46 protein-coding genes, 1 pseudogene and 1 riboswitch are annotated in these 49,813 nt (G+C 62.1%); of the genes and pseudogenes, 18 read left to right on the top strand and 29 right to left on the bottom strand.

All coding sequences use genetic code 11. The features are described from left to right. Positions 1-187 precede the first annotated feature (187 nt). The gene (locus MKZ91_RS29565) at positions 188-586 is read right to left on the bottom strand and encodes a VOC family protein (protein ID WP_336174591.1); all 399 of its coding nucleotides are present in this window, start codon (positions 584-586) and stop codon (positions 188-190) included. A 266-nt stretch (positions 587-852) separates the two neighbouring features. Continuing rightward, on the bottom strand, positions 853-1,236 hold the full coding sequence (locus MKZ91_RS29560) for a hypothetical protein (protein WP_336174590.1): 384 nt from the start codon (positions 1,234-1,236) through the stop codon (positions 853-855). Positions 1,237-1,421: 185 nt separating this feature from the next. Here MKZ91_RS29560 and MKZ91_RS31705 point away from each other — a divergent pair. Together MKZ91_RS31705 and MKZ91_RS31700 are read left to right on the top strand one after the other, a co-directional pair. Then, positions 1,422-1,703, top strand: a pseudogene (locus tag MKZ91_RS31705) (GrpB family protein); the annotation flags it as partial. 104 nt (positions 1,704-1,807) lie between these two features. After that, complete coding sequence (locus MKZ91_RS31700) at positions 1,808-1,990, top strand: GrpB family protein (protein WP_442892365.1); 183 nt, start codon at positions 1,808-1,810, stop codon at positions 1,988-1,990. 156 nt (positions 1,991-2,146) lie between these two features. Here the strand turns inward: MKZ91_RS31700 and MKZ91_RS29550 are convergent, their stop codons facing one another. The 5 genes from MKZ91_RS29550 to MKZ91_RS29530 all read right to left on the bottom strand — a co-directional run bounded on the left by MKZ91_RS29550 (position 2,147) and on the right by MKZ91_RS29530 (position 9,129). Then, positions 2,147-3,016, bottom strand: coding sequence for a cytochrome c1 (locus MKZ91_RS29550; protein ID WP_336174588.1), 870 nt, complete (start codon positions 3,014-3,016; stop codon positions 2,147-2,149). 32 nt (positions 3,017-3,048) lie between these two features. Next, complete coding sequence (locus tag MKZ91_RS29545; RefSeq protein ID WP_336174587.1) at positions 3,049-4,329, bottom strand: cytochrome b; 1,281 nt, start codon at positions 4,327-4,329, stop codon at positions 3,049-3,051. A gap of 14 nt (positions 4,330-4,343) precedes the next feature. Beyond that, a complete protein-coding gene (gene petA, locus MKZ91_RS29540) occupies positions 4,344-4,922 on the bottom strand; it encodes a ubiquinol-cytochrome c reductase iron-sulfur subunit (protein WP_336174586.1) in 579 nt (192 codons plus the stop codon). Positions 4,923-5,290: 368 nt separating this feature from the next. Then, positions 5,291-7,156, bottom strand: a complete 1,866-nt coding sequence (locus MKZ91_RS29535) for an ABC transporter ATP-binding protein (RefSeq protein ID WP_336174585.1) — start codon at positions 7,154-7,156, stop codon at positions 5,291-5,293. A gap of 119 nt (positions 7,157-7,275) precedes the next feature. Further along, on the bottom strand, positions 7,276-9,129 hold the full coding sequence (locus MKZ91_RS29530) for an ABC transporter ATP-binding protein (RefSeq protein WP_336174584.1): 1,854 nt from the start codon (positions 9,127-9,129) through the stop codon (positions 7,276-7,278). A gap of 491 nt (positions 9,130-9,620) precedes the next feature. Here MKZ91_RS29530 and MKZ91_RS29525 point away from each other — a divergent pair, with 491 nt between their 5' ends. Beyond that, entirely contained in the window at positions 9,621-10,082 is a 462-nt protein-coding gene (locus MKZ91_RS29525) for a tRNA (cytidine(34)-2'-O)-methyltransferase (RefSeq protein WP_336174583.1), read from the top strand. Positions 10,083-10,167: 85 nt separating this feature from the next. Here MKZ91_RS29525 and MKZ91_RS29520 read toward each other — a convergent pair whose 3' ends face one another. Beyond that, a complete protein-coding gene (locus MKZ91_RS29520; protein ID WP_336174582.1) occupies positions 10,168-10,743 on the bottom strand; it encodes an NADPH-dependent FMN reductase in 576 nt (191 codons plus the stop codon). A gap of 77 nt (positions 10,744-10,820) precedes the next feature. On the opposite strand from MKZ91_RS29520, the gene soxR reads away from it, so the two are divergent. Beyond that, positions 10,821-11,291: a redox-sensitive transcriptional activator SoxR gene (gene soxR, locus MKZ91_RS29515; protein WP_336174581.1), complete on the top strand. Its 471-nt coding sequence runs from the start codon at positions 10,821-10,823 to the stop codon at positions 11,289-11,291. A gap of 73 nt (positions 11,292-11,364) precedes the next feature. On the opposite strand, the gene MKZ91_RS29510 is transcribed toward soxR, so the two are convergent. Further along, the gene (locus MKZ91_RS29510) at positions 11,365-11,625 is read right to left on the bottom strand and encodes a hypothetical protein (protein WP_336174580.1); all 261 of its coding nucleotides are present in this window, start codon (positions 11,623-11,625) and stop codon (positions 11,365-11,367) included. A 214-nt stretch (positions 11,626-11,839) separates the two neighbouring features. Here MKZ91_RS29510 and hemF point away from each other — a divergent pair, with 214 nt between their 5' ends. Beyond that, complete coding sequence (gene hemF, locus MKZ91_RS29505; protein ID WP_336174579.1) at positions 11,840-12,751, top strand: oxygen-dependent coproporphyrinogen oxidase; 912 nt, start codon at positions 11,840-11,842, stop codon at positions 12,749-12,751. Between the two features lie 76 nt (positions 12,752-12,827). Here the strand turns inward: hemF and MKZ91_RS29500 are convergent, their stop codons facing one another. Then, a complete protein-coding gene (locus MKZ91_RS29500; RefSeq protein ID WP_336174578.1) occupies positions 12,828-13,166 on the bottom strand; it encodes a hypothetical protein in 339 nt (112 codons plus the stop codon). Between MKZ91_RS29500 and MKZ91_RS29495 the strand changes: the two genes are divergently transcribed. After that, positions 13,156-13,434 (top strand): BON domain-containing protein, encoded by a 279-nt coding sequence (locus MKZ91_RS29495; RefSeq protein WP_336174577.1) that lies wholly within the window; start codon positions 13,156-13,158, stop codon positions 13,432-13,434. The genes MKZ91_RS29500 and MKZ91_RS29495 overlap by 11 nt on opposite strands. On the opposite strand, the gene MKZ91_RS29490 is transcribed toward MKZ91_RS29495, so the two are convergent. The 4 genes from MKZ91_RS29490 to MKZ91_RS29475 form a co-directional block, all read right to left on the bottom strand. Beyond that, positions 13,421-14,035 carry an ABC-type transport auxiliary lipoprotein family protein gene (locus MKZ91_RS29490; RefSeq protein ID WP_336174593.1) on the bottom strand — a complete coding sequence of 205 codons (615 nt, stop codon included), beginning with the start codon at positions 14,033-14,035 and terminating at the stop codon, positions 13,421-13,423. The two genes, MKZ91_RS29495 and MKZ91_RS29490, sit on opposite strands and share 14 nt — an antisense overlap. An 88-nt stretch (positions 14,036-14,123) precedes the next feature. Then, a complete protein-coding gene (locus MKZ91_RS29485) occupies positions 14,124-15,494 on the bottom strand; it encodes an MlaD family protein (RefSeq protein ID WP_336174576.1) in 1,371 nt (456 codons plus the stop codon). A 79-nt stretch (positions 15,495-15,573) separates the two neighbouring features. Beyond that, positions 15,574-16,392, bottom strand: a complete 819-nt coding sequence (locus MKZ91_RS29480) for an ABC transporter ATP-binding protein (RefSeq protein ID WP_336174575.1) — start codon at positions 16,390-16,392, stop codon at positions 15,574-15,576. A 13-nt stretch (positions 16,393-16,405) separates the two neighbouring features. After that, the gene (locus MKZ91_RS29475; protein ID WP_336174574.1) at positions 16,406-17,554 is read right to left on the bottom strand and encodes an ABC transporter permease; all 1,149 of its coding nucleotides are present in this window, start codon (positions 17,552-17,554) and stop codon (positions 16,406-16,408) included. A 135-nt stretch (positions 17,555-17,689) separates the two neighbouring features. Between MKZ91_RS29475 and dgcA the strand changes: the two genes are divergently transcribed. Then, positions 17,690-18,673 carry an N-acetyl-D-Glu racemase DgcA gene (gene dgcA / locus MKZ91_RS29470; RefSeq protein WP_336174573.1) on the top strand — a complete coding sequence of 328 codons (984 nt, stop codon included), beginning with the start codon at positions 17,690-17,692 and terminating at the stop codon, positions 18,671-18,673. On the opposite strand, the gene MKZ91_RS29465 is transcribed toward dgcA, so the two are convergent. Beyond that, complete coding sequence (locus tag MKZ91_RS29465) at positions 18,625-19,845, bottom strand: MFS transporter (RefSeq protein ID WP_336174572.1); 1,221 nt, start codon at positions 19,843-19,845, stop codon at positions 18,625-18,627. The genes dgcA and MKZ91_RS29465 overlap by 49 nt on opposite strands. Before the next feature lie 94 nt (positions 19,846-19,939). After that, entirely contained in the window at positions 19,940-20,779 is an 840-nt protein-coding gene (locus MKZ91_RS29460; RefSeq protein ID WP_336174571.1) for a UDP-2,3-diacylglucosamine diphosphatase, read from the bottom strand. A 174-nt stretch (positions 20,780-20,953) separates the two neighbouring features. Between MKZ91_RS29460 and MKZ91_RS29455 the strand changes: the two genes are divergently transcribed. The 4 genes from MKZ91_RS29455 (at position 20,954) to MKZ91_RS29440 (ending at position 26,298) form a co-directional block, all read left to right on the top strand. Continuing rightward, positions 20,954-23,266 (top strand): NADP-dependent malic enzyme, encoded by a 2,313-nt coding sequence (locus MKZ91_RS29455; protein WP_336174570.1) that lies wholly within the window; start codon positions 20,954-20,956, stop codon positions 23,264-23,266. 282 nt (positions 23,267-23,548) lie between these two features. Continuing rightward, positions 23,549-24,283 carry a helix-turn-helix transcriptional regulator gene (locus tag MKZ91_RS29450; RefSeq protein ID WP_336174569.1) on the top strand — a complete coding sequence of 245 codons (735 nt, stop codon included), beginning with the start codon at positions 23,549-23,551 and terminating at the stop codon, positions 24,281-24,283. A 133-nt stretch (positions 24,284-24,416) separates the two neighbouring features. Further along, positions 24,417-25,061, top strand: a complete 645-nt coding sequence (locus MKZ91_RS29445) for an acyl-homoserine-lactone synthase (protein ID WP_336174568.1) — start codon at positions 24,417-24,419, stop codon at positions 25,059-25,061. 70 nt (positions 25,062-25,131) lie between these two features. After that, positions 25,132-26,298 (top strand): DUF2865 domain-containing protein, encoded by a 1,167-nt coding sequence (locus MKZ91_RS29440; RefSeq protein WP_336174567.1) that lies wholly within the window; start codon positions 25,132-25,134, stop codon positions 26,296-26,298. Positions 26,299-26,482: 184 nt separating this feature from the next. Here the strand turns inward: MKZ91_RS29440 and bluB are convergent, their stop codons facing one another. The 3 genes from bluB to MKZ91_RS29425 form a co-directional block, all read right to left on the bottom strand. Further along, on the bottom strand, positions 26,483-27,187 hold the full coding sequence (bluB, locus tag MKZ91_RS29435; RefSeq protein ID WP_336174566.1) for a 5,6-dimethylbenzimidazole synthase: 705 nt from the start codon (positions 27,185-27,187) through the stop codon (positions 26,483-26,485). Positions 27,188-27,231: 44 nt separating this feature from the next. After that, a riboswitch (cobalamin riboswitch) is annotated at positions 27,232-27,442 on the bottom strand. A gap of 28 nt (positions 27,443-27,470) precedes the next feature. After that, the gene (locus MKZ91_RS29430; RefSeq protein WP_336174565.1) at positions 27,471-28,283 is read right to left on the bottom strand and encodes an SDR family oxidoreductase; all 813 of its coding nucleotides are present in this window, start codon (positions 28,281-28,283) and stop codon (positions 27,471-27,473) included. Positions 28,284-28,373: 90 nt separating this feature from the next. Continuing rightward, on the bottom strand, positions 28,374-29,567 hold the full coding sequence (locus MKZ91_RS29425; RefSeq protein WP_336174564.1) for a phytanoyl-CoA dioxygenase family protein: 1,194 nt from the start codon (positions 29,565-29,567) through the stop codon (positions 28,374-28,376). A gap of 101 nt (positions 29,568-29,668) precedes the next feature. On the opposite strand from MKZ91_RS29425, the gene MKZ91_RS29420 reads away from it, so the two are divergent. Then, a complete protein-coding gene (locus tag MKZ91_RS29420; protein WP_336174563.1) occupies positions 29,669-30,688 on the top strand; it encodes a LacI family DNA-binding transcriptional regulator in 1,020 nt (339 codons plus the stop codon). A gap of 33 nt (positions 30,689-30,721) precedes the next feature. Here the strand turns inward: MKZ91_RS29420 and MKZ91_RS29415 are convergent, their stop codons facing one another. From MKZ91_RS29415 to MKZ91_RS29395, 5 genes are all read right to left on the bottom strand, one after another. Next, positions 30,722-32,221: a sensor domain-containing diguanylate cyclase gene (locus MKZ91_RS29415; RefSeq protein ID WP_336174562.1), complete on the bottom strand. Its 1,500-nt coding sequence runs from the start codon at positions 32,219-32,221 to the stop codon at positions 30,722-30,724. A 235-nt stretch (positions 32,222-32,456) separates the two neighbouring features. After that, positions 32,457-34,199 (bottom strand): ankyrin repeat domain-containing protein, encoded by a 1,743-nt coding sequence (locus tag MKZ91_RS29410; RefSeq protein WP_336174561.1) that lies wholly within the window; start codon positions 34,197-34,199, stop codon positions 32,457-32,459. Positions 34,200-34,364: 165 nt separating this feature from the next. Beyond that, positions 34,365-35,192 (bottom strand): TolB family protein, encoded by an 828-nt coding sequence (locus tag MKZ91_RS29405; RefSeq protein ID WP_336174560.1) that lies wholly within the window; start codon positions 35,190-35,192, stop codon positions 34,365-34,367. 27 nt (positions 35,193-35,219) lie between these two features. Then, positions 35,220-35,552: a hypothetical protein gene (locus tag MKZ91_RS29400; RefSeq protein ID WP_336174559.1), complete on the bottom strand. Its 333-nt coding sequence runs from the start codon at positions 35,550-35,552 to the stop codon at positions 35,220-35,222. A gap of 3 nt (positions 35,553-35,555) precedes the next feature. After that, positions 35,556-37,238: an NAD+ synthase gene (locus MKZ91_RS29395; RefSeq protein ID WP_336174558.1), complete on the bottom strand. Its 1,683-nt coding sequence runs from the start codon at positions 37,236-37,238 to the stop codon at positions 35,556-35,558. Between the two features lie 267 nt (positions 37,239-37,505). Between MKZ91_RS29395 and MKZ91_RS29390 the strand changes: the two genes are divergently transcribed. The 5 genes from MKZ91_RS29390 (at position 37,506) to MKZ91_RS29370 (ending at position 43,628) form a co-directional block, all read left to right on the top strand. Further along, positions 37,506-39,434, top strand: coding sequence for an LTA synthase family protein (locus MKZ91_RS29390; protein WP_336174557.1), 1,929 nt, complete (start codon positions 37,506-37,508; stop codon positions 39,432-39,434). Positions 39,435-39,546: 112 nt separating this feature from the next. Next, entirely contained in the window at positions 39,547-40,095 is a 549-nt protein-coding gene (locus MKZ91_RS29385) for a DUF1003 domain-containing protein (protein WP_336174556.1), read from the top strand. A gap of 255 nt (positions 40,096-40,350) precedes the next feature. Beyond that, on the top strand, positions 40,351-40,773 hold the full coding sequence (locus MKZ91_RS29380) for a TadE family protein (RefSeq protein ID WP_336174555.1): 423 nt from the start codon (positions 40,351-40,353) through the stop codon (positions 40,771-40,773). 1 nt (position 40,774) lies between these two features. Beyond that, on the top strand, positions 40,775-42,514 hold the full coding sequence (locus MKZ91_RS29375; protein ID WP_336174554.1) for a TadG family pilus assembly protein: 1,740 nt from the start codon (positions 40,775-40,777) through the stop codon (positions 42,512-42,514). Positions 42,515-42,707: 193 nt separating this feature from the next. Further along, on the top strand, positions 42,708-43,628 hold the full coding sequence (locus tag MKZ91_RS29370) for a hypothetical protein (protein ID WP_336174553.1): 921 nt from the start codon (positions 42,708-42,710) through the stop codon (positions 43,626-43,628). A gap of 4 nt (positions 43,629-43,632) precedes the next feature. Here MKZ91_RS29370 and MKZ91_RS29365 read toward each other — a convergent pair whose 3' ends face one another. The 5 genes from MKZ91_RS29365 to rpiA all read right to left on the bottom strand — a co-directional run bounded on the left by MKZ91_RS29365 (position 43,633) and on the right by rpiA (position 48,785). After that, complete coding sequence (locus MKZ91_RS29365; RefSeq protein WP_336174552.1) at positions 43,633-44,031, bottom strand: GFA family protein; 399 nt, start codon at positions 44,029-44,031, stop codon at positions 43,633-43,635. A 189-nt stretch (positions 44,032-44,220) separates the two neighbouring features. Beyond that, positions 44,221-45,594: a class II 3-deoxy-7-phosphoheptulonate synthase gene (locus MKZ91_RS29360; protein WP_336174551.1), complete on the bottom strand. Its 1,374-nt coding sequence runs from the start codon at positions 45,592-45,594 to the stop codon at positions 44,221-44,223. 237 nt (positions 45,595-45,831) lie between these two features. Beyond that, entirely contained in the window at positions 45,832-47,220 is a 1,389-nt protein-coding gene (gor, locus tag MKZ91_RS29355; protein WP_336174550.1) for a glutathione-disulfide reductase, read from the bottom strand. Positions 47,221-47,415: 195 nt separating this feature from the next. Further along, entirely contained in the window at positions 47,416-47,967 is a 552-nt protein-coding gene (locus MKZ91_RS29350) for a DUF2059 domain-containing protein (RefSeq protein WP_336174549.1), read from the bottom strand. 122 nt (positions 47,968-48,089) lie between these two features. Further along, positions 48,090-48,785 (bottom strand): ribose-5-phosphate isomerase RpiA, encoded by a 696-nt coding sequence (gene rpiA / locus MKZ91_RS29345; protein ID WP_336174592.1) that lies wholly within the window; start codon positions 48,783-48,785, stop codon positions 48,090-48,092. 225 nt (positions 48,786-49,010) lie between these two features. Here rpiA and MKZ91_RS29340 point away from each other — a divergent pair, with 225 nt between their 5' ends. Beyond that, positions 49,011-49,688, top strand: a complete 678-nt coding sequence (locus MKZ91_RS29340; RefSeq protein WP_336174548.1) for an HAD family hydrolase — start codon at positions 49,011-49,013, stop codon at positions 49,686-49,688. The last annotated feature ends 125 nt before the right edge of the window (positions 49,689-49,813 follow it).

Raw genomic sequence — 49,813 nt, 5'->3', positions numbered from 1 at the left:
TCGGGGCCGGGTTTCTTCAACATGGCCCACTGAATCACAAACCCCCAGCTCTCGCCAGGGGTTTGTCAGCAGTCTGACGGCCCCATCTCGCGATGGGGCCGTTTTCGTTTGCAGGGCTTGGGGTCTGAGTAGCAACGGAACAGAAAACCTACATAAGGTTCGCGGAACCGTTGCCCTTATCCGTGGATCAAGGCGCCGAGTTGAACACGGCCTCGATGTGGTGTCCGTCTGGGTCGATGACGAAGGCAGCATAATAGTTGGGTCCGTAGTGGGGCCGTGATCCCGGACCGCCGTTGTCTCGACCTCCGTGATTAAGCGCTGCTTCATGAAAGTTAGCGACGGCCCTCCTGTCCGGAGCGGTGAAAGCGAGATGAAAGCCTGGACCAGGCGGACGCTGCCCTTCCGGCCTAAATTTGATGGCAAGCTTATCACCACCGCCTTCCGGGCCATAGCCAACTGCTTGATCAGCTTCTCCCGGCCGCAAATCTTCCCAGACCCGTACGTATCCAAGTGGGCTAAGAGCAGCGTCATAAAATGCAGCGGCGCGCGCGATATCAGAAACACCTAACGAAGCATGATGTAGCATTTGTCCTCCAATTTCAGGTTGCAGGCCCGGCTGCAACTCATTTAGGCCTCTACAACAAAACCTCGGTTTGTTGTGACGCGGCGAAGCCGTTCGCAAAAATCAGCGCAGGAGCATCGGTTGACCCACCCGGCATGTTCGGCAAACGCATCTCGACACCGCCGGGCGTCGTTTCAGACGCGTCGCGGACACCGGAGCGCTTTGAACTGCGGCATGCTTCCCGTTCTATCGGCCATGACCAAAGGAAATGGGCCGCAGATCAAGCCGGCTCAGCGCAGCGGCGAGCAACCGCCAACGTCAGCGGCCTTGATGCGACCCGTCTGCAGATCCTTCAGATAGGGCTTGTTCGGATCCGCTCCGCCGATGGCGTCGTCATAGGTCGCACGATCGATCGTGAGCATCAGTCCGGCAGCCGTAAAGCTCACCATTTTCTTTTTGTCGACATAGACGGAGGCGACGTTCATCCGGCAGAAGTACTTCTTCTCGCCGCTTGCAACGACCCAGCCCCAGGCGCCGGACTTTCCCCTCGAGAGCTTGCCGGTCGAGTAGCCCTGCTTCGAAAGTGCCGTATAGTTTTCCGCCTGGGCAATGCCAGGGAGGCCGACAAGGCCGATCGTCGCGGCCAGAGCCAAATGCTTGAATGAAATTGCCATTGGGGTTCAATCCTCAGAGAATGAAAACGCCGCTCTCTAAGCATTCCCTTGCAGGGACCACAACTTTAATCTGCAGGACTGCTTAATGCACCGGAAGCTGAAGTCCGCCCGTTCAGACGCTGCCGGATGTGGACGCCGCTCCAACCCATCCGCCAGCCAAGCTGCAAAAGAGCCACAGGTTACGAATGCGCATCGCATCGCTAGGTTCCCAGCAACCCGTCGAAATCTGCCGCTGGTCCCCCGAGTGGGCGGAACAGTTCGCCGTCAAGGCACGAGCGATCCGGGGTGTGTTGGGTGAACACGGTGTGCGCATAGACCATATCGGCTCGACGGCAGTCGAAGGTCTGGCTGCAAAACCAATCGTGGACATTCAGATTTCAGTGTTCGACCTGCACTGCGTCGAAGTCCTGGCGGAGAGGTTGGCGATGGTTGGATACGTGTGGCGGAAGTCCAACGGCGACCTGACGAAACGCTACTTCCGCGAGGCACCAGGCAACGAGCGCACGCATGTTCATGTGTGCGCCGTCTTGGAAGCTGGAGCGAGCAATGGTCGTTGCTGTTTCGGGACTACATGCGCCCCCACGCAGGCGAACACGCCCCCTACGCCGATCTCAAACGCACCTTGGCGACGCGATATCGGGACGACCGGGCGGCTTACACGGACGCCAAGTCCGATTACCTCTGGACCATCGTCCGGCGTGCCGATCGTTGGGCGGCTCAAACCGGTTGGCAGCCGGGACCGTCCGACGCTTGAGGTGCGCGTCCACCAAAACGACATCCCTATAAGCCAAGCAAAGTTGAACAGACCTTTCCACAGGCTCGGCGCTCGCCCCTCAAAACAAAAAAAGCCCCGGACGAACCGGGGCCTTTTCCTTGGGTCTTGATCGCACCGGCTTCAGCCGGCGGCCGATCAATGTTCCTTGTTGGCGTAAACCGACTTCTTCGTCAGGTACACAAGGCCGGTGAAGATCAGCAGGAACACCATGACCATGAAGCCGGTGCGCTTTCGGTCTTCCAGGTGCGGTTCGGCAGCCCACATCAGGAAGGCAGAAACGTCCTTGGCGTACTGATCGACGGTCTGCGGCGTGCCATCGTCATAGGTGACCTGGTCGTCGGAGATCGGCTTGGCCATTGCGAGTGCTGCCGCGCTGGCGAAGTACGGGTTGTAGTGCGTGCCTTCGGCCACTTCCGTGCCTTCCGGCGGTTCATGGTAGCCGGTCAGCAGTGCGTGGATGTAGTCCGGGCCACCTTCCTGGTAGGGCCAGAACATGTCGAAGACGAACTGTGGGAAGCCACGTTCGATGCCGCGCGCCTTGGCAATCAGCGAGAAGTCCGGCGGTGCAGCACCGTTGTTCGATGCGGCAGCGGCTTCCTTGTTTGCATAGGGTGCCGGGAAGTGGTCGGAAGGCACAGCCTTGCGGGTGAACATCTCACCGTCGGCATTCGGACCGTCCTGAACTTCATAGTTCGCCGCAAAGGCCTTTACCTGCGCTTCCGAGTAGCCGAGGCCTTCGAGTGTGCGGAAGGCCACCAGGTTCATCGAGTGGCAGGCCGAACAGACTTCGGTGTAGACCTTCAGGCCGCGCTGCAACTGGCCCTTGTCGTAGTGACCGAAGGGACCGGCAAAGCTCCAGTCCTGCTGTTCCGGCTTGTGGATCGGATAGTGGGGCGTACCGCCGCCATGCTCCTCGCCGCCCTTTGCCTCTTCGGCAACAGCCGCACCGAGACCGAGACCAGCGACGACAGCGAGTGACAGAATGCCTGTAACAAGCTTTTTCATTGTTGTGGGTTCCTTATCAATCGCTGTTCTGATCAGGCGCGTACGGCAGCCGGCTGCGCCTTGGCATTCTGCTTTTCCAAGACCGCTTCGGTGATGGAATTCGGAATGCGCTTCGGCGTTTCGATCAGGCCGAGAACCGGCATGATGACGAGGAAGAAGCCGAAGTAGTACAGCGTGCCGATCTGCGACATCACGACGTACAGGCCTTCTGCCGGACGCGAGCCGAGCCAGCCGAGCAGGATGGCGTTGGCGACGAAGATCCAGAAGAACAGCTTGTACCATGGACGGTAGACGGCCGAGCGGACCTTGGACGTGTCGAGCCAAGGCAGGAAGAACAGGATGATGATCGAGCCGAACATCACCAGAACGCCGCCGAGCTTGGAGTCGATCGGGCCGATGTTGAAGGTGATGGCGCGCAGCATCGCGTAGAACGGCAGGTAGTACCATTCCGGAACGATGTGGGCAGGCGTCTTCAGCGCGTCAGCCGGAATGTAGTTGTCCGGATGGCCGAGGAAGTTCGGCTGGTAGAAGACGAACCAGGCATAGATGATCAGGAAGACGGAGACGCCGAGCGCATCCTTCAGCGTCGCATAGGGCGTGAAGGGAACGGTGTCGGTCTTGGACTTCACTTCAACGCCGGTCGGGTTGGTCTGGCCGGTGACGTGCAGGGCCCAGATGTGCAGGACGACGACGCCGGCAATCATGAAGGGCAGCAGGTAGTGCAGCGAGAAGAAGCGGTTCAGCGTCGGCTGATCGACGGCAAAGCCACCGAGCAGGAACTGCTGGATCCAATCACCCACCAGCGGGAAAGCGGTGAAGAAGCCGGTGATAACGGTCGCGCCCCAGAAGGACATCTGACCCCAGGGCAGAACGTAGCCCATGAAGCCGGTCGCCATCATCAGGAGGTAGATGACCACGCCGAGGATCCAGAGGATTTCGCGCGGAGCCTTGTAGGAGCCGTAGTAGAGACCGCGGGCAATGTGCAGGTAGACGGCGATGAAGAAGAAGGATGCGCCGTTGGCGTGCATGTAGCGCAGCAGCCAGCCGTGGTTGACGTCGCGCATGATCTTCTCGACCGAGTTGAACGCAACGGTCGTTTCAGCGGCATAGTGCATGGCAAGCACGATACCGGTCAGGATCTGCACGACCAGCATGACCGAAAGCATCGCACCGAAGGTGTAGGCATAGTTCAGGTTCCGGGGAACCGGATAGCTGATGAAGCTATCATGAATCATACGCGGCAACGGCAGACGGGAATCAACCCATTTCTCAATGCCAGTCGTCGGCGTGTAGGTTGAATGTTCAGCACTCATTATCAGTAGTCCCCTCAACCGATCTTGATAACTGTGTCGGAAACGAACGAGAAGGTCGGCACGTGAAGGTTCTCCGGCGCCGGACCCTTACGGATGCGGCCGGCCGTATCGTAGTGCGAACCGTGACAGGGACAGAACCAGCCACCGAAATCACCGGCCTGGCCGAGCGGCACGCAGCCGAGATGGGTGCAGGAACCGATCATGACGATCCAGTTTTCCTTGCCTTCGCCGGCGGAACGATCGAGGTCGCTCGCGGTCGCGTCGGCGGGAAGGTTGGCGTTGCGCGCAACCTGGTCCTTCAGCTCGTCAAGCTTGACGGCCTTGGCCTCCTCGACTTCCTTTTCCGTACGGTTACGGATGAAGACCGGCTTGCCGCGCCATTTCGCCGTCAGCGACATGCCAGGCTGCAGGCTCGAGACGTCAACCTCGATCGAGGCGAGCGCGAGCGTCGATGCATCCGGACGCATCTGGTCGATGAAGGGCCAAGCGACAGCACCGGCGCCGACGACGCCTGCCATGCCGGTAGCCAGATAAAGGAAATCGCGGCGAGTGGGCTCGCCCAAGGCCTCGCTTGAAGTGTCGTGTTCGCTCACGGCTAAACCATCCTCTCACGCAATATTGCGGAAACCGCATCCGCCCCCGGCGAAATTCCTGCCCCTTGAGACTTGACCCAGGTCAAGGAACCACGCCCTATTCAGTGTGCTGGCACCCCGCCGGTTTGCGGTTGCAAACGCGACATCGGCGCCAGAATCCGGAACAACTCTGCGCGCGCACGGCCCGCAGAATCCCCGTCAATCCGGCGCGTTCTATGCTTGATCGCAAATTATGTCCAGCCTTGACAAGGGCATGTGGGCAGATTGTCGCGGGGAAAAGCGCGGCCAATTGGCACAAGGACTTGACGGTCACCGGTCAGGCGGAATTCAGCTTCGCCGGACGGTGACAAACATAGTGCGCAGCCGCTCTATTCGGCCGCTTCCTCGCGGGCCAGAAAACCACCGGATTGGCGCGACCAGAGGCTGGCATAAAGCCCGCCGCGCGCGACAAGTTCGGTATGCGTCCCCTCCTCGACGATCCGGCCCTTGTCCATGACGACGAGCCGGTCAAGGGCGGCAATGGTCGAGAGCCGGTGGGCAATCGCCAGCACGGTCTTGCCCTGCATCAGGCGGTCGAGATTGGACTGGATCGCCGCCTCGACCTCCGAATCGAGCGCCGAGGTCGCCTCGTCGAGCACCAGGATCGGCGCGTCCTTCAGCATTACCCGCGCAATGGCGATGCGTTGGCGCTGGCCGCCCGAAAGCTTGACGCCGCGTTCGCCGACATGGGCATCGAAACCTCTGCGTCCACGTTGGTCCTGCAGGTCGACGATGAAGTCGTAGGCTTCGGCTTTTCGCGCGGCGGCGATCAACTGCTCCTCGTCGGCATCGGGACGACCAAAGAGAATGTTGTCGCGGATCGAGCGATGCAGCAGCGAGGTGTCCTGGCTGACCATGCCGACTTGAGCGCGCAAGCTTTCCTGCCTGACCGCCGCGATGTCCTGGCCATCGATCAGAATGCGTCCATCCTCAAGGTCGTAGAACCGCAACAGCAGGTTCACCAACGTCGATTTGCCGGCCCCGGAGCGACCGACGATGCCCACTTTCTCCCCCGGCCGGATGACGAGGGAAAAGTCGTCGATGACGCGCTCACCCTTGCCGTAGTGGAAGCGCACGTTTTCGAAGCGGATTTCCGGCTCGCTGACGGCAAGCTCTTTTGCGTCGGGCCGGTCGACAAGTCCGATTGGCTGCGACACGAGCTCGGCCGAGTTCTGGATCGTGCCAATGTTGCGCATGATCGAGTTGAACTGGGTCATCATGCGACCGAGCAGCATGTTGAGCCTCAGCACCAGCGCCAGCGTGAAGGCAACCGCGCCGGAGCTGATTGCGCCGCCAAGCCACAGATGGATCGCATAGACCGCGATCGCCGTGATCATCAGGCCGGAAAGCAGCGCCAGCGAGGCACGCACGGCCGTCAGCAGCCGCGTGAACGGGATCACCGCCCGCTGGAACCGGTCGAAGCCGGCGCGGATGTAGCGATCGTTCTCCTCGTCGCGGCCGAAGAGCTTCAGCGTCTGGATGTTGGAATAGGCGTCGACCATGCGGCCGTTCAGCATCGATGCCATTTCCGCGGTGTCACGCGCGTGCTTGCGGATGCGCGGAACGAAATAGCGGGCGAGCGACAGGAAAATGACGATCCAGAAGGCGACCATCGCCGCCAGGCGCCAATCGAGCTGCGCCACCAGCGCCATGGTCGAGGCCGTGTAGATGACGATGAACCAGACGACCTGCAGCAGCGAGACGATCAGATCGCTGGTTGCCTGCGCCCCCGACCAGACCTTGGTGACGATGCGGCCGGAAAAATCGTTCTGGAAGAAGGTCAGGGACTGGCGGGCGACATGCACATAGGATTGCCAGCGCACCAGGTTGAGGAAGCCGGTGATGATCGACTGCTCTTCGACAAGCGCTGCCAGCGACACCGCCAGAAAGCGGAATACCAGCACGGTCAAAAGCATGAACAGCAGTTCCGGCCCGTTGGCGGCAATCAGGCCGCTCCAGCCGGCTTCGGGCTTGACCGTATCGAGCACGTCGACAAGCCGGCCGACGAAATAGAAAAGCCCCGCCTCCAGCATGGCGACGAGGCCGCCGAGCACCGCCATCGCCACGAACGGCCCCTTGGCCTGGCGAGCATAGAACCAGGCAAAACCCCAGAGTGATTTCGGCGGCTGAAGACGCTCGCGCGGCGCGAAGGGCTTGATCCAGTTCTCGAAGAGGCTGACGATGGCGCTGAGCATGGTTCCGATATAGGCGGTTCAGCGGGAACAGCAATCGGTTTCCGCTCAATTGCAGATTACAAATGCGTAACATCTAAGAGAGCGGTCCGCCGCACTTTCCAACGGCGGGCCGCCTGTTCTTATTCTGCCGCCTCTTCCTTCTCGACGTCGTCGGCGATGAAGCCGCCGGACTGGCGAGACCAGAGATCGGCATAAAGGCCGCCCTTGGCGACGAGTTCGCCGTGCGAGCCGGTCTCGACGATCCGACCGGCCTCGAGGATCACCAGCCGGTCCATCTCCGTCAGCGTCGACAGGCGGTGGGCAATCGCGATCACCGTCTTGCCGGCCATCAGCGCGAAGAGGTTCTCCTGGATCGCCGCCTCGACTTCGGAATCGAGCGCCGAGGTGGCTTCATCGAGGATCAGGATCGGCGCGTCCTTGAGGAACACGCGTGCAATCGCGATGCGCTGCCGTTGGCCGCCCGAGAGCTTGACGCCACGCTCGCCGACCTGGGCATCCAGGCCCTTGCGGCCCTGGTTGTCCTCGAGTCCCTGGATGAAGTCCCAGGCGTTCGCGCGCTTGGCCGCGGCGATGATCGCCTCGTCGTCCGCCTCCGGATGCCCATAGGCGATGTTGTCGCGAATGGAGCGGTGGAGCAGAGAGGTGTCCTGCGTCACCACACCGATCTGGGCACGCAGACTGTCCTGGGTGACGGTGGAAATATCCTTGCCATCGATCCTGATCGCGCCGTCCTCCAGGTCGTAGAAGCGCAGGAGCAGGTTCATCAGTGTCGTCTTGCCCGCACCCGAACGGCCGACAAGACCGATCTTCTCGCCCGGCTTGATGTCGAGCGACAGGTGATCGATGACCCCCTTGGCCTTGCCGTAGTGGAAGCGGATGTTGTCGAAGGCGATTGCCCCCTTCTCTGCCTTCAACGCCTTGGCGTCCGGTTCGTCGACGATGTCGTGGGCCTTCGTCATCATGCCGATGCCATCGTAGACCGTGCCGATGTTTTCAAACAGCGCCGAGACTTCCCACATGATCCACTGCGACATGCCGTTGATGCGCATCGCCAGGCCGACCGCGATCGCGATCGCGCCGACCGAAATCGCACTCGTCAGCCACAGATGGATGCCAAGAGCGGCAATTGCGAACAGCGCGATGCTGTTGTTGGCGTAAACGAGAATGTGGAACAGCGTCACCTTGCGCATCTGGCGATGCACAGTGTCGAGGAAGCTGTCCATGCCCTCGCGGGCATAGCTTTCCTCGCGGCCGGCATGCGAGAACAGCTTGACCGTGCCGATATTGGTGTAGCTGTCGACGATCCGGCCCGTCATCATCGAGCGTGCATCCGCCTGCTCCTTGGAGATCTTCTGCAACCGCGGCACGAAGTAGCCGACGATGCAGATGTAGATCGCCAGCCAGATGGCAAGCGGGATCACGAGCCGCCAGTCAGCGGTCGCAACGACGGCCAGCATCGTGACGAAATAGCTGACGACATAGACGAAGACGTCGAGGATCTTCATCACCGTTTCGCGCACCGCAAGCGAGGTCTGCATCACCTTCGTCGCCACGCGTCCTGCGAACTCGTTGGCAAAGAAGGTCATGCTCTGGCGAAGCAGATAGCGGTGCATCTGCCAGCGGGCGATCATCGGATAATTGCCGAGCAGCACCTGGTGCATGATCAGGGAATCGATCGCGACCAGCCCCGGCAGGCCGATGAGAACAAGCGCCCCCATCCAGAAGAGCCGGCCGCCTTCCGCTTCAAGGAAGGTCTCGCGATTGGCGCTCGACAGCCAGTCGACCATGTTGCCAAGGAACTGGAACAGCGCCACTTCGCCGATGGCGATCAACGCGGTGCAGACCGACATGATGAGCAGCCACGGCACGGCCGGCTTGGAATAGTGCCAGCAGAAGCCGAAAAGGCTCTTCGGCGGAAGCGTCGGCTCTTCCGTCGGATAGGGATTGAGGCGGGACTCAAACCAGCCAAACATTGCATTGCTCCTTCAGAGTATTTTGAAGGAAAGCGGGATCTCGTGCGCGCCCCGCATTCTTATGATGAAAATTGCAGTCCGGAAATGCCGCCCCGCAAAAGGGCTACGTCTTCCGGAGTCCCGGAAGCGCGTCGATCTCTTTTAAAAAGATAGGTCGCGGAACCGGTCAGGCCAAACGGTGGCCCACTACTCCTGGAAGGCGTGTCAACATCCATACAGTCATGTTTGCCTCCGTCGGTTCGCGTTGAAGAGGTCTGATCTCTACCCCTATTCGCGACGACATGCCAGATTGTCGCAGGCACTTTCTTGCCCATTTTTTCATCGCACAATCTGCTGTTGCTGTTTCGGCACAGATTAGCGCGGGCGAAATGAGCGATCCGCGATTGACGGCAGCGCACGTTGATCGAGGGTGGATCGATCCGGCATTCGATGCCATAGGAGCCCGGACAGACATTCATTCCGCCTTGAACTCCCGGAGCAACCGCAGCCCCATGAGCAACCTGCGCATCGCCCTTTACCAGCCCGACATTCCCGGCAACACCGGCACGATCCTGCGCATGGCCGCCTGCCTCGGCCTTGGCGTCGATATCATCGAGCCCGCGGGCTTCGACCTTTCCGACCGCAACCTGAAGCGCGCCGGCATGGACTACATCGCCTCGGTGGCGCTGACGCGGCACGTCAACTGGGAACACTTCGAGGAATGGCGAGCCGCAAGCGGTCGACGATTGGTGCTGGCGTCCACCAAGGCCGCCCTGCCCTATACCCGCTACGAATTCCGCCCGGACGACATCCTGCTCTTCGGTCGCGAGAGCGCCGGTGTGCCCGACCATGTGCACGAGCGGGCGGATGGGCGCATCCTCATTAAGATGGCCGATGGCCAACGGTCGCTGAACATCGCGATCTCGGCCGCAATGATCGCCGGTGAGGCCATTCGGCAAGTTTCGCCGGTCTAGCAAAGTCAGCATCGACGCCTCCTGTCTCATGCCTTGGTCGGCCATCGACACGATGCCCGGCTCGGGCCCGTGGTGCGACCCTCGGTCACGCCGCCACATCATTGTAAGGCGCGCTCTTGCGCGCCTGCTTCAGCGTTCGTGACCACCAGGTCAGCCTGTCCATCATCAGAAACAGCGGCGCGCGCAATTCGTCGGGTTTGTAGAGGTTGCCGGCAGCGTCGAATTTCGACCACGCTTTTGGCAGCGAAATCCCGTCACGAAGCGTCACCGCATGCAACTCGCCGAACACCTGCCGCAACTGTTCGACCGCACGAATGCCGCCAGAGGCTCCGCCATAGGAAACGAAGGCGACGGGCTTTGCGTGCCAGGGCCCGTAGACCGAATCGATCAGTTCCTTCAGCGCCGCCGGGTAGCCATGATTGTATTCGGGGGTGACGATGATGAAGGCATCGGCCTCGGCGATCTTGCGCTCCAGCCACTCGCCCGGATCGACCGCTGCACCGACGCCGCGCGAGGTGCGAAGCCGTGCGGGGTCGATCACGGTGAGGGAAAAGATCTCGGACGTCGAAAGCTCGCGGACCAGCCAGTTGGCAACGGTATCGCAGAAGCGACCCTGGCGCGCGCTGCCGTAGATCACGGCAAGGGTCATTTTTTCAGTCATGGGGATCAAGCTCCTGTTGTCTGCGTCCTGGAGCCAATGCTATAGAACCTCAACAATAGTTGAGGTCAATAGCCACCATGACGATCGTCAAGAACAATGAACTGCGCCGCGAACTGACGGTGGGCGAAGTGGCGGAACGCAGTGGCGTTGCCGTCTCCACCCTGCACTTCTACGAGGCCAAGGGCCTGATCCGCAGCAACCGCACCCGCGGCAACCAGCGGCGCTATCCGCGCGGCATTCTGCGGCGCGTCGCCGTCATCAAGGTCGCCCAGCGCACCGGCATCCCTCTTTCGGAGATTCAGGACGCATTGTCTGTTCTGCCGGACGATCGTCCACTGACGGTGGAAGATTGGAGCAAACTGTCCGAAAACTGGCGCGAACAGCTGAGCGAACGCATCGCCAGCCTGATGGCGTTGCGCGATCACCTGACGAGCTGCATCGGCTGCGGCTGCCTGTCGCTCAGGGAATGTCCCTTGCGCAATCCGCATGACGTGCTGTCGATGGAAGGCGCCGGGCCAAGGCTGATGGAAGAGGACAGCCACGCTTGAATGCGGTCGACATGGACGATGAAGAAGTTTGGTCTGCCCGCAATCGGCGGCTCGTGGCGACTAGGAGCCTCGGTCAGTCCGCGGTCGGCAGGCGGCGCATGGTAAACTCGATCTCGTCGCCGTCGAGCTGGCGCCAGCTTTCCACCTCGGTCCAGTAGGCCGCCTTCGGCCAGGTATCGAACCATTCGCGCGCCTTGGCCCGGGCCGCGCTACGCGTGAGCCGAAAGGTCTCCCGCACGAACAGGCCATCGCCTCGTGTCGGATTGTCCCGGCGATGCCGGGCGATCTGCCGCCGCAAACCATCGAGCGGCGGAGCTGCGGGTATTCTTGCCATGGGCCATACCCCTAAGCGCTAAGATAGTGGCGCGATCAACGCTTTGCTAGAGCATTGTGAGGACCGGAGGTACCTGGCGCCGTACCTCGCCATGCGACAGACTGCCCGATACGGTAAAGCGCCGTTGCCATCGACGCGAAAGTGTGGCCTGTGGCGAAATCAATCGAATCGGCCGCTTTTCTCCGGCAAAAGCCGCCAACAGGACGCAATTTCCATGGAACGACCGCAGCTACCCCAAGGGCTCCCCGCAGACATCGAAGAAAAGAAGGCCGAAGCGCGCGCGTGGTTCGAAGGACTGCGGGATACCATCTGCGCCGCCTTCGAAGCGGTCGAGGACGAGCTGACGGGACCGCTTTCCGATCGCGCCCCCGGCCGTTTCGTTGCCAAGGACTGGAGCCGTGAGGATGGCAAGGGCGGCGGTGGCCGCATGTCGATGATGGAAGGTCGCGTCTTCGAAAAGGTCGGTGTCCACACCTCGACGGTCTATGGCGAGTTTTCGCCGGAGTTCCGCAGCCAGATTCCGGGTGCGAACGAAGATCCGCGTTTCTGGGCCTCCGGCATCTCGCTGATCGCGCATCCCGTGAACCCAAATGTCCCGGCCGTGCACATGAACACCCGGATGGTGGTGACGACGAGCAACTGGTTCGGCGGCGGCGCGGACCTGACGCCGGTTCTTGACCGGCGCCGCGTCATGACGGATCCGGACACGCAGCTCTTCCATCGTGCCATGGAGATCACCTGCAGCCGGCACGCGGTTGCCGACCATGCCAAGTTCAAGAAGTGGTGCGACGACTACTTCTTCCTGCCGCATCGCAGCGAACCGCGCGGCACCGGCGGCATTTTCTACGACTGGCTGCATTCCTCAGACGAACAGGGCGGCTGGCACGCCGACTTTGCCTTCACTCGCGATGTCGGCAAGGCCTTTGCCCTCGTCTACCCGAAGATCGTCCGCAGCAATTTCAACACGCCGTGGACCGAGGAAGACCGTGACGAACAGCTGGTGCGACGCGGTCGCTACGTCGAGTTCAACCTGCTCTACGACCGCGGCACGATCTTCGGCCTGAAGACCGGCGGCAACGTCGAGTCGATCCTCTCGTCCATGCCGCCGGTGGTGCGCTGGCCGTAACTCGGTCTCACGCAGGCAAGGCGACCTGAGTCAGGCGAACAGACAGGGCGTTGCCGCTAAAGGCAGCGCTCTTTGCCTATTTGCAGATCCGCACTTTCTTCAGGAAGACATTGCCATAGGCGCCGTAAGTCTTGACGGTCTTGACGACACAACTCGGCTTGCAGCCATAGCTGTAGTTTTGCGCCTTGGCTGCCGTGCCAAAGGCAAGTGCCAGCACCATCGCCAGAGCCGTGGCGAAGAAAGAACCGCGCATCGAGTAGATCCCCTGCTGCTTTTTACCACTGCGACGAGCCCGTCGCTTGCAGCACTCATCGCATGCCTGCGAATTCCGCGCTGTTTCAAATGAAACAACCGAACAAACCGCGGCTTCTGGCGTTTCACTTTCCTGAAGCGAGGTGGTTGCCATGGTATTCAAGAAGCGGACATTCCACGGCGTCGAGCCAGAGGAACTGACACCGGATCAAACGGCGGAACTGGAGGGCCGCGTTGCCGATCTTCTGACGGCCGTGCCCGGCCTCGATGCTTCCGATGTGACGGTGACTGCCCAAGGCAACACCATCATCCTTGCCGGCTTTGTCGCAACCGCGGCCGAGGTCGGCAGAGCCGAAGAGGCCGCAAGACAGGTGCACGGCGTCGCTGAGGTGATCAACCGGATCGAGGCGGTGGCGGTCAGATCGAGCTGAGGGTCCAGCTAACGATTTCGGCGGAAACGGTGGCAAACGCCTGGTCCAATGCCTTGATGAAAGCCGGATTGCCGGCTCCCTTCACCGCGGTCGTCGCACGAAACGCCTTTTGCGCTCGCACCGTGCCGGTGCGGTCGTTGAGGATCTTGGCGAAGATCTCGACGACAGCGGTGTCGCCACCTTCGGTGGAAATCTCGAACGAGCGGATTTCCGAGATGATCTGATAGTCGATGGCAAGCCCCTCGCCCGGCTTGCCGACGCCACCGATCTTGCCGGTATTTTCGAACGCCTGCACGAGCTTCGCCTGGACCATCCGCGGCAGCCGGTCACTCCACTGCGCCTTGGAGAGATATTGCAGCTCCGACCCGGACAGGCGGATGACCACCTGGTCGCTGTCGAGCGCCTTCAGCGCCGTCGGTTCCGGCACAAGGATCTGCTTGTTCGTCGACGCGCGCCCTTCGATGACCGGCGCCGCCGAAAGGCCGAATGTGTCATTGGTGGCGCGGGTGCCGCATGCGGCAAGGCCTGCAGCCAGCATGAAAATCAGAGCGGAACGCCAAGCACGCGTCTTCCCTACACCCACAAGCTCCGAAAAATTCATACTGCCCAAACCCTTGTCCCACACACCCTGGCGCGCTCCCGATCGAAAACACACCGTCCGGCCCCACGCCGGTAATGCCGGCCCCGACTCAGCGCCGGGTGCGGCCATCATACTGTTTTACCGTTTCGCCCCCGAAGAGAAGACGTTGCGGGTTCTTGTCGAATGTGGAGATCGTATTCTCCAGGCTCTGCACCGTGCGCCGTGTATCGGTGACCAGCGCCTCGACGTCGCGCAGACCGGAGCCGGAGAAGCGCTTGAGGTTGTCGGCAATCGGGCCGATCTGGGCGTTGAGATTGTCGGCCATCTTTTTGAAGGACGCGAGTGTTGCGCGTGCGTCTGCCGAAAGCGATGGCGCGTCCGCATCGCCGAGGAAACCGTCGACCTTGACGAGAATGCTGTCGACTCGACTGGAGGCGGCATTCAGCTTGCTCGCAAGCTGCGTTACATCGGTAATCGTGCGGTCGATATCCTCTTGCCGCGCCGTAATCTTCGAGGCGAACTGCGAAATATTGGCGACCGTCTTTCGGGCATCGGCGGTTGCCGCCGTGATGTCGTTGACGACCAGTTCCACCTTCTGCTTGTCCACCGAGGCCACCAGCGTATCGACGCGCGCCAGCGTCTTCTGGGCGTTCTTGCCGAACTGGTCGTAGGTCTCGACCGTCTTGCGGAACGCCGCGAGGGTCTCCGTCACGCCACCGGAAGCCGCCTTCAGGTCGTTGCTGATCTGCTCGACGTTGGAAACGATCTGATCGACCTTCTTGGGATCCACGGACTTCACCAGCGTCTCGGCCGACGTCAGCGTCGAATCGAGCTTCTTCGAGGCTGCGCTGAGCGAACCGGAGAGCTCGGTCACGCTTTTCAGGAAGTTGTCGATCGCGCCGGAATTCTTGGCCAGCGCATCGGAAAACGTCTCGGCATTGCGGATCGTCTGGGTCAGCGGACCGCGCACATCGGTCACGAAACCCTGGATATCCGTGATCGCGTCATTGGCCCGGTCCATGATCTGGTCGGCCGTGGCGAGCAGGCTGGTGACGCTCGACTGGTCGGCGAGGATACGCGCCTGCGTCCCCTTTTCGATCGCCGACTTCAGGATGTTTTCGTCACCCTTGCGACCGCCGCTGAGTTCGATATAGGCCGCACCCGTCAGGCCCTGCACTTCCAGCGTTGCCTTGGTGGATTTCAGCACCGGCGCGTCGATCGAGACCTCGGTGACCGCGATCGAGTAGCGCGGGTCATTGGCGTCGATTGCCAGATTGCGCACCGAGCCGACGGCGATACCGTTGAAGCGCACCGGCGAGCCGACCGACAGGCCATTGGCCGAACCCGGGATGTTGACGACCAACTCGACCATTTCGCCGCTGCGGCCGTATTGCGACATCCAGTAGACGAAGCCGAATGCGGCCGCGATCACGAACACCGTGAAGAAACCGACAATGGCGTAGTTCGCTTTCGTTTCCATTCGTACCGACTACCTTCGTGGCCGCGTCACCGGCTCTTCCTTCGCCCTTGACGCTAAAGCGCCAGGAGCGATGCTCTCGTCATTGCTCGTGGCGCACGATCGACCGTGCCCGCTTGCCGCGGAAATAGGACTGCACCCAGGGATCGTTGCAGGCCAGCATGTCTTCGACGGTGCCCTCGACCAGAACCTTCTTCTTGCCGAGGACCGCGATGCGGTCGCAGACGGAAAAAAGGCTGTCGAGGTCGTGAGTCACCATATACACGGTCAATCCCAACGTGTCGCGCAGCTTGGCGATCAACTCGTCGAACTCCGCGGCGCCGATCGGATCGAGACCCGAGGTCGGCTCGTCGAGAAACACCAGGTCCGGATCGAGCGCCAAGGCGCGCGCAAGTGCTGCGCGCTTGATCATGCCGCCGGAAAGCTCCGACGGGTATTTTTCCGCTGCTTCCGGCGCCAGGCCCACGAGCTCGATCTTCAGCCGCGCCAGTTCGTCCATTAGGTCTTGCGGCAGGTCGAGATACTCGCGCATCGGCACCTGAATGTTCTCGCGCACCGTCAGCGCCGAAAAAAGCGCTCCGTGCTGGAACAGAACGCCGAGGCGCATGTCGAGCGCAATACGCTCGGCTTCGCTGATCTTGTCGTAGTCCGCGCCCAGAATCTCGATCTTGCCTGATCGTTTCGCCAGCAGCCTGAGGACGGTGCGCATCAGCACCGACTTGCCCGTACCGGACGCGCCGACGAAGCCGAGGATCTCGCCGCGGTAGATTTCGAGGTTGAGCTTGTCGAGCACGATGTTGGAACCGAAGCCGACCGTCAGATCGCGGACGGAAAGCACGGATTCGCGCCCGTTCGCTTCGGTCTGATGGTATTCCTCGTGCTGCTTTAAGACTGGGTTCACGCTGTTCCTCGCCTCAGAAATCGATTGCCGCGTAGAACATCGCGAAAAGCCCGTCGATCAGGATCACGACGAAGATCGACTTGACCACCGAGGACGTCACATGGCGGCCGAGGGACTCGGCACTGCCGCCGACCTTCAGGCCCTCGACGGCGGCCACGACGCCGATGATCAGCGCCATGAACGGCGCCTTGATCATGCCGGCGGCGACGGAGGAAAAGTCGACCGCTTCCTGCAGACGGGCAAGGAAGGTCGGGATCGTGATGCCGGAATAGCCCCATGCGACGAGGGCGGCGCCGGTCAGCGCGGCGAAGTTCGCGATGATCGTCAGGAGTGGCAGGGCGATCGTCAGGGCGACAAGCCGCGGGAAGACGAGCACACCGACGGGGCTCAACCCCATCACCTTCAGTGCATCGACCTCCTCGCGCATCTTCATCGAGCCGATTTCGGCGGTGATCGCACTGCCGGAGCGGCCGGCGATCATGATCGCCGTCAGAAGCACGCCGATTTCACGCAGTTGCAGAATGCCGACAAGGTCGACGACGAAGACTTCGGCGCCGAAGTAACGAAGCTGGAACGCACCTTGCTGCGCGATGATCGCGCCGATCAGGAACGACATCAGCATGATGATCGGCACCGCCATCACGCCCATCCGGTCGATCTGATGAACGATCGCCGCCGGAGAGACGCCGCTGTGTCTTCCGAGCTTGAGCTGGGCGCCACGCACCGCCGAGCCGAGAATGTACATGGCCGCGACAATGTCCTGCCACGTCGCCACCATGACCTCGCCGACCGGCGCAAAGATCCGCTGGAAGATCGGAACGCGTTCGTTGCCTGTCTCGGGCGAGCGCAGCTCCGCCGGCAAGGCGTCGATCAGTTCGACATAGCGCTGCCCACCTTCGACGAAATGAACATCATCGCGGGAGGGGCCGGCCACGCGGGTCATGAAGCGCCGGATGATCCAGGCGCCCGCAGTATCCATCGCCGTCACGCCAGACAGGTCGAACTGCCGGATGCCGTCATCCTTGCGCGCCAGGCCGTCAAGCTTGGCCGCCATCGCTTCAGCCGTCTCGTGCCGCCAGGCGCCCGTGAACACATAGCTCCGCCCGCCGGCACTATCGGCCAGTGCGACATCGGCAGAGATCTTGCGGGCGGCTTGCGACACGTGGCTTCTGTTTTCCCGATTTGCTAAAGATTCGTAAAACCTTACCCCGTCATAACCGCTCGCACCGTTGCTGTCACCCGAACCTTCGACCGGTGGCGACGCCGGTCCTACAGAATGCAGGCAGGAGACGCTTTCATGTCACTTTCTCTCGATGCCGCGGTCGAACATTTCCCGATCGCAGGCACATTCACGATCTCCCGCGGCTCCAAGACGACGGCAAGCGTCGTTACCTGTCGAATCAGCGACGGTGCCCACGCCGGTTCGGGCGAATGTGTGCCCTATGGCCGATACGGCGAAACGCTTGAATCGGTTCTGGCCGAAATCGAAACCATCCGCCCGCAGATCGAGGCCGGCCTGTCGCGCGAAAAGCTGCAGCAACAGATGAAGCCGGGTGCTGCCCGCAATGCCGTCGACTGCGCGCTGTGGGATCTGGAAGCCAAGCAGAAACATCAGCCGGTTCATCTCCTTGCCGGCATCACCTCGCCCGGAGCCTTGACGACCGCCTATACGCTTTCGCTCGCCGAGCCGGAGGCGATGCGCGCGCAGGCGGCGAAGTACGCGCACCGGGCGCTGCTCAAGGTCAAGGTCGGCACACCGGACGATGCCGCCCGCATTCGCGCCGTCAGAGCCGGCGCCCCCGAAAGCCGCATCATTCTGGATGCCAATGAAGGCTGGACGCCGGACAGCCTCGCCTACCACTTCGCGATCTGCGTCGAGGCGCGCATCGACCTGATCGAGCAACCGCTTCCTGCCGGCCGTGACGAGGCGCTCGCGACGATCGCCCGCCCGGTGCCGATCTGCGCTGACGAGAGCGTGCATGCCACCGGCGACCTCGCAGCCCTCGTCGGTCGCTACGATGCCGTCAACATCAAGCTCGACAAGACCGGCGGCCTGACCGAGGCACTTCGCATGCGGGATCAGGCAAATGCCCTCGGCCTCAAGGTGATGGTCGGCTGCATGGTCGGCAGTTCACTGGCAATGGCGCCGGCCGTTCTCGTCGCCCAGGGCGCCGCTTTCGTCGACCTCGACGGACCGCTGCTTCTGGCAGAAGACCGCACCCCGGGCCTTCGCTACGAGGCCTCGCTCGTCTTCCCGCCGGAGCCGCGTCTCTGGGGCTGAAGGTACCAGGCGGCGACCGCGAAACAGCAGCCGGCAAAGGCGACCACCGACATCGAATAGAAGCCGTTGACCCCGTACCAGGCGTAGAAATAGCCCGACAGGAACGTCAGGACCGCGGTGAAGATGCCGGTGTAGAAGAAATAGAGCCCCTGCGCCGATGCTTCCTGGGACTCCACCACCCGCTCGACCAGCTTGTGCTGCATGCCGGTGTGCATGATTGCATAGGTAAAGGCGTGGAAACACTGAAGGATGAAATAGCCGCCAAAACCGAGATCCATCGGGAAGATGATCCAGCGCACGACGGCCAGAACACAGCCCGACAGGATCATCACCCAGACGCTGAAGCGACGGCTGATCGCCTTGGCGAAGATGAACATCGTCACCTCGGCCGCAACGCCGGCACTCCAGAGCAGGCCGATCTCGGTGCCACTATAGCCGATGTGCTGCCAGTAGATCGCCGAGAAGGCGAAAAGCATCGCATGGCTGGCGTTGACCAGCGTCACCCCGATCAGAAGCAGTTGCAGGTCGAGCTGCTTCAGCGATTTCGGTGGCGGCTCGGTCAGCGCCGTGATCGGCGAAGGCCGACGCGGCTTGCCGACGCGTGGTGCGGCATAGGCCATGGCGATCGTCAACCCGAAGCCGATCGCCATCGCCGGCAGCACCATGTCGCTGCCGAAAATGCCGACCATCCAGCCACCGAGCATCGTTGCGCCAATGAAGGCAACCGAGCCCCAGAGCCGCATATGGGCATAGTCGAAGCCCCAGCGCCGCACACCTGAGAGCGCAATCGCCTCGACAATCGGCACATAGGGCGAATAGACGGCCGATTGCAGCGTGTAGATGACCAGCACCGGCCAGAACTCGCGGAAGTAAAACAGCACCAGGGCGGTTGCCAGCGACAGGAATCCGGACCAGATGAGCACGATCGCCCGCTCGCCGAGCCGGTCGGCAATGACGCCGGCGATCGGTGCGGTGATGACCCGCACGAACATCGGCAGTGCCAATACGACGCCGATCTCGAAATCGCTCATCGAAAGCGTGCTCAGCCACATCGGGAAATACGGCATTGCGAAGCCGTTGACGATCAGCGGCGCGCAAAAGAGCAAAGCGATGCGAAGCGCGAAATGGCGCGGCGGAGGGCCCACGGATGCGGGCGCTTGGGAGGGAATCATCGGCTGACCTGATGGCTGTGGCCAATCTCTAGCACAGCCTTGGCATGCCTCGCCATAACCTAGTTTTCGCGACGGAGCCCTTGTCGGCTCTGGATCAGGCAGCCCGTTGGGTCAGCAGTTGGGCAAGCAGCTTGTCCGCCTCTGTCGATGCTTCGCCCTCGCTCGCGCCGCCACGCACGTGGTGCCAGGTGATCAGTTCCATCGTGCCGTCAAAGTGCTCGGCGATCGCGGTGCAGCTTTCCACCCAGTCGCCGGTGTTGATGTAGCGGATATCGCCGATATCCTCGATGACCGCGTGATGGATGTGGCCGCAGATCACGCCTTGGGCGTCATGGCGGCGCGCCTCGTCGGCGACCACCTTCTGGAACTCGCCGATGAAGTTGACGGCGTGCTTCACCTGGAGCTTCGCCCAGGAGGAAAACGACCAATAGGGCATGCCGAGGCGGCGCCGGATTGCGGCAAGACCGATGTTGATGGCGATCGCGGTGTCATAGGCCCAGTCGCCGAGATAGGCGAGAATGCGGGCATTGCGCACCACGACGTCGAATTCGTCACCGTGCAGGATCAGATACTTGCGACCATCGGCACCGTCATGCAGATGGCGCTGCGCCACCTCGATGCCGCCGAAATGTACCCCCGGGAAGTCGCGCAGGAACTCGTCGTGATTGCCGGGAATGTAGATGATGCGCGCGCCTTTGCGCGCCTTGCGCAACAGCTTCTGGACCACATCGTTGCAATTTTGCGGCCAGTACCAGCTGCGCTTCAGCCGCCAGCCATCGACGATGTCGCCGACGAGAACAATCGTCTCTGCCTCATGATGTCGCAGAAAATCAATGAGGTAATCGGTCTTGGCGGCCTTCGAGCCGAGATGGACGTCGGAGATGAACAACGTCCTGAGCTTGCGTACGGAGTTGTCTTGCTGCGCCGTCGTCATGCCAGCCTCGTCTTCAGGTTAAGCTTTCTGCCCCCGTGAAAACCAGACTCGTGTTTCAGGAAGATGACATGAGCACCAACGGCGCGCTGGCGCCGGTGAAATCAACACCTCAAAACTGTACCTCGCTCGCAATTCATGCCAAAAGGCACGACCACGAATGAGGAATGTGAGAGAATGAACACGGGCGACAAGACGAAATCCCAGACCGGTCCGGCCAGCGGCGACATCGACCAGCAGGCCCTTTTCTTCCACCGTTACCCGCGCCCGGGAAAGCTCGAAATCCAGCCCACCAAGCCGCTTGGCAACCAGCGCGACCTGGCGCTCGCCTATTCGCCAGGCGTTGCCGCCCCTTGCATCGCCATCCGCGACAACCCTGAGCAGGCGGCAGATTTCACCGCACGCGCCAACCTGGTGGCCGTCATCTCCAATGGCACGGCCGTGCTCGGTCTCGGCAATATCGGGCCGCTGGCGTCGAAGCCTGTCATGGAAGGCAAGGCCGTCCTCTTCAAGAAGTTTGCCGGCATCGACGTCTTCGACATCGAGATCGATGCGTCCAGCATCGACCGCATGGTCGACGTCATCTCGGCGCTGGAGCCGACCTTCGGCGGCATCAACCTCGAAGACATCAAGGCGCCCGAATGTTTCGAGGTCGAGCGTCGCTTGCGCGAAAAGATGCAGATCCCGGTCTTCCATGACGACCAGCACGGTACCGCCATCATCGTCGCTGCCGCCATCCTCAACGGTCTCGAACTTGCCGGCAAGGATATCGCCAAGGCCAAGATCGTCACATCGGGTGCGGGTGCGGCCGCGCTTGCCTGCCTCAACCTGCTCGTGACGCTTGGCGCCAGGCGCGAGAACATCTGGGTCCATGACCTCGAGGGCCTCGTCTACAAGGGCCGCGAAGTGCTGATGGACGAGTGGAAGTCCATTTACGCCCAGGACAGCGACAACCGCGTTCTCGCCGACAGCATCGGTGGTGCCGACGTCTTCCTCGGCCTGTCGGCAGCCGGTGTACTGAAACCCGAACTGCTGACGCAGATGGCGGAAAAGCCGCTGATCATGGCGCTTGCCAACCCGACACCGGAAATCATGCCGGAAGAAGCCCGCGCTGCCCGTCCGGACGCAATGATCTGCACCGGTCGCTCGGACTTCCCGAACCAGGTCAACAACGTTCTCTGCTTCCCGCACATCTTCCGCGGCGCGCTCGATTGCGGCGCAAGCACGATCAACGAAGAAATGAAGATGGCCGCCGTGCGCGCCATCGCCGGCCTTGCCCGCGAGGAACCGTCCGACGTTGCCGCCCGCGCCTATTCCGGCGAGACCCCGGTCTTCGGTCCTGACTATCTGATCCCCTCGCCGTTCGACCAGCGCCTGATCCTGCGCATCGCGCCAGCAGTCGCCAAGGCGGCCGAGGAAAGCGGCGTCGCCACCCGTCCGATCCAGGACTACGACGCCTATCTCGACAAGCTGAACCGCTTCGTCTTCCGCTCGGGCTTCATCATGAAGCCGGTGTTTGCGGCAGCCAAGAACGCCCAGAAGAACCGCGTGATCTTTGCCGAAGGCGAAGACGAGCGCGTGCTGCGCGCCGCCCAGGTGCTGCTCGAAGAGGGTACCGCCCGGCCGATCCTGATCGGCCGCCCGCAGATCATCGAGACGCGCCTGCGCCGATATGGCCTGCGCATTCGTCCTGATGTCGATTTCGAGGTGGTCAACCCCGAAGGCGATCCGCGCTATCGCGACTATGTCGAGGATTACTTCGCCCTCGTCGGCCGCCTCGGCGTCATCCCGGAAGCCGCCCGCACGATCGTGCGCACCAACACCACGGTCATCGGCGCGCTCGCCGTCAAGCGCGGTGAAGCCGACGCGCTGATCTGCGGTGTCGAAGGGCGCTACTCCAGGCACATGCGAGATGTTTCGCAGATCATCGGCAAGCGCGAAGGCGTACTCGACTTCTCCGCACTCAGCCTCTTGATCTCGCAGCGCGGCGCCACCTTCTTCACCGACACCTATGTCAGCTACTGCCCGAGCGCGGAAGAAATCGCCCAGACGACGGTCATGGCGGCGCAGGAAATCCGCCGCTTCGGCATCACGCCGCGTGCTGCCCTCGTCTCGCATTCGAACTTCGGTTCGCGCGAATCGGAAAGCGCCACGAAGATGCGCAAGGCGCTTCAGCTCGTGCGCGAACTCGCCCCCGAACTCGAAGTCGACGGCGAAATGCACGGCGACGCAGCGATTTCCGAAGCACTGCGCCACCGCGTCATGCCGGACAGCACCCTGTCGGGCGAAGCCAATCTGCTGGTCTTCCCCAACCTCGATGCCGCCAACATCACGCTCGGTGTCGTCAAGACCATGACCGACAGCCTGCATGTCGGCCCGATCCTGCTCGGTTCGGCGCTTCCGGCCCACATCCTCTCGCCTTCGGTCACCTCGCGCGGCGTCGTCAACATGGCGGCGCTGGCGGTTGTCGAAGCCAGCCATCCGGGCTGAGATGAAAGCGCGGAGATCGCCGTCGATCTTCGCTTTGCTCGGGCGCCAGACCGGCGCCTGCAAAACCATATCCAGGCGCCGCGCCGAATTCATGCGCGGCGCCCTGTGGTTCAGGCGTTGCGGACGAATCAGCTCCGGCTATCGGTCTCCATGTGAGGATCGCCGCAGACCGCAACCTCTAATTTCATTTCTACGCACACACACCAAACAAGAAAGTTTGCGCTGGACAAAAGGTGAACCCCTAACCATGCTGGAGCCTCGGACGAGATTCGGTGTTGTGGCATGACTGAACAGCAGGCTGTCCTCGACATGCTGGAAATCCTGGAATGCGGGGGCTGTGTCGAGCCCGCTCATTTCTTTACCCTGATGCGCCGTACCTTTCGCATCGCCCACCTCCTCTATCTTGAAGCCGAACCCTTCGCGGATGAGCTCAAGATCTGCCGCCTGCATCACACCTTCGGCGCCTATGCCGCCGAAATTTACCGCACGCGCAGCCTGCACCGTATAGATCCGATCCTGAAGCTGGCGCTTGGCGGTGTCCGCCCGGTCGAATGGACGATGGCGCGCCATCGCTTTCCCGAATGCGAGCCCCTGTTCCAGTCCGCCCAGGAGATCGGCATCTCCACCGAAGGCGTCGCCCTGCCGCTGCCGTCGCCTGCAGGCCGCATGGCGCTGCTGGCGATCAACGTCAACATGTCGGCCGACGAATGGTCGACCTATCGCCGCCATCACCTGCGCGATTTCCAACTGGCGGCCAACCTCTTCCATGCCGCCATGCTCGAGCACGCCGCAATGCCCGGAGCGTTTTCGACGCGCGAGCGCCTGACCGGCCGGGAGACCGAGGTCCTGACCTGGGCGGCGGCTGGCAAGAGCTACTGGGAAATCGCCACGATCCTCGGCATCTCCGAGCGCACCGTGCGTTTTTTCATGACCAATGCGCGGCGCAAGCTCAATGTCGTCTCCAATACCCAGGCCGTCGCACAGGCGGTCCGCCACGCCCTGATCCCGACTGTCTGACGACAGGGGCCTCCCGAAACCCCTCGAAATCTACTGGCGAAATACACGCATTTGAACTGTCACTACCGACAGTTACATGCCCGTCACGAGCCTGACAGCATCCGTCCAACCCTAAACAAGGACGGAGAAAACGATGATCAGGATCCTGAACGGAAAGACCCGCGCACAGCACCCGCAGGCCGTCGACGACATGTTCCGGCTGCGCAAGCGCGTCTTCCACGACTTCCTGAAATGGGACGTTAAGACCGAGGGCGAATGGGAGATCGACAACTACGACACGGCAAACCCGCTCTACGTTCTGTCCCATGCCCCTGACACCGGCCGGCTGCGCGGCTCGCTGAGGTTGCTGCCGACGCTCGGGCCGAACATGCTCGACGACACCTTCCCGATCCTGCTCGGCGACAACCCGGAAATCCGCAGTGCTTCGGTCTGGGAATCGAGCCGCTTCTGCATCGAACCCGACATCTCGCAGGACCGGTCGTCGAACCAGGTAACGGTAGCGGCCGCAGAACTGATGTGCGGTGTGGGCGAACTGGGGCTCGCCTCCGGCATCAGCCACATCGTCACGGTTACCGACGTCTTCCTTGAGCGCATGTTCCGGCGCATGGGTTGCCCCGGCGAGCGCATTGCCGACCCGCACCGTATCGGCTCGGTCTTTGCCGTGGCTGTTGCCTGGGAGGTAACGCCGGATCTGCTCGAACGCATGAAAGCCGTTGCCGCTATCGAAGGTACCGTCCTCGAACGCCCAATGTCGCTGGAAACCGCCCGCGCCGCCTGAGCGATCAGGCACTCGGACCTGTTAACGCAAACCGTGGCTTGTCGTTGCACGATCACCGACAAGCTCTATGATGGCGCTGAAACAGGAATTGCCGCTGGCAACCGTCCCGCTCGGAAGGTCGGCGCCGACGCGGCAGCAGGAAGAGACTTCGCCCGTGTTCGCGCGCTTGAAACACGTCGCCGTGGCCCTGGTGCCGCTGGCTTTGGTCGGTGCCGATCCATCCCTGGCATCACCCGTATGCGACCGGCTGAACACCCGACTGGTGGAACTGCCGACCACCCTTGCCACCAACGCAGACGCGCGTGACTACGCCAGCGCCATATCGCGCCAGAACATCGAGCTGCGACGGGCGAAGAACGATCGTCGCCGCGCTGGCTGTGGCGGCGGCAGTGTTGTCACCTTCGATGGCGGCGATCCGGACACCTGCGGCGATCTCACCAGCCTTATCGCCGAGATGGAAGACAATCTGCGCCTGCTGAAGTCGCAGCGCGAGCAGATCGTTGCCGGCGACAGCGAGGACGCGCGCCGCCGGATCCTGGCCGCGCTGGAGATCAACGGCTGCTTCGGTGACCGCGAGGAAATGGCGAGTGCGATGCCGGAAGAGCCGGAAACCCACCGCAATATCATAGAGGACCTGCCACCGGACGAATCCTACGGCCCGTTGCTGCGGCATGACGATGACGGTTACGGACCAGAGGGCGGCTATTACACGGGGACGCTGCGCACCATGTGCGTGCGGACCTGTGACGGCGCCTTCTTCCCGATCTCGTCCGATGCCACGCCAGCGGATTTTGCGCGGGACGAACAAGCCTGTCGCGCGCGCTGCCCAGGGGCTGAGACCGAGCTTTTCTTCCACGACCTCAACACCGAAGAGAGCGAGCAGATGGTCTCGGCTTCGACCGGCCGGCCCTATACCGAGCTCCCCAATGCCTTTGCCTATCGCACCCGCGGCGTCGGCACACCCGGTATCTGCGGCTGCCAGATACCGCGCACTGCCGCGGCGCAACCAACCACAGGCACGAAGATCACCGGTGACGATCAATCGTCGATTGTGATCATCGAGACCAAGAAGCCGGCATCGGAAAGCGCTTCCGAGAAGGCACCGGCAGAGGAACGTCCCTACGATCCGGCAAAGAGCAAGGTGCGGGTCGTCGGCCCGACCTTCCTGCCACAGGAAGAAACGTCCATCGACCTGAAACACCCCAAAGGACCGGCTTACCAACCGGTCCAAAACTGAACGCGCGACGCCTTACAGCGCCGCGCGTCTTCTAAGGCGCGCCAAGGACGCTGTAACACTTTAAAGCTGCTGCATAATCCTACCCTTAAATCGATTCCGACTTAAGGAGCTATGCCGTAGCGGCGATCGCAGTTTTTGCATGCAGATAACAATGCAACCGTTTGAAGTATCTGCATTTTTGCCATCATCTGGAAACGGCTGACGGCGCCTGGCAGCCCCAGCTTTCTTCAAAGACCAGTTCATCGAGGGGCAAGCGCTGGCGCCATCCCTTCACCGCGAGCTCCGGCTGCTGGTAAAGCTGGTCGACATAACCGAGGCACAGCCAGGCGACGATCTCGATGTGATCGGGAATTTTGAGGATCGCCTTGATCTCGGCCTCGTGGAAGATGCTCACCCAGCCGACGCCGACACCTTCGGCCCGTGCTGCCAGCCACAGGTTCTGCACGGCACAGACCGTGGAATAGACGTCCATCTGCGGATTGTGCGTACGCCCGAGCACAACAGCCCCGCCACGCGTGCGGTCGCAAGTGACGCAGATGCTGAGCGGCGCCTTGTGGATGCCCTCGAGCTTCAACGAGCGGTACTTCGTCTGTTGCTCGCCGGAAAACATCAACGCCGCTTCTTCATTGGCACGACGAAAGGCCTGCCAGATGCGCTCGCGGGTCTCAGGCGCCCTCACCAGGAGGAAGTTCCAGGGTTGCATGAACCCCACGGACGGTGCGCTATGGGCCGCCGAAAGCAGCCGCTTCACCAGGTCGTCAGGCAGTGGGTCGCCCAGGAATTCGTCGCGCACGTCGCGGCGTGTTTCAATAGCACGGTAGACGGCCTCCCGCTCTTCCGGCGAAAAGGCTGAGGCAGCCGCAAGGCCACCCTTCGGTTCAGTCAGCATCGTTCGATCCCCAACAATGCGAAACCTTCCGCCGTCCACGCGGGTTCGGTCTATCTCGCCAGGCCGGTCTTCTGACTCCGGTTCAACCGGTCGCCTCGCCTTCCCAGATCGGTTGAAGATCCAGTGGCAATACCTTGAATCAAATCAAGGCCATATCGAAGCGTCCGTCCCCGTCACAGCGTTGGGCACGTTCCGGAATGACGCCGGATTCCCGATTCTCCCGCTCGCGCGGGCACCTGACGGCCGCATAAGGACACAGCCGCCGGAGAAAGACAAGCAAGTCTCAGAGCGGCGCCACCGGATGCGGCGAACCGTCATAGGCGCCCCAGACCGACTGGTCGAAGCAGATCACCGAGCCGGTCATCAGCCCCGATTCCGCCGACGACAGGTAGGCGCAGGCGCGCGCAACCTCTGCCGGATCGACCAGCCGGCCGAAGGGCTGGCTGGCGGCCGCCTTCTCCAGCCAATCCGGCGACGCGCCATGAAACTCCCGCTGGATGCGGTCTTCGCCCTCCGATGCCATCCAGCCGATGTTGAGACCGTTGACGCGGATGCGGTTGCGCAGGAGCGCATAGGCCGTGTTCTTGGTAAGGGTTTCGAGTGCACCCTTGGACGAGCAGTAGGCAGCGATGAATGGTTGTCCCGCCATTGCCGACATTGAGCCGATGTTGACGATCGTGCCTTCGGTGCCCTCTCGCCGCATCACCTTGATCGCCTCCTGCATGAGGAAGAACGGCGCACGCACATTGATGGCGAACATGCGATCGAACAGTTCCGGTGTGGTGTCGAGGATCGTGCCGCGGTCGGTGATGGCGGCGGCATTGACCAGCGCATCGACGCGGCCGAACTCCGCATCACAGGCCGCGACCACCTTGCGCGCATCTTCCACCTGTTCGAGGTCGGCCTCGACATAGACCACTCTTGCGCCGCCGGCCTTGCCGATCTGTTCGGCTTTCGCGCGCCCCTTGGCTGCATTGCGACCGCAAATGACGATGCCGGCCGCACCGCGTTCTGCAAAAAGACCGGCGATCGTCGCGCCAAGCCCCTGTGTGCCACCGGTGACGATGGCGATCTTGCCTTCCAGTTGTCCGCTCATCGAAATCCTCCCTTTGAGTGAGATCAGGTAGAAACAGAACTGGCCCCGGACGGATTGCGCCCGGAGCCGATCAGATATGGAGCAAAGCCGTCAACTCAGCTTGCGCCTGGCCTGTGCGTCGAGCGCCGCACGAAAATCCACCTCGCTTGTTCCGGCCTTCAGCGCCTCGCGCATCAATTGCGCCTGCGTCTTCGGTGCCAAACCGCCAAGCGGCGGATCGCGGTCGAGATTGGTCGGGAAGGAATAGCCTTCTGCGCAGGAAGCAATCGCGTTCTCCGCCTCCGCCTGCGTGACCGTGTCAGTCGCGAGCAAAGTCTTCAGCGCCGGATAGAGCACGGCACTCATCGTCCGCCGATCGACGGTCTCCATCGCCCGACCGAAGGCCGATGACACCTGCAGCAGGTTCGCCACGCGGCGGATATCCGCCGAACGGTTGTTGCCGGCCGCATGGAAGAGCGCCGGGTTGAAGAACACGACATCGCCCTTCTCAAGCGGAAGCTGGATGTGATGTTCGTCGAAATAGGCGCGGAATTCCGGGCGGTTGAGGGCGAGATACCCTGGCACGTAAGTCTGGCTGAAGGGCAGGAACAGCGTCGGGCCGCTCTCGAGCGGCATGTCGCAATGGGCGACCGCCCCTTGCAGCGTCAGCACCGGCGAAAGCTTGTGCACATGAGCAGGGTATTGCTCGATCACCGCCCGTGCCTGAAAGCCAAGGTGATAATCGCGGTGTGCGGATTGGGCCGCGCCACCCGGATTGACGCGATTGACCTGCGCGGTCATCTGGTAATTCGGGCCAAGCCAGGCCTCGCTGACGAGCGCAATGATGGCGTTGCCGTAGTAGGCGGCGAAATTCTCGGGCGCCTTCAGGCAGTGCTTTTCCAGTGAGTTCCAGATCCGGTCATTCGCGCCGGGCTTGGCAAAGTGATCGCCGCCGCCGCTGCTGGAGCGGTGCTGTTCCTCGATGATCTCGTCAAACACGGCACTGGCAGCGTCGATTGTCGTCGTATCGGCAAAGGCGCGCTTGAAGACTGCAACACCCGGACCCGTCGCCAGCACTTCGCAAATCTCTGCCAGGATCTCTCGCCGTGTCTCGGGGTGAGCGCACGAGGCAGTCAGTTCGGCACTGTCATAGATCAGCACATTTTTCTCGCAGCCCGACGCATGCGGGTAGTCGGCCGGGTTGGTCCGGCGCTCCACCTCGGCCCGGAAAGCGTCGATGTCGCAGGCATCCTCCGTGAGCCATACGCGGTCGACGCGCTGCCGCGCGCTGCTGTCGGTCTTCATCCCGTTTCCTCCTCTGAAACCTTGGATGCAGACGACTATAGGCGGCGGCAAAACATGATATAGAGCAGGAATCCATCAAAAATCCATCAAGGAGCCGGCCGATGGCCCATCCGTTCCTGGTCAAGGACATCGCCTTTCAGGCAGGTCTCAGCACTGCCACCGTCGACCGGGTGCTCAATGAACGACCGGGTGTGCGCCGGCAGACCGTGGCGCGGGTTCGCGCCGCGATAGAGGAGCTCGAAAAGCAGCAGGCGGGTCTCGACGTCCAGGGCAGAAAATTCGCGATCGACATCGTGATGGAAGCGCCGGAGCGTTTCACCGACGCCGTGCGGCGGGCGTTTGAAACCGAGGCGCTCACCTTCGCGCCCACGATCTTTCGCTGCCGCTTTCATTTCGCCGAGACCATGCGTCCGCAGGAGATCGTGCAACTGCTCGATCGCATCAGGCTTCGCGGCACCGATGGCCTGGTGCTCAAGGCGCCCGATGTGCCTGACATCGTCAGTGCCGTGGCGCGGCTGGAGCAAGGTGGCATCCCCGTCGTAACGCTGGTAACCGATCTTCCCAACTCGCAAAGAACCGCCTATGCGGGCGCGGACAACCGGGCTGCGGGGCAAACCGCGGCCTATCTCATCGGCGAACATTTTTCCGGCGCCCCTTCAACCGTGCTCGTCACCCTGTCGAGCGGTCGCTTCCGTGGTGAGGAGGAGCGCGAGATCGGCTTCCGTCGCGTCTTGCGGGAGCACTACCCGGCGATCCGCATCGTCGAGATCAGCGAAGGTCATGGCCGCGACAGCGAGACGGGCGCCCTGGCAGACCTGGCGCTGGCTGCCAACCCCGACATCAACGCCGCCTATTCGATCGGGGGCGGCAACCGCTCGGTGCTCGCAGCGTTCGACCGGCTCAACCGTCGCTGCGCGCTCTACATCGCCCATGATCTCGATGACGACAACCTGGCGCTCCTGCGCGCGCGGCGCATTCACTTCGTGCTGCACCACGATCTGAAAACCGATGCGCGCACCGCCTTTCGCACCATCATGCTGCGGCGACACGTGCCGCCGGCGACAGGTGGTGCTCAACTTTCTGCAGTCGTGGTCATCACGCCATACAACGTGCCGGAGTAGCCGGCCCTTTCGGCACAGCTTCCGCCCGTGATTTCAGGCCGCCGATTGCCCTTCGGGCCTGCCCGCCGGCAGCACCATGTCATCGGCGGTCTCGACACGGTTGCGGCCGCGGCGCTTGGCGAAGTAAAGCGCTTCGTCCGCTGCCGAGAGCAAGGCGCGCGCCGTCATGCCGTGCCGCGGGGCAAAGGCGATGCCGGCGCTGCCGCCGACAACCAGCATCTGCCCGCCGAAGGCCACCGGTGTCTGCGCATCGGCAACCAGACCAGCCGCTAGGCCGCGCGCTTCCGCCTCGCTGCAATCGCCAAGAATGATCGCAAATTCGTCGCCCCCGAGCCGGGCGACGGCGCCCTTCGGCTCGACCCTCCGCCGGAACCGTTCAGCCATCGCGATCAGCACGGCATCGCCTGCTGCATGGCCATGACGGTCATTGACCGCCTTGAACTCGTCGAGATCGGCATAGACGACTGTGAACGGATGGGACTTTGCTCTGAGCAGTGCCGCCGCCAGCATATCGTCGAAACCGCTTCGGTTCATGAGCCCGGTCAGGCGGTCATGCTTGGCAAGGTGGCGGTTGAGCGCCTCGCTTTGCTGCAGGGCGGCAAACAGTGTCGAGAAGCGGAATGCAACGAACGCCATCAGCAACGTTGCGACGATGGCCATGATGATGACGCTCGGCAGCAATGCCGCGCGTACGAAGCCGCCAGGCGATTTCGGTATCCAGGCCGCCACAAGACAGGACTGCTGCGAGCAGCGCCCGACCGACGCGTAGATGCTGCCCGCCGGCCGTTCGCTCAGCGGCACGAAGGCGAGCCCCCGCATGCCGAGCCGCGCTGCGATCTCACGCGTCATCTTCGCCGTGACCGGCCGGATTGAAACCATGAGCACCGGGTTGCGACGCTCGACAGGAACAGCCAAGGTCTCCGGGATCACCGCCTGCACGACTGCGACGCTCATGTGCCCGTCGATCTCGCGCAGGTCCACCGCATGAATGCCGGGTACGGCCGGCAACACCGATTGGGGATCCGGCGTTACCACATCGAGCGCGTAGGCACCGTGGTTGTTCCTGAGCGCATTGTCGTAGCGGCGCTTCGCCTCCTCGAGCAGGTCGTCGACCTCTGTGAGCGGCACTCGAGCCGCCTCGGCGGGGACCACCACGCCGTTCTTGACCACCGTGGAGGCGTGTTGCTCCGCATCCGTGAAGATCAGCCAGGAGAAACCGTAGTCCTCCCACAGCCAGCCGGACATCTCGTCGGCGATGAAGCTGTCGCTGACCTGACCTGCTGCCAGTTCGCGGTAGGTTTCGTCCCAGAAGGAAATCTGCGCCTGGAACTGGACGACCGCATCCATCTGATGGCGCAGTTCATTGGCAACCAGTCGCCGCTCAGCCGAAAGGCCGAAGCGATCCGCCTCGGCGACGGAGCGGTCGAGAACATAGATCAGGCTGGCGATGATCAGCACCGCGACCAGCGTACAGGCGGCATGAATTGCCCAGACCGTCCTGCTCCGCTTTGCCCGCCGCAACGTCTCTTCCATAACGCCAGTGCCCCCTCGTTCCGACCGGCGATCGTGAACCCTTGCGCACTCTTCGAAGCGCGGTTCACGATGATCGCGGCGGATACGAACGGTACCGTAGCGGCCAAATTAAAAGTTTGGCTTAAATAAGCTGGTGATAAAATACTTAACGGATTCAACCACCTGAACCGGATGACAATCAGCAGTCGCAAACGGCGACCGGAAGTGCGAACCAAAGGCCCGCACTTCCGCTGCTTCAAGCCCGCGACTGCGCCACCGCCGTCGCGCGCAACAGCGCCACGATTTCCTCAGGGCCGTTGTCGCGCGCGAGATCGCGTATGGAGCGGCCCGCCGCTCCATCCCGCACGCCGGCATTCGCGCCCCTGTCGAGAAGCAGGCGCACCATCTCCGCCCGTCCGTTGACCACGGCAAAGGCAAGCGGCGTCATCCAATCCTGTTGCGGCTCTGGCCTGCCACGCCCCCGGAACTTGCCGAAGGGCGTTTCGAGGAGTTCCGGTTGCCGATCGAGGATTTCGGCGACCCGGCCCACCATTCCGAAGGCTGCGGCCGCAAACAGATCCAACGGCTGTTCCTTCAGGAAACGGACCATGTCGGCCTTGCCGTTGTACTGGGCCCAGCCGATCGGGGGCGCATGGTGGTATGGATCGCGCGCCATGGTGTTGGCACCGTTGCCGATCAACAGTTTTGCCATCTCCAGGTTTCCGTGCAGCGCCGCCTCGTGCAACGGGGTGCGCGAGGTCATGCGGTTGACGTCGAAACCGAGCGCCAGCATGAGGAGAGCCGCAGCGCGCCGGTCCTCACCTGCTGCCTCATGCAACATCGCCGGATGCGCGGTCTGCGTACGGCCAACCAATGTCGGATCCTGATCGACAAGCGCTTTCGCCGCCCCGGCGTTGTCTTCGGAGATAGCCCGGGCCAGCCGGTCGACATCATCGAGCGGCGCCTGCACTGCCCCGCGGGACACGAGGAACTGGGCCAAGGCTGCATCGCCACCCAGTTCCGCCCATTGATAGGGCGTGCGCCCCTTGATCGGGCGGTTGACGTCGGCGCCATGCTCGACCAGCAAACGGACGCGGTCAGCCATGCGCTTTTCCAAAGCCCAGGCAAGCTGGTAGTCGAAGACGCGCTCGCCGCTTTCAACGAAAGCACCATCGTTGCGCACCAGCCAGTTGTTCCGGTCGCTGGCGTTGAGGCCATAATCGAGCAGGAGTTTCAGGCAAGTGTTGTCCGGCTGGAACATGCGGTTGTAGAGGGCCTGGCTGTCATTGGCGCGTGCCCCCGCATCGAGCAGGAGCCGGGCGAACACGTCACAATCCGGATGCCGCGGTTGGCGCTCCGGTCCGGCTTCGCCTTCGCCGAAAACGCCTGTCAGAGCGGTGAAGCGGTATTGACCGTCGTCCAGCCAATGGGCGTCTGGATCGGCACCCCTTGCGATCAATCGCTGGGCGGCGGGCAAAGAGGATCGGCCGGGTATCCGGGCATAGGCCGCATAGAGCAGCGGTTCCCAGTCGAAGGGCCCTCCGCGTTTCAGCGCGAGCTTCGGATCGCGGTCGAGCCAGCGATCGATCGCCGCGGCGTCGCCGAGTGCGGCGGCCACGTGGATGCTGTCGCCGGAGATTTCAGGATGCGCCTCAAGCAGGGCAACAGCCTGAGAAAATCGTTCAGGATCGGCCGCTATGTCACTGAAATAAGAGACCGTGGCCAGAGCAAGAAAGCGATTGGCGAGCTGCTCTGTCGCCGGTCTGCCGGCTTCGGCCTGTTCCAGATGCCGTTTCAGCCGCGTCCAACTGGCAAAGCCGAATTCGCGGGCAAGCACGAGTTGCGCATCCTGAAGGCCCATTTCGGCGGGCTCGGAGAAATAAGGGAGCGCCCTCTGCTTGGCACTGGCATCACCGGCCTTTACGGCTTTGAGAAAAGCCTTGGCCTGCTTGCGGATGGTATCGAGGGTCAGGTTCGCGGGTAGATCACGCGTGATCATGAAAGACCTCCTTTCATTCACGTCCGGTATCCGCGCCCACAGACTGAAAAGAGGTGTGGCAACCAAGTTCAGTGAGACAGGTGGGCCTTGCCCTTCCCGCGGATCGGATGTGCCCTGCGAACGAAATCAGCGCTAGCACGCCGCCCCTATACTTGTCCAGCACTCTCAGCTTTCAGGCTGGTAGCGAACGAAGGCGAAGCGATCGCCCGACGGTGACCAGTTGGGAACGTTGATCGTCCCCTGCCCGCCGAAAAGCTCGAACAGCACCCGGGCATTGCCGCCGTCCATGTCCATCAGCCGCAAACGGACGTCGAGGTCGCGGGGGTGATCGAAAACGTCGCCGTCATAGGAAAGCACCAGCAGATGCTTGCCATTCGGCGAAGGGTGCGGGAACCAGTCGCCATAGGGGCTGTCGGTGATCCGTGTCACATCGCTGCCGTCGGGGCGGATGCGCCAGATCTGCATGCGCCCGGTGCGGCTGGAGTTGAAATAGATCCACCCGCCGTCCGCCGACCAGTCGGGCCCGTCATTGCGCCCTTCGCCCTGCGTCAGCCGCCGTTCTTCGCCACCATCGACCGAAATCGTGTAGATGTCGAAGACCTGGTCACGGATCCCGCAATAGGTGACGGTCTGGCCGTCCGGCGCCCAGCCGTGCCAGTAGGACGGCAGGTTGCGGGTGACGAGCCTCGGCGTGCCGCCTTCGGCCGGCAGCAGGTAGATTGCAGACTTTCCGAACTCGGTCTTGTCACTGATCGCAATCTTCCGGCCGTCCGGCGAGATGCCGTGGTCATTGTTGCAGAGCGTGGCAAAACCGGTGTCGATCTCGACAGGCTCCGATCCGTCAAGGCCAAGGCGATAAAGGCGACCATCGCCGTTGATGATCAGATGCGTGCCGTCGCGCGACCAGTTCGGTGCCTCGACCAGCCTGTCCGTCTGCCAGACAACACGCGTTTCGCCGGTGGCAATGTCATAGGTTTCGATGGAACTGCGCATGCCGTTCTCCCGCTGCAACCACGGCAGCTAATTGCGTTCTCCGCCCGCCTTCAGCATCGCGGCGATTTTGGTGCAGATCGATTGCATAAGGATGGAATTGCGTTGGTCTCGCCAGGTCGAGACGAGCCCCCAACTCAACAGTAGAAGCATGCAGATGAAGGCAACGCCGACGATGACGATGCTGCCGGCTGCAAGTCCGTAGATGCCGAACACGGCCGGCGTCGCAAAGTAGGCGACCTGCGCCGAAAGCTGCCAGCCAGCAGAAACGTCGCTTACCGACCAAAGCCGGATCAGCCGGATTTCCTCGTCGGTGAAATCAGGACGGCACTCCCTGTCGTCCTGCCCTTCGGAGGCGTTCACACCTCACCCCCGGTCGCGGAAGCGGTTGGTGATCGGGTATCGCCGGTCACGGCCAAAGTTCTTCTTGGTGATCTTGACGCCTGGCGCCGACTGCCGGCGCTTGTATTCGGCGATGTAGAGCAGATGCTCGATCCGGTGCACCGTCGCCTCGTCGTGGCCACGCGCAACGATCTCCTCGGTGCTCATCTCCTTTTCGACCAGGCATTCCAGGATATCGTCGAGCACCGGATAGGGTGGCAGCGAGTCCTGGTCGGTCTGGTTGGGGCGAAGTTCTGCCGACGGCGCCTTGTCGATGATGTTCGGCGGGATGACCACGCCCGAAGGCCCGAGCGCGCCGGGCGGAACCGTCGTGTTGCGCCACCTGGAGATGCTATAGACCTGCATCTTGTAGAGGTCCTTGATCGGGTTGAAGCCGCCGTTCATGTCGCCATAGAGCGTGGCATAACCGACCGACATTTCCGACTTGTTGCCTGTTGTCACCACCATCGAGCCGAACTTGTTGGAGATTGCCATCAGGATGGTCCCGCGCGTGCGGCTCTGCAGGTTCTCCTCGGTGATGCCCGATTCCGTGCCCTCGAACGCATCGGAAAGGGCCGAGAGGAAGCCTTCGACCGGGTCGGTGATCGGCACGATGTCGTAGCGGCAGCCAAGGGCTGCGGCGCACTCCTTGGCGTCCTTCAGCGATTCCGGCGAAGTGTAGCGATAGGGCAGCATGATGGCGCGCACCCGCTCCTCGCCGAGTGCGTCGACCGCCAGCGCCGCACAGATGGCGGAATCGATGCCGCCGGACAAGCCCAGCACGACATTCTTGAAGCCGTTCTTGTTGACGTAGTCGCGGAAGCCAAGCATGCAGGCGCGGTAGTCTGCCTCCTCCCGCTCCGGCAGGCGCGACTTGAGCCCGGCGTCGCAGTGCCAGCCGTTCTCGCCCCTTTTCCATTCGACGATGGTCGTCACCTCTTCGAACTGGCTCATCTGGAAGGCGAGCGTCTTGTCGGTATTGAAGGCAAAGCTCGCACCGTCGAAGACCAGCTCATCCTGGCCGCCAAGCTGGTTGGCGTAGATCATCGGCAGGCCGGTCTCCATCACCTGCTTCAGCACCACCTGATGGCGGATGTCGACCTTGCCGCGATAATAGGGCGAGCCGTTCGGCGACAGCAGGATTTCGGCGCCGCTTTCGGCCAGCGTCTCGCAGACCCCCAGATCGCCCCAGATGTCCTCGCAGATCGGAATGCCGATGCGCACGCCACGGAAATTGACCGGGCCCGGCATCTCGCCCTGGTCGAAGACGCGCTTCTCGTCGAATTCGCCGTAGTTCGGCAGGTCGACCTTGTCGCGGATCGCGATCACCTTGCCGTCGTCCAGCACCGCAACGGCATTGTGCCGGCCGGTCTTGGCAAGCCGCGGGAAGCCGATGATCACGCCGGGGCCGCCATCGGCCGTGTCCGCCGCCAGCTTCTCGACAGCCTGAAGGCAGGCCTTCAGGAAGGCCGGCTTCAGCACCAGGTCTTCCGGCGGATAACCGGAAATGAACAGCTCGGTCAAAAGCAGGAGATCGGCGCCCTGTCGGGCCGCATCGGCACGTGCCTCGCGCGCCTTGGCCAGATTTCCGGCAATGTCGCCAACCGTCGGGTTCAACTGGGCAACGGCGATACGAAGGAGCGAGGGAGCGTTTTTGTGAGCGATCATGAGCGGGCCTGTCGGGCTGTTCTTTACGATTGCGTCTGACTTTCGCCCTGTTCTTTAGCGCAATCCGCGGGAAAATACCCACTGCCAATCGTCGGAACGCGAAAAATTCCAAAAAATTCTGAATTTCCCGCTCGTTATGACGAGCCGTTCGCACGCCCTGACGACGCGAAAGCTGTTTCCAAACCCCGTTAAGAAACCATTCATCCCCTGTTCAAAATGACAGGCGTATGACAGTTACACGACGCATTTGTGAAATTGGAGAATAAGTTGGCTAGTATCGATTCCGCCGTTGCGAGAAGGTCGCGTGTCTATGCCGATAGACCCACCTTTGCCGTACGGCACGCCAAGACGCTCGCCTCCGCGCGCAGTGCATTTTTCTCCCTGTTTGTCGCCGCCACTTTGGTTTTCGTCGTCGAGCTCATCGTACGCCAGTCGATGACGGATACAGTCGCTTATTTCCTCGATCCGATGCGTCCGGCCTGGACCACCATCGGCGCGTTCTTCCTGCTGATGCTGGCCGTCGACGGGATCTTCGGTCGTGAACACAAGTCGGCCGTGGTGATCGCGCCGCTCGCCATCATTCCTGCCGTCGTCTGCCAACAGAAGCAGGTCTTCCTGTCGGACCCGCTCTATCCGACGGATTTCCTCTTTGGCCGCCAGATCATGGAACTGATGCCGGTTCTGGTGAAGGATCGGCCGTGGACCGCCGTCGGCATCGCTGTCGGCCTGGTTGCCGCCGTTGTCGCCATCGCCCTGTTGCTGCGCTACGCCTGGCGCACCTTTCCGAAGCTTTCAACGCGCGAGCGTATCGCCCGCCTTGCCTTCGCGGTGCCGCTGCTCGTCGCCTTCTGGCACATCATGGACTACAACCAGTTCTCCTGGATCCGTGACCGCCTCAAGGTCATCCCGATCATGTGGGACCAGACGGAGAACTACAAACACAACGGCTTTGCGCTTGCCTTCGCCATCAACCTGCCGATGGCCAATGTCAGCGCGCCTGCCGGCTACATGGCCGACGCCATCGACCGTATCCCGGTGAAGCCGCTTCCGGCCGGCACCTCGCATCGCGGCAAGCCCGACGTCATCGTGCTGATGAGCGAGTCCTTCTGGGATCCCACCCGCCTGCCGAACGTGAAGCTTTCGCCCGATCCGATGCCGACGATCCGCGAGATGCAGTCGGGCAACGTCTTCTCGCCGGAATTCGGCGGCATGACCGCCAATGTCGAGTTCGAGGCACTGACCGGCTTCTCCAACGCCTTCCTGCCTTACGGCAGCATTCCGTACCAGCAGTACATCCGCAACCCGATCCCGTCGCTTGCCACCTTCTTCCGCGGCGAAGGCTATGTCTCGCGCGCCATCCATCCGTTCCAGAGCTGGTTCTGGAACCGCACTGCCGTCTACAAGGCCTTCGGCTTCGACATGTTCAAGTCGGAAGAGAACATGCCGGCGATGCAGAAGCGCGGCATCTTCGCCTCGGACGAATCGCTGACCAAGGAGATCATCCACCAGGCTGATGCGATGGACGATCCGTTCTTCTTCTTCGCCGTCACGCTTCAGGGCCACGGCCCCTATGAGGCGAACCGCTATGCCAAGAACACCATCAAGGTCGAAGGCGACCTGCCGGAAGCCGACCGCCAGGTGCTCGCCACTTATGCGCAGGGCATCAAGGAAGCCGACGAGAGCCTGAAGATGCTGATGGACTGGGCGAAGAAGCGTGATCGCGAAACGATCATCGTGCTCTTTGGCGACCACCTGCCGCCGCTCAACACCGTCTACACCAGCACCGGCTTCATGAAGGGCGTTACCGCCGAGCGTAAAGGTTCGAAGGACCAGATGAAGGCCCAGCATGAAACGCCGCTCGTCGTCTGGTCGAACAAGACCGGCCCGAAGAAGAACGTCGGCACCATCAGCCCGGCCTTCCTCTCCTACCAGATCCTCAAGCAGTCCGGTTACGAGCACCCCTACTACACCGGCTTCCTCGGCAAGGTTTACGACCAGTACCGCGTCGTCGACCGCTACATGCTGATCCGCAAGAACGGCAAGGAAGTCGCCGAATGGTCGCGCCAGCCGAAGGTGCCCGCCCTTCTGCGCGACTACCGCTTCCTGCAGCACGACATGATGTTTGGCGACCGATTCTCGACCGATCGCTTCTTCAGGTCGCATGCCGACCTCTTCGCCAGCGTCGAGGCACATTGATCGAAGGGACCGGAGCAGACGTAACTGCTCCGGTCCCTCATTTTCCGGCGTTGCCTGATTTTCTTGCAGCGCTGAAGCGCTAGATTGTCTCCGGCCAACTCCGGAGATCGCCATGCCGCACTTCAATGACCTTTCGAAACAGCTTTTCGGCAAGCCGCTCAGCGAGCTTGGCGAGATCGAGCGCCGCATTCTCACGCATGCCAGAGACCGACGTACGCTTGCGACCGATTCGCATGTGGCCTTCACGGCCGGCCTTTCATTCGGCGAGCGGCTTGCCGACAACATAGCCCGCATTGGCGGCTCCTGGAGCTTCATCATCGGCTTCTGCGGCTTTCTCGTCTGTTGGGTTCTGCTGAACACCGTCCTGCTCGCCACCGGCGCCTTCGACCCCTACCCCTATATCTTCCTCAACCTGATGCTCTCCATGCTCGCAGCCCTCCAGGCTCCGGTCATCATGATGTCTCAGAACCGCCAGGCGGAACGTGATCGTTTCGCCGCCTCCAAGGATTATGAGGTCAACCTTAAGTCGGAAGTCGAATTGATCGCCTTGCATCACAAGGTCGACGACGTCCTGCTTCGGGAAATCTCAGAGTTGCGCGCCGATCTGGCCGTCCTCAACAGACAGCTCGAACGCTACCGGTCATCGCCCGACCAGGACTGACCGGACGGCCCGCGTGAACAGGCTGAAGAAGCACGCTGCATGGCCGAGCACTTCCAGCGCCCCTCGATGCAGCGCGAAATCTGGCTCACTTTCGTAAATTCTAATTCAACTAAAAATGCATACTTTGCAACATTTGCGAAATGTATCAAAAATCAACAACTTATCGGGGTATAAAAAAATTAATAATTAGCGGTCAACCTTAGCGCTGCAGGGACATTCGAAATTACAGCAACGTGGGTACGCGGAGATGCTGCAATGTCCAATTTCAAGCGCCTCTTAGGCGGCCGAGACGGTGCCGCCGCAATCGAATTTGCCGTCATAGCGCCACTCTTCTTCATGTGCGTGCTGACCTTGGTCGCCTACGGCGTCTATCTGAGTGCCGCTCACTCCATTCAACAGATCGCTGCCGATGCAGCCCGCACCGCGATTGCCGGATTGTCCGAAAGCGAGCGTGAACGGCTCGCAACCGACTACATCCGCCGCACCACGATGGACCAGGCCTTCATCAAGTCCTCGCGCATGACGGTCACCGTGCGGGACGACGCCAACAACGCCAACCAGTTCACCGTCCGGATCAAGTACGACGCCGGCGACCTTCCAATCTTCAACCTGTTTACATTCGCGATGCCGAGCGAACAGATCGAGCGTTTCGCGACCATACGCATCGGAGGGGTCTAGGATGCCGTGGTACTCGCAGCAACTCGGTGCCCTCTCACGATCTCGGGACGCCAATATCGGCATTTCGGCTGCTTTGGTCATGCCGCTGATCATCGCTTCCATGGGCCTCGGGATCGACTACGGCTATCTGACCGTGCAGAAGCGCGAGATGCAGTCGACGGTTGATCTCGCCGCGATTGCCGGGGCCGCCAACGTCCAGGCAGCCGAAAAGGCGGTTCTCGACCACTTCTCCAACAACAAACTCAACTATGCCGTTGTCACGGCGAACGGGTTGATGACCGTCGATGGCAAAGTTCTGCCGCTGACCGAGGCCGGGACCGGCAAGGTGGCCGGCGTGGCGACCGTCACGCGAGGACGATACGTCCCCGATCCGACGATCGAGGCCGGACAAAGGTTCGTGAAGGATGCCACTCCGGCGGATGCCGTGCAGGTCCAGCTGGAAAAGAAGGGCGAGATCTTCCTGGCATCGATCTTCAGCGCGCCACCAGATCTGAGCGTCTATGGCACGGCAGCCAGCTCCAAGATCGCAGCCTTCTCCGTCGGTTCGCGTCTCGCCAGCCTGAACGATGGTTTGCTCAACGCCATTCTCGGCCAGATGCTGGGCACGACCATTTCGCTCAAGGTCATGGACTATGAGGCACTCATCAATGCCGACATCGACATCCAACCGTTCCTGAAGATCATTTCGACAAAGCTGAACCTGACCGCCGCCTCCTATGAGGACGTGCTGAAGGCCAATCTGACCATGCCGCAACTGCTATCGTCGATGCGCCTGGTGCAGGGATTGTCCGGAACGGTGACGACCGCACTGAAGAGCATCGAGCTTTCGACCGCCAACAACAAGAAGACGTTCACACTGGCGCAGATCCTGAACCTTGATCCGAAGAAGAGTCTGAGCGTCGATGCCGGCTCGGATTGGGCAATGCGGGTGAGCGCATTGCAGATGGTCTCTGCGGCCGCGGCAATTGCCAATGGAGAAAATCAGATCGCCTTCAACGCGGTCGCAGGGCTTCCCGGCATCGCATCCGCCAAGGTCAAGCTTGCGATCGGCGAGCCGCCGGTGCAAACGCCGAGCCATCGCCTCGGGGCGCCGGGAGCGGCCGTACGCACGGCGCAAACCCGCCTCGCCGTCGAGGTCAACGTCGATGGGCTTGCGGCACTTGCAGGCATCCGTATCCGCCTGCCGATCTACGTGGAGCTCGCCTATGCCGAGGCGAAGCTCGCCGACATCCGCTGCTATGGCGGCAGCCCGCAAAACGCCTCGGTCACCGTCGATGCCGTGCCGGGCGTTGCCGAGATCGCGATTGGCGCGGTTGATCCGTCGGTGCTGTCGAACTTCTCGTCCGACGCGCGCGTGCGAACTGCCCGGATCGTCGATGCCCTCGTCGTCAAGATCGATGCGCTCGCCCATGTGGAAGCTCAGGACCTCAAGGCCTCGCGCCTGAGTTTCAGCCCGGCGGAGGTCGCGGCCCGATCGATCAAGAGCGTCTCGACCAGGGATATTCTCACCTCGACGACGCAGACGCTGCTCAACAATCTCGACCTGAACATCCAGGTGCTGTTCCTGACGATTGGCAGTCCAGTCGTCATACAGCAGGCCCTCGCCCAGACGCTCGGCGCCGTCACCAAGCCGGTCGACGACCTGCTCTACAACCTGCTGCTGCTTGCAGGCGTCAGGGTGGGCGAAGCCGACGTGCGGGTGACCGGCGTCAAGTGCCAGCCGCCGGTACTGGTACAGTAAGGTCGCCGCAAGGCAGTCACGGGGCGTCGGGCGGAAAAACCGCCTGGCGCCCCGCTTGAACAAAAGCTGCAGTTCACACGTTATGGGCAAGCTATCTCTGCTATAAGGGGGCAGCTGAGTGGCGGCTGGCGGCCGGGCATCTTGAAACCCGGCGTCCGGAAAGCCGCACGAGCATCGGGGGTGTGCGCAGCAGATGCGTGTCGTGGCTGAACATGAAGGCGCCGAACAAAGAGGTTCGGCCACCTTCACCGAAGAGACTTTCCTGCGTCATCCAGGGTTCCGGGCGAACTTGCAGGCGAGCGGCCGCGACCTCATGGCGGCCTATGACACCTTTCCGCGCATCGCCCGCCTCGTCGCCTCCCACCAGAAGTGGACGCTCAGCCAGGCGATCTACGCCCTTCACCTGGAGCGTGATCCCGCAAACCCGGAAAGCGGCATCACGACGGCCCGCCTGCTGAAACTCGTGCACGAGACGGGTGGTGCGAGCCGCAATACCGCTGCCGCCTTTATCGCCGAACTGTTGACCTACAAGTTGTTGCGCGATGTTGAAGGCGGACGAGCGCGCAAGAAGATCCGCCCGCTTGAACCGACCGAGATCAGTCAGGGCGCAATGATGCGCTGGTTCATGAGCCAGATGGCCACGCTTGACCGCTTCGACGGCAAAGGTCGCGTCCAGCGGGTCGAAGCAGATCCCTCACTCTTCGAACGTGCGCAGCCGGTCACAGCGCGCCTCCTGCTGTCGGACCGGCGGTGGTGCGAGCCACCGGAAGGCGTCGCGACGTTCGTGTGGACCGAGTGCGGCGGCTTGCTGCTCGACGACCTGATGTCACGGCCAGATGGCCTCGATCCGGTCGATGGCAAGGTCTGGGTGGAAGCCAACCTTTCGGACCTCGCCACCCACTACATGATCTCCAACACCCATATCCGGCGCATCTTCACGCGTGCCCAGGACGGCGGCTTCCTCGGCAGGGCCACAGAAGGTCAACGCGGCATGTTCTGGCTCAGCGCGCGACTGATCGACGAGTACTGCTACTGGCAGGCGGTCAAGCTGGCCGGCCTTGCCAATGGTTTCGCGCAGGCAGAGCGCGAGGCGAGCGGCGGCGCGCAGAGGTGACCTTTCACACGCGGCCGGCCGCAAACTTCGGCAAGTCGTCCGTGATCTCGTAGAAATCGCCCTGGTCTTCGCAGAAGATATGATAGCCCGACTTCAGGTTGGTCGGCTTTTCAAATGCGCCGGCCATGATCGACGTGTGGTCCGCTCCATCGCCTTTCCAGAACAGCGCAGAACCGCAAACCCGGCAAAAGCCGCGGCTGGCTGTGTCGCTCGCCCGGTACCAGCTGACATTCTCAGTCCCCTCGACGTCGAGGTTCCGGCTCTCGACGTTGGTCGCCGCATAATAGAGCCCGGTCTGCTTGCGGCATTGGCTGCAATGGCAGTAGATCAGCTCGCGCAACTCACCGCGCGCGGTAAAGCGGACGGCCCCGCAAAGGCAACTCCCTTTATGTATGTCTCCCATTGCGACCCTCCCCGGCGATAGCACTTGTTCTGACCCTGCCATGAACCGGAGGTTTTGGCGCAATGGCCCGCGCCACTTCCTGCTCCGGACACGAAAACGCCGGGCCAGCTTCTTGAGCCGACCCGGCGTTGTCAATTTCATATCCGGTGATCGACGTTCAGAAAAGCTGAACATCGCCAGGCAGATAGGTCAGCCGTTGACCACCATCTTCTTCTCGTCACGACCACCCTTCATGCGTTCCGCGAGCAGGAAGGCCAGTTCCAGCGCCTGATCGGCGTTGAGGCGCGGGTCGCAATGGGTGTGGTAGCGGTCGGCAAGATCGTCGCCGGAAAGCGCGCGGGCACCACCGGTGCATTCGGTGACGTCGTTGCCCGTCATCTCGATATGGATGCCGCCCGGATGCGTGCCTTCGGCGCGGTGGATCTGGAAGAAGCTTTCGACTTCAGACAGGATCCGCTCGAACGGACGGGTCTTGTAGTTGTTGAGCGTGATGGTGTTGCCGTGCATCGGATCGCAGGACCAGACCACCTTCTTGCCTTCGCGCTCGACCGCACGGATGAGGCGCGGCAGATGTTCGGCGACCTTGTCATGGCCAAAGCGGCAGATGAGCGTCAGGCGGCCGGCTTCGTTGGCCGGATTCAGGAGGTCGATCAGCTCGAGCAGGCCGTCACCCGTCAGCGACGGGCCGCACTTGAGACCGAGCGGGTTCTTGATGCCACGGCAGTACTCGATATGCGCATGGTCGGGCTGGCGTGTGCGGTCGCCGATCCAGATCATGTGGCCCGAGGTCGCGTACCAGTCGCCCGAGGTCGAATCCACACGGGTCAACGCCTGCTCGTAGCCGAGCAGCAGCGCCTCGTGGCTGGTGAAGAAATCGGTCTCGCGCAGGCTCGGGTGGTTTTCCGAGGTAATGCCGATCGCCTTCATGAAATCCATGGTCTCGGAAATCCGGTCGGCGAGCTTGCGGTAGCGCTCCGCCTGCGGGCTGTCCTTGACGAAGCCGAGCATCCACTGATGCACGTTTTCGAGGTTGGCATAGCCACCCATCGCGAACGCGCGCAAAAGGTTCAGCGTCGCGGCAGACTGGCGGTATGCCATGATCTGGCGCTCCGGGTTCGGCACGCGCGCCTCTTCGGTGAACTCGATGCCGTTGATGATGTCGCCGCGATAGGACGGCAGCGTCACGTCGCCCTGCTTCTCGAAGTTCGAGGAACGGGGCTTGGCGAACTGGCCGGCAATGCGGCCCACCTTCACCACCGGCTGCTGCGCACCGAAGGTCAAGACGACCGCCATCTGCAGGAAGGCGCGGAAGAAGTCGCGGATCGTGTCAGCGCCGTGTTCGGCGAAGCTCTCGGCGCAATCGCCGCCCTGCAGCAGGAAGCCGCGGCCTTCGGCGACGTTGGCGAGCGAACTCTTCAGGCGACGGGCTTCGCCTGCAAAAACCAGCGGCGGATACTTCGCGAGGCGCGCTTCGGTCGCCTCAAGCGCTGCCAGGTCCGGATATTCCGGCACCTGCTGGATGGGTTTCTGCCGCCAGCTGTTTGGAGTCCAAGTCTGTGCCATTTCGATCACCTGTTGTCTGCCGCGGATCTGTCCGCGCGGGTCGTGCCCTGACGGTCGAAAGCGACCGCCCGGTATTCGGAAATTTCACTCATGTCCGCGTGCCTTGTCCCGACGCAATATTATTGCCCCAGGGTCGCGGATGCGGGCTTATAAACGTTAAGCGATGGCTTGGAAAGACATCCTACCAGAATTCATGGGCTGCGGCGCCCGCAAAGCCAAGCGCCGGCTGCCCCCGCCTCAGACCCGCTCGCCCTTTCGGATGCGGTAGGACGGCGAATACATCGTCACCAGTTCTTCTGCCGCCGTCGGATGAACCGCCATTGTCCGGTCGAAATCGTCCTTGGTGCAGCCAGCTTTCAGCGAAATACCCAGCAACTGCGCCATTTCGCCGGCATCGTGGCCAAGGATATGCGCGCCGAGCACCTTGCGATCGGCAGCATTGACGATCAGCTTCATGATCATCTTTTCCTTGCGGCCTGACAGCGTCGCCTTCATCGGGCGGAATTCGGCGCGGTAGACTTCGAGCTCGTCAAAGCGGCGCGCCGCCTCTTCCTCCGTGAGGCCGACGGTGCCGATCTCCGGCTGCGAGAACACGGCGGTGGCGATCAGGTCGTGATCCGGAGACACCGGATTGTTCTTGTATTCGGTCTCGATGAAGCACATCGCCTCATGGATCGCGACCGGCGTCAGCTGCACGCGGTCGGTGACGTCACCAAGGGCATAGATGCCAGGCGCGCTGGTGCGGGAGAAGGCATCGACGACGATTGCGCCGCGTTCATCGGTCTTGACGCCGGCAGTTTCCAGCCCCAGCCCCTTGGTGTTCGGGACGCGGCCGAGCGCCAGCATCACCTGGTCGGCGACGATCTCACCATGCTTCTTTGTCTGCGCCACACGCTTGCCGTCGGCATTCAGCGCGACCGACTGGATGACGTCCTCGCACAGGATGCGAATGCCCTTCTCTTCCATCGCGACATGCAGCCCGCGGCGCAGGTCGTGGTCGAAGCGCGACAGGATCTCCTTGCCGCGGTAGATCAGCGTCGTCTCGACGCCGAGGCCGTGGAAGATGTTGGCGAACTCGACCGCGATGTAACCACCGCCGGCAATCAGGATCGACTTCGGCAGCTCCGCAAGGTCGAAGGCCTCATTGGAGGAGATGCAATGCTCATGGCCAGGCAGCGCGTCATGCGGCGACGGATGGCCGCCGACAGCGATGACGATGCGCTCGGCCGTGACGGTTCTGCCGCTGTCAAGCAGACGCACCGTGCTTGGACCGGCGAGCTCGGCACGCGTGTGCAGGATCTCGGCCCCGGCATTGTTGAGGCCCTTCTGATAGAGGCCCTCGAGCCGGGTGATCTCCTGTTCCTTGGCGGCGACCAGCTTCTTCCAGTCGAAACGGCTATCCCCGACGGTCCAGCCGAAGCCGGCCGCATCTTCGAAATGCTCTGAAAACTGCGAGGCATAGACATAGAGCTTCTTCGGAACGCAGCCGCGGATAACGCAGGTACCGCCGTAGCGAAACTCTTCGGCGATCGCGACTTTCTTGCCGAGGCTTGCCGCAATGCGCCCGCTCCGGACGCCACCGGACCCGCCACCGATCACGAAGAGGTCATAGTCGAAAGCGGGCATGAGCAGTCTCCTGAAAGCAAGCGGGCCGAAATGGCGAAGTGGAACGCGTATCCATCAATCCCTTGCGATTGACGCGCGTCGGCGCGGACCGAGGGCCGCGCCGCAGGCACATATAGTGATGCGCCCACGAAAAAGAAAAGCCCGGATCGCTCCGGGCTCATCGAAACGTGATGGACGGCAGCAAACTGCCGCCGATTATTGTGCCGGTGCCTGAACCGCACCTTCGGCGGCTGCCGCCGGCTGGGTGCTGCCGACCTTGTCGTCGAGCGACTTGGTCGCTTCCTGGGTGAGATCGCGGGAAACGCCCGAGGCCCAGATGTCGGCTGCCTTCAGCAGTTCGCGCGAGGCGATCGGGCCGTCGTTCAGCAGCTTCTTGCCGGCTGCAGAGCTGTAGAACTCGGTGATCGCGTTCAGCTCTTCCAGCGAAAACGTCTTGGCGTAAATCGTTGCGGCTTCATTTTCGAGATCGGCCCGGCGGGCGGCAAGGCTGAGCGCCTTTTCGTCAACGGTCGCGGTGATCAGTTCCTGATGGTTCGGCGACGCCTGGATCAGCGTGTTCTTCAGCCGCTCGGCAAGGTTCGGCAGGATGTTGTCGAAGCTGTTGGTCACGCCGAGAGCCGCAATCGTCGCGCGCGCCGCCTTGATCTGGTCTTCGGAGACATCCTGGGCATTGACCGCCGGAATGGATGCGGAAAGCAGAACCGCGGTGGCAGCGAAAGTGCGGACAAGACCTGCGAGTTTGTTCATTGTTACCCTTGCTCCTGTGTTTTGTCGCATGCTGCCCGGGCGATTGCCGCCGCCAGGCGCGCATGTATGGAAACCTGTTGTCGTCATCGTTCTCCACTCCTGTCGGAGCGGCGGAAGCCGGATCAGGACGCAGTCAGAATGCGTGCCTCTTCCGGTCCAGCGATGATCGCCAGCGACGCGATATTGATGAAAAGCCCGTGCTCGACGACGCCGGGAATGGCATTCAGCTCTCCCGCGAGCGCATCTGCATCAGGAATACGGCCAAAAGATGCATCGAGAATGAGGTGTCCGCCGTCGGTCATGAAGGCGCCGTCGTGCGATTGCCGCACGGCGATTTCGCCGGAAAGCCCGAGGCGCGACGCGACCTTTTCGATGGCGATCTGCGTCGCTACCTGACCGAAGGGATTGACCTCGATCGGAAGCTTGAAAGCGCCGAGAACCTCGACCACCTTCGTTTCATCGGCGATCACGATCATCCGCTTCGAGGCGCTGGCGACGATCTTCTCGCGCAACAACGCTCCGCCGCCGCCCTTGATCAGCCGCAGCTTGTGATCAACCTCGTCGGCGCCGTCGATGGTCAGATCCAGTTCCGGAAGTTCATCGAGCGACTTCAGCGGCACGCCCAGTTCGAGGCAGAGGCGCGCAGTGCGCTCGGAGGTGGGAACGCCTTCGATACGAAAGCCGGACGCGACCTTCTCGGCCAGCAGCCGCACGAACTCCTCAGCGGTCGAGCCCGTACCGATACCGAGACGCATGCCGTCTTCGACATATTCCAGAGCCGCCGCGGCGGCTTTGATTTTCATTTGGCGGGCGTCCATGCGCCAGTCGCTCCCTTGTGATTCGCGCGAGCGGCACCGTCGCAAATGGCAATCGGCCGCCCGTTTTCCGCTGAGACACTTACACGCCCGACGGCGCAAACAAAAGTCAAAATGAAATGGCCGTCGCGGATTCCACACCCCGCCTCCGTCATGCTTGCCATTGCAATCTTCTCTGACTTCGCCTACCCGGACGACAAGGGTTTCCGGTGCCAATGAGGTTTTTCGGTGTCTTCTGCTACTGTTGTCTTTGATCTTGATGGAACGCTTGTCGATACCGCGCCGGACCTCGTCGCGAGCCTCAACCATGCGGTGACGCAAGTGGGCCTCGCGCCAGTCGGCTATGCCGACCTTACCCATCTTGTCGGCCACGGCGCACGTGCCATGATCGAGCGGACCTTCGCACTCCGTCAGAAGCCACTCAACGAGGCGCTTCTGGAGCGGCAACTGAAAGAGTTCGTCGATTTCTACCACGGCTCGATGCCGGGCGATTCGCTGCCCTACCCCGGCCTCGTCGACGCCCTCGACCGCCTCTCGGACGCCGGCTTCAAGCTCGCCGTGTGCACCAACAAGCCGGAAGGACTGGCGACGCGCCTGCTCGAGCGTCTCGGCCTGGTCGATCGCTTTGCCGCGATCTCCGGCGGCGACACCTTCGAGGTGCGCAAACCGAACGCCGATCATTTGCTAAGGACGGTTGCCAATGCCGGCGGTCTCGCCGAACGTTCTGTCATGATCGGCGACAGCCTCAACGACATTCTCGTCGCCCGCAATGCCGCGGTGCCGTCCATCGCCGTGCCGTTCGGCTATTCCGACGTCCCGGTCGAAAAGCTCGAGCCGACCGTGATCATCCGTCATTTCGACGAACTGACACCGGCACTGGTGACCGGCCTCTTCGACGCCAGGTAGCGCCGAGCGAAAAGATAAAGGAATAAGAAAAAGGCCGCTCGACGCGGCCTCAGACTGCTGACAAACCCCTGGCGAGAGCTGGGGGTTTGTGATTCAGTGGGCCATGTTGAAGAAACCCGGCCCCG

Origin of the sequence: Ensifer sp. MJa1, assembly GCF_037026475.1 — a bacterium.
Lineage (GTDB): Bacteria > Pseudomonadota > Alphaproteobacteria > Rhizobiales > Rhizobiaceae > Ensifer.
This window is presented reverse-complemented; position numbering and strand designations above follow the sequence as displayed.

Bases quoted from the DNA above. Each gene is read 5' to 3' on its own strand.
- MKZ91_RS29565 (WP_336174591.1), bottom strand. From the start codon at position 586: ATGCTACATCATGCTTCGTTAGGTGTTTCTGATATCGCGCGCGCCGCT.
- MKZ91_RS29560 (WP_336174590.1), bottom strand. From the start codon at position 1,236: ATGGCAATTTCATTCAAGCATTTGGCTCTGGCCGCGACGATCGGCCTT.
- MKZ91_RS31700 (WP_442892365.1), top strand. From the start codon at position 1,808: ATGCGCCCCCACGCAGGCGAACACGCCCCCTACGCCGATCTCAAACGC.
- MKZ91_RS29550 (WP_336174588.1), bottom strand. From the start codon at position 3,016: ATGAAAAAGCTTGTTACAGGCATTCTGTCACTCGCTGTCGTCGCTGGT.
- MKZ91_RS29545 (WP_336174587.1), bottom strand. From the start codon at position 4,329: ATGAGTGCTGAACATTCAACCTACACGCCGACGACTGGCATTGAGAAA.
- MKZ91_RS29535 (WP_336174585.1), bottom strand. From the start codon at position 7,156: ATGCTCAGCGCCATCGTCAGCCTCTTCGAGAACTGGATCAAGCCCTTC.
- MKZ91_RS29530 (WP_336174584.1), bottom strand. From the start codon at position 9,129: ATGTTTGGCTGGTTTGAGTCCCGCCTCAATCCCTATCCGACGGAAGAG.
- MKZ91_RS29525 (WP_336174583.1), top strand. From the start codon at position 9,621: ATGAGCAACCTGCGCATCGCCCTTTACCAGCCCGACATTCCCGGCAAC.
- MKZ91_RS29520 (WP_336174582.1), bottom strand. From the start codon at position 10,743: ATGACTGAAAAAATGACCCTTGCCGTGATCTACGGCAGCGCGCGCCAG.
- soxR (WP_336174581.1), top strand. From the start codon at position 10,821: ATGACGATCGTCAAGAACAATGAACTGCGCCGCGAACTGACGGTGGGC.
- MKZ91_RS29510 (WP_336174580.1), bottom strand. From the start codon at position 11,625: ATGGCAAGAATACCCGCAGCTCCGCCGCTCGATGGTTTGCGGCGGCAG.
- hemF (WP_336174579.1), top strand. From the start codon at position 11,840: ATGGAACGACCGCAGCTACCCCAAGGGCTCCCCGCAGACATCGAAGAA.
- MKZ91_RS29495 (WP_336174577.1), top strand. From the start codon at position 13,156: ATGGTATTCAAGAAGCGGACATTCCACGGCGTCGAGCCAGAGGAACTG.
- MKZ91_RS29490 (WP_336174593.1), bottom strand. From the start codon at position 14,035: ATGAATTTTTCGGAGCTTGTGGGTGTAGGGAAGACGCGTGCTTGGCGT.
- MKZ91_RS29485 (WP_336174576.1), bottom strand. From the start codon at position 15,494: ATGGAAACGAAAGCGAACTACGCCATTGTCGGTTTCTTCACGGTGTTC.
- dgcA (WP_336174573.1), top strand. From the start codon at position 17,690: ATGTCACTTTCTCTCGATGCCGCGGTCGAACATTTCCCGATCGCAGGC.
- MKZ91_RS29465 (WP_336174572.1), bottom strand. From the start codon at position 19,845: ATGATTCCCTCCCAAGCGCCCGCATCCGTGGGCCCTCCGCCGCGCCAT.
- MKZ91_RS29460 (WP_336174571.1), bottom strand. From the start codon at position 20,779: ATGACGACGGCGCAGCAAGACAACTCCGTACGCAAGCTCAGGACGTTG.
- MKZ91_RS29455 (WP_336174570.1), top strand. From the start codon at position 20,954: ATGAACACGGGCGACAAGACGAAATCCCAGACCGGTCCGGCCAGCGGC.
- MKZ91_RS29450 (WP_336174569.1), top strand. From the start codon at position 23,549: ATGACTGAACAGCAGGCTGTCCTCGACATGCTGGAAATCCTGGAATGC.
- MKZ91_RS29445 (WP_336174568.1), top strand. From the start codon at position 24,417: ATGATCAGGATCCTGAACGGAAAGACCCGCGCACAGCACCCGCAGGCC.
- MKZ91_RS29440 (WP_336174567.1), top strand. From the start codon at position 25,132: ATGGCGCTGAAACAGGAATTGCCGCTGGCAACCGTCCCGCTCGGAAGG.
- bluB (WP_336174566.1), bottom strand. From the start codon at position 27,187: ATGCTGACTGAACCGAAGGGTGGCCTTGCGGCTGCCTCAGCCTTTTCG.
- MKZ91_RS29430 (WP_336174565.1), bottom strand. From the start codon at position 28,283: ATGAGCGGACAACTGGAAGGCAAGATCGCCATCGTCACCGGTGGCACA.
- MKZ91_RS29425 (WP_336174564.1), bottom strand. From the start codon at position 29,567: ATGAAGACCGACAGCAGCGCGCGGCAGCGCGTCGACCGCGTATGGCTC.
- MKZ91_RS29420 (WP_336174563.1), top strand. From the start codon at position 29,669: ATGGCCCATCCGTTCCTGGTCAAGGACATCGCCTTTCAGGCAGGTCTC.
- MKZ91_RS29415 (WP_336174562.1), bottom strand. From the start codon at position 32,221: ATGGAAGAGACGTTGCGGCGGGCAAAGCGGAGCAGGACGGTCTGGGCA.
- MKZ91_RS29410 (WP_336174561.1), bottom strand. From the start codon at position 34,199: ATGATCACGCGTGATCTACCCGCGAACCTGACCCTCGATACCATCCGC.
- MKZ91_RS29405 (WP_336174560.1), bottom strand. From the start codon at position 35,192: ATGCGCAGTTCCATCGAAACCTATGACATTGCCACCGGCGAAACGCGT.
- MKZ91_RS29395 (WP_336174558.1), bottom strand. From the start codon at position 37,238: ATGATCGCTCACAAAAACGCTCCCTCGCTCCTTCGTATCGCCGTTGCC.
- MKZ91_RS29385 (WP_336174556.1), top strand. From the start codon at position 39,547: ATGCCGCACTTCAATGACCTTTCGAAACAGCTTTTCGGCAAGCCGCTC.
- MKZ91_RS29380 (WP_336174555.1), top strand. From the start codon at position 40,351: ATGTCCAATTTCAAGCGCCTCTTAGGCGGCCGAGACGGTGCCGCCGCA.
- MKZ91_RS29375 (WP_336174554.1), top strand. From the start codon at position 40,775: ATGCCGTGGTACTCGCAGCAACTCGGTGCCCTCTCACGATCTCGGGAC.
- MKZ91_RS29370 (WP_336174553.1), top strand. From the start codon at position 42,708: ATGCGTGTCGTGGCTGAACATGAAGGCGCCGAACAAAGAGGTTCGGCC.
- MKZ91_RS29365 (WP_336174552.1), bottom strand. From the start codon at position 44,031: ATGGGAGACATACATAAAGGGAGTTGCCTTTGCGGGGCCGTCCGCTTT.
- MKZ91_RS29360 (WP_336174551.1), bottom strand. From the start codon at position 45,594: ATGGCACAGACTTGGACTCCAAACAGCTGGCGGCAGAAACCCATCCAG.
- gor (WP_336174550.1), bottom strand. From the start codon at position 47,220: ATGCCCGCTTTCGACTATGACCTCTTCGTGATCGGTGGCGGGTCCGGT.
- MKZ91_RS29350 (WP_336174549.1), bottom strand. From the start codon at position 47,967: ATGAACAAACTCGCAGGTCTTGTCCGCACTTTCGCTGCCACCGCGGTT.
- rpiA (WP_336174592.1), bottom strand. From the start codon at position 48,785: ATGGACGCCCGCCAAATGAAAATCAAAGCCGCCGCGGCGGCTCTGGAA.